Annotated in this window: 82 protein-coding genes and 2 tRNA genes (1 of these 84 only partly in view); 81 read left to right on the forward strand and 3 right to left on the reverse strand. The window is 44.3% G+C overall.

Going from position 1 to position 53,826, the window contains the following annotated elements; translation table 11 throughout:
• The first annotated feature begins 301 nt into the window (after positions 1–301).
• The 32 genes from H8B09_RS25560 (at position 302) to H8B09_RS25710 (ending at position 18,533) form a co-directional block, all read left to right on the forward strand.
• Positions 302–378: transfer RNA gene (locus H8B09_RS25560), tRNA-Asp, on the forward strand.
• A gap of 14 nt (positions 379–392) precedes the next feature.
• Positions 393–468, forward strand: a tRNA-Thr gene (locus tag H8B09_RS25565).
• 174 nt (positions 469–642) lie between these two features.
• Positions 643–1,338, forward strand: coding sequence for an HAD family hydrolase (locus H8B09_RS25570; protein WP_191206440.1), 696 nt, complete (start codon positions 643–645; stop codon positions 1,336–1,338).
• A gap of 286 nt (positions 1,339–1,624) precedes the next feature.
• Positions 1,625–2,158: an AAA family ATPase gene (locus tag H8B09_RS25575; RefSeq protein WP_191206441.1), complete on the forward strand. Its 534-nt coding sequence runs from the start codon at positions 1,625–1,627 to the stop codon at positions 2,156–2,158.
• A gap of 262 nt (positions 2,159–2,420) precedes the next feature.
• Positions 2,421–2,903: an NUDIX hydrolase gene (locus H8B09_RS25580; RefSeq protein ID WP_224754015.1), complete on the forward strand. Its 483-nt coding sequence runs from the start codon at positions 2,421–2,423 to the stop codon at positions 2,901–2,903.
• A gap of 81 nt (positions 2,904–2,984) precedes the next feature.
• Positions 2,985–3,422: a GNAT family N-acetyltransferase gene (locus H8B09_RS25585; RefSeq protein WP_191206443.1), complete on the forward strand. Its 438-nt coding sequence runs from the start codon at positions 2,985–2,987 to the stop codon at positions 3,420–3,422.
• Positions 3,423–3,451: 29 nt separating this feature from the next.
• Positions 3,452–4,012: a ribonuclease FAU-1 family protein gene (locus H8B09_RS25590; protein ID WP_191206444.1), complete on the forward strand. Its 561-nt coding sequence runs from the start codon at positions 3,452–3,454 to the stop codon at positions 4,010–4,012.
• A 57-nt stretch (positions 4,013–4,069) separates the two neighbouring features.
• The gene (locus H8B09_RS25595; protein WP_191206445.1) at positions 4,070–4,501 is read left to right on the forward strand and encodes a GNAT family N-acetyltransferase; all 432 of its coding nucleotides are present in this window, start codon (positions 4,070–4,072) and stop codon (positions 4,499–4,501) included.
• A gap of 20 nt (positions 4,502–4,521) precedes the next feature.
• Positions 4,522–5,283, forward strand: a complete 762-nt coding sequence (locus tag H8B09_RS25600) for a Nif3-like dinuclear metal center hexameric protein (RefSeq protein WP_191206446.1) — start codon at positions 4,522–4,524, stop codon at positions 5,281–5,283.
• A 12-nt stretch (positions 5,284–5,295) separates the two neighbouring features.
• Positions 5,296–5,949 carry a hypothetical protein gene (locus tag H8B09_RS25605; RefSeq protein ID WP_191206447.1) on the forward strand — a complete coding sequence of 218 codons (654 nt, stop codon included), beginning with the start codon at positions 5,296–5,298 and terminating at the stop codon, positions 5,947–5,949.
• Between the two features lie 115 nt (positions 5,950–6,064).
• Positions 6,065–6,523 (forward strand): signal peptidase II, encoded by a 459-nt coding sequence (gene lspA, locus H8B09_RS25610; protein WP_191206448.1) that lies wholly within the window; start codon positions 6,065–6,067, stop codon positions 6,521–6,523.
• 168 nt (positions 6,524–6,691) lie between these two features.
• The gene (locus H8B09_RS25615; protein ID WP_318152783.1) at positions 6,692–7,459 is read left to right on the forward strand and encodes a DUF4184 family protein; all 768 of its coding nucleotides are present in this window, start codon (positions 6,692–6,694) and stop codon (positions 7,457–7,459) included.
• 32 nt (positions 7,460–7,491) lie between these two features.
• On the forward strand, positions 7,492–8,157 hold the full coding sequence (gene rpiA / locus H8B09_RS25620; RefSeq protein ID WP_191206450.1) for a ribose-5-phosphate isomerase RpiA: 666 nt from the start codon (positions 7,492–7,494) through the stop codon (positions 8,155–8,157).
• 46 nt (positions 8,158–8,203) lie between these two features.
• A complete protein-coding gene (locus H8B09_RS25625) occupies positions 8,204–8,659 on the forward strand; it encodes a macro domain-containing protein (protein ID WP_191206451.1) in 456 nt (151 codons plus the stop codon).
• A gap of 184 nt (positions 8,660–8,843) precedes the next feature.
• A complete protein-coding gene (locus tag H8B09_RS25630) occupies positions 8,844–9,233 on the forward strand; it encodes a hypothetical protein (RefSeq protein WP_224754016.1) in 390 nt (129 codons plus the stop codon).
• A gap of 45 nt (positions 9,234–9,278) precedes the next feature.
• Positions 9,279–9,746, forward strand: a complete 468-nt coding sequence (locus H8B09_RS25635; protein WP_191206452.1) for a DMP19 family protein — start codon at positions 9,279–9,281, stop codon at positions 9,744–9,746.
• Positions 9,747–9,760: 14 nt separating this feature from the next.
• Positions 9,761–10,492, forward strand: coding sequence for a metallophosphoesterase family protein (locus tag H8B09_RS25640; protein WP_191206453.1), 732 nt, complete (start codon positions 9,761–9,763; stop codon positions 10,490–10,492).
• A 55-nt stretch (positions 10,493–10,547) separates the two neighbouring features.
• Positions 10,548–10,877, forward strand: coding sequence for a DUF3024 domain-containing protein (locus H8B09_RS25645; protein WP_191206454.1), 330 nt, complete (start codon positions 10,548–10,550; stop codon positions 10,875–10,877).
• Between the two features lie 27 nt (positions 10,878–10,904).
• Positions 10,905–11,360 carry a GNAT family N-acetyltransferase gene (locus tag H8B09_RS25650; RefSeq protein WP_191206455.1) on the forward strand — a complete coding sequence of 152 codons (456 nt, stop codon included), beginning with the start codon at positions 10,905–10,907 and terminating at the stop codon, positions 11,358–11,360.
• Between the two features lie 35 nt (positions 11,361–11,395).
• Positions 11,396–11,812 carry an HD domain-containing protein gene (locus H8B09_RS25655; RefSeq protein WP_191206456.1) on the forward strand — a complete coding sequence of 139 codons (417 nt, stop codon included), beginning with the start codon at positions 11,396–11,398 and terminating at the stop codon, positions 11,810–11,812.
• 151 nt (positions 11,813–11,963) lie between these two features.
• Positions 11,964–12,470 (forward strand): GNAT family N-acetyltransferase, encoded by a 507-nt coding sequence (locus tag H8B09_RS25660; RefSeq protein WP_191206457.1) that lies wholly within the window; start codon positions 11,964–11,966, stop codon positions 12,468–12,470.
• Between the two features lie 102 nt (positions 12,471–12,572).
• Positions 12,573–13,241: an HAD family hydrolase gene (locus H8B09_RS25665; RefSeq protein ID WP_191206458.1), complete on the forward strand. Its 669-nt coding sequence runs from the start codon at positions 12,573–12,575 to the stop codon at positions 13,239–13,241.
• 17 nt (positions 13,242–13,258) lie between these two features.
• A complete protein-coding gene (locus tag H8B09_RS25670) occupies positions 13,259–13,879 on the forward strand; it encodes a GNAT family N-acetyltransferase (RefSeq protein WP_191206459.1) in 621 nt (206 codons plus the stop codon).
• Between the two features lie 16 nt (positions 13,880–13,895).
• Positions 13,896–14,468: a DinB family protein gene (locus tag H8B09_RS25675; protein WP_191206460.1), complete on the forward strand. Its 573-nt coding sequence runs from the start codon at positions 13,896–13,898 to the stop codon at positions 14,466–14,468.
• A 72-nt stretch (positions 14,469–14,540) separates the two neighbouring features.
• Positions 14,541–15,065, forward strand: a complete 525-nt coding sequence (locus H8B09_RS25680) for a GNAT family N-acetyltransferase (RefSeq protein ID WP_191206461.1) — start codon at positions 14,541–14,543, stop codon at positions 15,063–15,065.
• A gap of 52 nt (positions 15,066–15,117) precedes the next feature.
• Positions 15,118–15,681: a GNAT family N-acetyltransferase gene (locus tag H8B09_RS25685; protein ID WP_191206462.1), complete on the forward strand. Its 564-nt coding sequence runs from the start codon at positions 15,118–15,120 to the stop codon at positions 15,679–15,681.
• An 18-nt stretch (positions 15,682–15,699) separates the two neighbouring features.
• Complete coding sequence (locus H8B09_RS25690) at positions 15,700–16,155, forward strand: aminoacyl-tRNA deacylase (RefSeq protein ID WP_191206463.1); 456 nt, start codon at positions 15,700–15,702, stop codon at positions 16,153–16,155.
• Between the two features lie 31 nt (positions 16,156–16,186).
• Positions 16,187–16,546 carry a hypothetical protein gene (locus H8B09_RS30770; protein WP_224754017.1) on the forward strand — a complete coding sequence of 120 codons (360 nt, stop codon included), beginning with the start codon at positions 16,187–16,189 and terminating at the stop codon, positions 16,544–16,546.
• A gap of 5 nt (positions 16,547–16,551) precedes the next feature.
• Positions 16,552–16,848 carry a hypothetical protein gene (locus tag H8B09_RS30775; RefSeq protein WP_224754018.1) on the forward strand — a complete coding sequence of 99 codons (297 nt, stop codon included), beginning with the start codon at positions 16,552–16,554 and terminating at the stop codon, positions 16,846–16,848.
• The gene (locus tag H8B09_RS25700) at positions 16,845–17,393 is read left to right on the forward strand and encodes a GNAT family N-acetyltransferase (RefSeq protein WP_191206464.1); all 549 of its coding nucleotides are present in this window, start codon (positions 16,845–16,847) and stop codon (positions 17,391–17,393) included. Before H8B09_RS30775 ends, H8B09_RS25700 begins: the two co-directional genes overlap by 4 nt.
• Before the next feature lie 33 nt (positions 17,394–17,426).
• On the forward strand, positions 17,427–18,017 hold the full coding sequence (locus H8B09_RS25705; protein ID WP_224754019.1) for a hypothetical protein: 591 nt from the start codon (positions 17,427–17,429) through the stop codon (positions 18,015–18,017).
• Between the two features lie 30 nt (positions 18,018–18,047).
• Complete coding sequence (locus tag H8B09_RS25710) at positions 18,048–18,533, forward strand: GyrI-like domain-containing protein (protein ID WP_191206466.1); 486 nt, start codon at positions 18,048–18,050, stop codon at positions 18,531–18,533.
• 47 nt (positions 18,534–18,580) lie between these two features.
• Here the strand turns inward: H8B09_RS25710 and H8B09_RS25715 are convergent, their stop codons facing one another.
• Positions 18,581–19,060 carry a GNAT family N-acetyltransferase gene (locus H8B09_RS25715; RefSeq protein WP_318152768.1) on the reverse strand — a complete coding sequence of 160 codons (480 nt, stop codon included), beginning with the start codon at positions 19,058–19,060 and terminating at the stop codon, positions 18,581–18,583.
• Between the two features lie 170 nt (positions 19,061–19,230).
• Between H8B09_RS25715 and H8B09_RS25720 the strand changes: the two genes are divergently transcribed.
• The 37 genes from H8B09_RS25720 (at position 19,231) to sigK (ending at position 39,868) form a co-directional block, all read left to right on the forward strand.
• The gene (locus H8B09_RS25720; protein WP_224754021.1) at positions 19,231–19,998 is read left to right on the forward strand and encodes a GNAT family N-acetyltransferase; all 768 of its coding nucleotides are present in this window, start codon (positions 19,231–19,233) and stop codon (positions 19,996–19,998) included.
• Between the two features lie 35 nt (positions 19,999–20,033).
• On the forward strand, positions 20,034–20,492 hold the full coding sequence (locus tag H8B09_RS25725) for a hypothetical protein (RefSeq protein ID WP_191206468.1): 459 nt from the start codon (positions 20,034–20,036) through the stop codon (positions 20,490–20,492).
• A gap of 12 nt (positions 20,493–20,504) precedes the next feature.
• A complete protein-coding gene (locus tag H8B09_RS25730) occupies positions 20,505–20,927 on the forward strand; it encodes a GNAT family N-acetyltransferase (protein WP_191206469.1) in 423 nt (140 codons plus the stop codon).
• A gap of 24 nt (positions 20,928–20,951) precedes the next feature.
• Positions 20,952–21,428, forward strand: coding sequence for a GNAT family N-acetyltransferase (locus H8B09_RS25735; protein ID WP_191206470.1), 477 nt, complete (start codon positions 20,952–20,954; stop codon positions 21,426–21,428).
• A 266-nt stretch (positions 21,429–21,694) separates the two neighbouring features.
• The gene (locus H8B09_RS31335; RefSeq protein ID WP_397376098.1) at positions 21,695–21,991 is read left to right on the forward strand and encodes a nucleoside/nucleotide kinase family protein; all 297 of its coding nucleotides are present in this window, start codon (positions 21,695–21,697) and stop codon (positions 21,989–21,991) included.
• Between the two features lie 341 nt (positions 21,992–22,332).
• Positions 22,333–22,818, forward strand: coding sequence for a DinB family protein (locus H8B09_RS25745; protein WP_191206471.1), 486 nt, complete (start codon positions 22,333–22,335; stop codon positions 22,816–22,818).
• Positions 22,819–22,850: 32 nt separating this feature from the next.
• Positions 22,851–23,387 (forward strand): NUDIX hydrolase, encoded by a 537-nt coding sequence (locus H8B09_RS25750; RefSeq protein WP_191206472.1) that lies wholly within the window; start codon positions 22,851–22,853, stop codon positions 23,385–23,387.
• 5 nt (positions 23,388–23,392) lie between these two features.
• Positions 23,393–23,767, forward strand: a complete 375-nt coding sequence (locus H8B09_RS25755; protein ID WP_224754022.1) for a hypothetical protein — start codon at positions 23,393–23,395, stop codon at positions 23,765–23,767.
• A gap of 182 nt (positions 23,768–23,949) precedes the next feature.
• The gene (locus tag H8B09_RS25760; RefSeq protein WP_191206474.1) at positions 23,950–24,534 is read left to right on the forward strand and encodes a DJ-1/PfpI family protein; all 585 of its coding nucleotides are present in this window, start codon (positions 23,950–23,952) and stop codon (positions 24,532–24,534) included.
• A gap of 93 nt (positions 24,535–24,627) precedes the next feature.
• Complete coding sequence (locus H8B09_RS25765) at positions 24,628–24,921, forward strand: hypothetical protein (protein WP_191206475.1); 294 nt, start codon at positions 24,628–24,630, stop codon at positions 24,919–24,921.
• Between the two features lie 69 nt (positions 24,922–24,990).
• Positions 24,991–25,803 (forward strand): aminoglycoside adenylyltransferase domain-containing protein, encoded by an 813-nt coding sequence (locus tag H8B09_RS25770; protein ID WP_191206476.1) that lies wholly within the window; start codon positions 24,991–24,993, stop codon positions 25,801–25,803.
• Between the two features lie 36 nt (positions 25,804–25,839).
• Positions 25,840–26,400, forward strand: coding sequence for a DEAD/DEAH box helicase family protein (locus H8B09_RS25775; RefSeq protein WP_191206477.1), 561 nt, complete (start codon positions 25,840–25,842; stop codon positions 26,398–26,400).
• The gene (locus H8B09_RS25780) at positions 26,397–26,813 is read left to right on the forward strand and encodes a GNAT family N-acetyltransferase (protein ID WP_318152769.1); all 417 of its coding nucleotides are present in this window, start codon (positions 26,397–26,399) and stop codon (positions 26,811–26,813) included. Before H8B09_RS25775 ends, H8B09_RS25780 begins: the two co-directional genes overlap by 4 nt.
• 57 nt (positions 26,814–26,870) lie before the next feature.
• Positions 26,871–27,203: a hypothetical protein gene (locus tag H8B09_RS25785; protein ID WP_191206479.1), complete on the forward strand. Its 333-nt coding sequence runs from the start codon at positions 26,871–26,873 to the stop codon at positions 27,201–27,203.
• Positions 27,204–27,243: 40 nt separating this feature from the next.
• The gene (locus H8B09_RS25790; protein ID WP_191206480.1) at positions 27,244–27,795 is read left to right on the forward strand and encodes a YfiT family bacillithiol transferase; all 552 of its coding nucleotides are present in this window, start codon (positions 27,244–27,246) and stop codon (positions 27,793–27,795) included.
• Between the two features lie 40 nt (positions 27,796–27,835).
• Positions 27,836–28,438, forward strand: a complete 603-nt coding sequence (purN, locus tag H8B09_RS25795; protein WP_191206481.1) for a phosphoribosylglycinamide formyltransferase — start codon at positions 27,836–27,838, stop codon at positions 28,436–28,438.
• 31 nt (positions 28,439–28,469) lie between these two features.
• Entirely contained in the window at positions 28,470–29,132 is a 663-nt protein-coding gene (locus H8B09_RS25800; RefSeq protein WP_191206482.1) for a hypothetical protein, read from the forward strand.
• 19 nt (positions 29,133–29,151) lie between these two features.
• Positions 29,152–29,580, forward strand: coding sequence for a hypothetical protein (locus H8B09_RS25805; protein WP_191206483.1), 429 nt, complete (start codon positions 29,152–29,154; stop codon positions 29,578–29,580).
• 50 nt (positions 29,581–29,630) lie between these two features.
• Positions 29,631–30,023: an HIT family protein gene (locus tag H8B09_RS25810; protein ID WP_191206484.1), complete on the forward strand. Its 393-nt coding sequence runs from the start codon at positions 29,631–29,633 to the stop codon at positions 30,021–30,023.
• Positions 30,020–30,280 carry a hypothetical protein gene (locus H8B09_RS25815; RefSeq protein ID WP_191206485.1) on the forward strand — a complete coding sequence of 87 codons (261 nt, stop codon included), beginning with the start codon at positions 30,020–30,022 and terminating at the stop codon, positions 30,278–30,280. The genes H8B09_RS25810 and H8B09_RS25815 overlap by 4 nt, the downstream gene beginning before the upstream one ends.
• Before the next feature lie 23 nt (positions 30,281–30,303).
• A complete protein-coding gene (locus H8B09_RS25820; protein ID WP_191206486.1) occupies positions 30,304–31,014 on the forward strand; it encodes a class I SAM-dependent methyltransferase in 711 nt (236 codons plus the stop codon).
• 105 nt (positions 31,015–31,119) lie between these two features.
• On the forward strand, positions 31,120–31,659 hold the full coding sequence (locus H8B09_RS25825) for an NUDIX hydrolase (protein ID WP_191206487.1): 540 nt from the start codon (positions 31,120–31,122) through the stop codon (positions 31,657–31,659).
• 24 nt (positions 31,660–31,683) lie between these two features.
• Entirely contained in the window at positions 31,684–31,878 is a 195-nt protein-coding gene (locus H8B09_RS25830) for a DUF4177 domain-containing protein (protein ID WP_191206488.1), read from the forward strand.
• Between the two features lie 24 nt (positions 31,879–31,902).
• Positions 31,903–32,682 carry a DUF4269 domain-containing protein gene (locus H8B09_RS25835; protein WP_191206489.1) on the forward strand — a complete coding sequence of 260 codons (780 nt, stop codon included), beginning with the start codon at positions 31,903–31,905 and terminating at the stop codon, positions 32,680–32,682.
• A gap of 26 nt (positions 32,683–32,708) precedes the next feature.
• Positions 32,709–33,077 carry an avidin-fold protein gene (locus tag H8B09_RS25840; RefSeq protein WP_224754023.1) on the forward strand — a complete coding sequence of 123 codons (369 nt, stop codon included), beginning with the start codon at positions 32,709–32,711 and terminating at the stop codon, positions 33,075–33,077.
• A 21-nt stretch (positions 33,078–33,098) separates the two neighbouring features.
• Positions 33,099–33,620, forward strand: coding sequence for an NUDIX domain-containing protein (locus H8B09_RS25845; protein ID WP_191206490.1), 522 nt, complete (start codon positions 33,099–33,101; stop codon positions 33,618–33,620).
• Positions 33,617–34,135, forward strand: a complete 519-nt coding sequence (locus H8B09_RS25850) for a hypothetical protein (RefSeq protein ID WP_191206491.1) — start codon at positions 33,617–33,619, stop codon at positions 34,133–34,135. Before H8B09_RS25845 ends, H8B09_RS25850 begins: the two co-directional genes overlap by 4 nt.
• Before the next feature lie 15 nt (positions 34,136–34,150).
• Entirely contained in the window at positions 34,151–34,591 is a 441-nt protein-coding gene (locus tag H8B09_RS25855) for a GNAT family N-acetyltransferase (protein ID WP_224754024.1), read from the forward strand.
• A gap of 6 nt (positions 34,592–34,597) precedes the next feature.
• Entirely contained in the window at positions 34,598–34,966 is a 369-nt protein-coding gene (locus H8B09_RS25860; protein WP_191206492.1) for a glyoxalase superfamily protein, read from the forward strand.
• A 6-nt stretch (positions 34,967–34,972) separates the two neighbouring features.
• Positions 34,973–35,515 (forward strand): GNAT family N-acetyltransferase, encoded by a 543-nt coding sequence (locus tag H8B09_RS25865; protein ID WP_191206493.1) that lies wholly within the window; start codon positions 34,973–34,975, stop codon positions 35,513–35,515.
• A gap of 49 nt (positions 35,516–35,564) precedes the next feature.
• Entirely contained in the window at positions 35,565–35,759 is a 195-nt protein-coding gene (locus tag H8B09_RS25870) for a hypothetical protein (RefSeq protein ID WP_224754025.1), read from the forward strand.
• A gap of 14 nt (positions 35,760–35,773) precedes the next feature.
• Positions 35,774–36,292, forward strand: a complete 519-nt coding sequence (locus H8B09_RS25875) for a GNAT family N-acetyltransferase (RefSeq protein ID WP_191206495.1) — start codon at positions 35,774–35,776, stop codon at positions 36,290–36,292.
• Between the two features lie 75 nt (positions 36,293–36,367).
• Positions 36,368–36,841, forward strand: a complete 474-nt coding sequence (locus H8B09_RS25880) for a DUF1572 family protein (protein WP_191206496.1) — start codon at positions 36,368–36,370, stop codon at positions 36,839–36,841.
• Positions 36,842–37,078: 237 nt separating this feature from the next.
• Positions 37,079–37,267, forward strand: coding sequence for a PLD nuclease N-terminal domain-containing protein (locus H8B09_RS25885; RefSeq protein ID WP_191206497.1), 189 nt, complete (start codon positions 37,079–37,081; stop codon positions 37,265–37,267).
• 36 nt (positions 37,268–37,303) lie between these two features.
• Positions 37,304–38,221, forward strand: coding sequence for an ABC transporter ATP-binding protein (locus H8B09_RS25890; protein ID WP_191206498.1), 918 nt, complete (start codon positions 37,304–37,306; stop codon positions 38,219–38,221).
• Positions 38,218–38,991 (forward strand): ABC transporter permease, encoded by a 774-nt coding sequence (locus tag H8B09_RS25895; RefSeq protein WP_191206499.1) that lies wholly within the window; start codon positions 38,218–38,220, stop codon positions 38,989–38,991. The genes H8B09_RS25890 and H8B09_RS25895 overlap by 4 nt, the downstream gene beginning before the upstream one ends.
• A gap of 178 nt (positions 38,992–39,169) precedes the next feature.
• Positions 39,170–39,868, forward strand: a complete 699-nt coding sequence (gene sigK / locus H8B09_RS25900; RefSeq protein ID WP_191206655.1) for an RNA polymerase sporulation sigma factor SigK — start codon at positions 39,170–39,172, stop codon at positions 39,866–39,868.
• Positions 39,869–40,118: 250 nt separating this feature from the next.
• On the opposite strand, the gene H8B09_RS25905 is transcribed toward sigK, so the two are convergent.
• A complete protein-coding gene (locus H8B09_RS25905) occupies positions 40,119–41,156 on the reverse strand; it encodes an MBL fold metallo-hydrolase (RefSeq protein ID WP_191206500.1) in 1,038 nt (345 codons plus the stop codon).
• A gap of 125 nt (positions 41,157–41,281) precedes the next feature.
• Positions 41,282–41,917: a response regulator transcription factor gene (locus H8B09_RS25910; RefSeq protein ID WP_191206501.1), complete on the reverse strand. Its 636-nt coding sequence runs from the start codon at positions 41,915–41,917 to the stop codon at positions 41,282–41,284.
• 576 nt (positions 41,918–42,493) lie between these two features.
• Between H8B09_RS25910 and fabD the strand changes: the two genes are divergently transcribed.
• The 12 genes from fabD to H8B09_RS25970 all read left to right on the forward strand — a co-directional run.
• Positions 42,494–43,456 carry an ACP S-malonyltransferase gene (gene fabD / locus H8B09_RS25915; RefSeq protein WP_318152773.1) on the forward strand — a complete coding sequence of 321 codons (963 nt, stop codon included), beginning with the start codon at positions 42,494–42,496 and terminating at the stop codon, positions 43,454–43,456.
• A 1-nt stretch (position 43,457) separates the two neighbouring features.
• The gene (locus tag H8B09_RS25920) at positions 43,458–44,228 is read left to right on the forward strand and encodes an SDR family NAD(P)-dependent oxidoreductase (RefSeq protein WP_191206503.1); all 771 of its coding nucleotides are present in this window, start codon (positions 43,458–43,460) and stop codon (positions 44,226–44,228) included.
• Positions 44,229–44,258: 30 nt separating this feature from the next.
• A complete protein-coding gene (locus H8B09_RS25925; protein ID WP_191206504.1) occupies positions 44,259–44,660 on the forward strand; it encodes an acyl carrier protein in 402 nt (133 codons plus the stop codon).
• Positions 44,661–44,670: 10 nt separating this feature from the next.
• Positions 44,671–45,051 carry a holo-ACP synthase gene (acpS, locus tag H8B09_RS25930; protein WP_191206505.1) on the forward strand — a complete coding sequence of 127 codons (381 nt, stop codon included), beginning with the start codon at positions 44,671–44,673 and terminating at the stop codon, positions 45,049–45,051.
• Positions 45,052–45,056: 5 nt separating this feature from the next.
• Positions 45,057–45,503 carry a 3-hydroxyacyl-ACP dehydratase FabZ family protein gene (locus H8B09_RS25935; protein WP_224754026.1) on the forward strand — a complete coding sequence of 149 codons (447 nt, stop codon included), beginning with the start codon at positions 45,057–45,059 and terminating at the stop codon, positions 45,501–45,503.
• Entirely contained in the window at positions 45,504–46,619 is a 1,116-nt protein-coding gene (locus tag H8B09_RS25940; RefSeq protein ID WP_191206507.1) for a beta-ketoacyl-[acyl-carrier-protein] synthase family protein, read from the forward strand. It begins immediately after the preceding gene.
• 6 nt (positions 46,620–46,625) lie between these two features.
• On the forward strand, positions 46,626–47,084 hold the full coding sequence (locus H8B09_RS25945) for an ApeI family dehydratase (RefSeq protein ID WP_191206508.1): 459 nt from the start codon (positions 46,626–46,628) through the stop codon (positions 47,082–47,084).
• Positions 47,081–48,349: a beta-ketoacyl-[acyl-carrier-protein] synthase family protein gene (locus tag H8B09_RS25950; protein ID WP_191206509.1), complete on the forward strand. Its 1,269-nt coding sequence runs from the start codon at positions 47,081–47,083 to the stop codon at positions 48,347–48,349. The genes H8B09_RS25945 and H8B09_RS25950 overlap by 4 nt, the downstream gene beginning before the upstream one ends.
• 17 nt (positions 48,350–48,366) lie before the next feature.
• The gene (locus tag H8B09_RS25955; protein ID WP_191206510.1) at positions 48,367–50,808 is read left to right on the forward strand and encodes a beta-ketoacyl-[acyl-carrier-protein] synthase family protein; all 2,442 of its coding nucleotides are present in this window, start codon (positions 48,367–48,369) and stop codon (positions 50,806–50,808) included.
• Positions 50,809–50,823: 15 nt separating this feature from the next.
• The gene (locus H8B09_RS25960) at positions 50,824–52,329 is read left to right on the forward strand and encodes a phytoene desaturase family protein (protein ID WP_191206511.1); all 1,506 of its coding nucleotides are present in this window, start codon (positions 50,824–50,826) and stop codon (positions 52,327–52,329) included.
• A gap of 23 nt (positions 52,330–52,352) precedes the next feature.
• Positions 52,353–53,057 (forward strand): hypothetical protein, encoded by a 705-nt coding sequence (locus H8B09_RS25965; RefSeq protein WP_191206512.1) that lies wholly within the window; start codon positions 52,353–52,355, stop codon positions 53,055–53,057.
• 93 nt (positions 53,058–53,150) lie between these two features.
• Positions 53,151–53,826 carry the 5' portion of an HAD family hydrolase gene (locus tag H8B09_RS25970; RefSeq protein ID WP_191206513.1) on the forward strand. It continues 14 nt past the right edge of the window, so the window shows 676 of its 690 coding nt (coding positions 1–676); its start codon is at positions 53,151–53,153; its stop codon lies beyond the right edge, outside the window.

Raw genomic sequence — 53,826 nt, forward strand, 5'->3', positions numbered from 1 at the left:
TGCAGCTGACGAGTACTAATCGATCGAGGGCTTATCCTAAGCGTTTTGGCGAATGCCAAAATCGCAACTTCGAAAGCAATACCTAAGCTAAAGTTTCAACATTCGCATCCAGTTTTGAAGGTGCAACCTTCAAATTAGACCAAGAAAGAGACCAATCAGCACCGAGAAGGTTGAATTGGATCGAAGAAGGAGCAACGGAGTGTAGGCAAACCCTACATGAGTAGCGGACTTCGAGAGCCGGTTCAAGATTCGATGTCGAGTAAGCCTCTTGAAATCCTTCGTGATCATTGGTCGATACTGCGGAGCCGTGGTGTAGAGGCCTAACATGCCTGCCTGTCACGCAGGAGACCGCGGGTTCGAATCCCGTCGGCTCCGCCATTTTAATTAAATACGCCGGTGTAGCTCAGTTGGTAGAGCAACTGACTTGTAATCAGTAGGTCGTGGGTTCGACTCCTATCGCCGGCACCATTTTTCAAACGAACATCCCGTTCTGAGACATAATGTCTTTGATTGGGATTTTTTTTGTTTTCTAATCGGAATAGTAGTCGAACAATTGTTCTTCATCTTAATGGAATATGATGGTAAACTATATTAGGAATCGAACTAAGCAGCTTGGATGAGGAGCTGAAGCCGATCAATAGGATGTACAAAGCGATTATATTCGATCTGGACAATACACTCTTGAATTACTCAATGTGTGAATGGCATGCAATGAGAACAGCAGTTCAAGCACATCATTTGTTCCAGAATGATGATATTAGGTGGAACGAGTTTTGGGAGGCCTATTGCAATAGCAACGCGGTGCATTGGATGAATTTTGTGAGAAATGCCGGTATCCATCATAGTATTGAAGAAGTTCTAATTCGTTCCTTCCAGGACTCCTTAGCTGAGTATCAAGGACCTAATTTAGAGCAGTTAGCTCAGACCTATTGGGATCAATTTTGTCATTCATGTATTATGGAGGATGGAGCTCAATCTATCATTCAATATACAAGTAAGCATTACAAATTAGGTATTATCTCAAATGGTATAGGTGTCGCTCAGAGAAAAAGATTGGCTGCAGGAAACATCCTACATCAATTTGATTCAATCGTTGTATCGGATGAGATAGGGATCCGAAAGCCTAAGAAAGAAATCTTCGATCTTGCGTTGAATGAACTCCATTTATCAAGTGATGAAGTGCTATATGTGGGTGATTCGCTATCGGATGACTACAATGGTGCTAGAAACGCTAGGATCGATTTCTGCTACTATAATCGCAAGGGTCAAGCTATACCGAATGAAATTGCTCCTAGGTATGTCATAAACGAATTAAGGGATCTTATGCGAGTTACTTAGGATAAGATAATCGTTAATATGAATATGTAGACGAAGAGATTCAGTCATAACGATCTTACCTTATATTCGACATGTGAGCCTTGTCCGATGTGCAGTTGTACGATTCTGATGTCTTTTTACCTGACCAAGAGCTGGAGACGAGACAAAGAGAGCTAATGGCAAAGTTTTATACGAGTCGAGGGTATTTGGAGACTGATTGGCATTTGGAGAAGAGTGAATTTGTAAACAAATAAGCTAGCTTACTTGGTTAAGATAATAAGATTAGATGGAAGAGAGAACGATCATTATGAAAAATACTGTATATATTATTTCTGGACCTGCTGGCGTAGGCAAGTCTACGACATCACAAACTCTTGTACAGGAATTTGAGAAGAGTGCTTACATCTCCGGAGACGATATTAGCCACATCCCTGTCAAAGGCAGAGGATTACCGTGGCTCGATCAGGAGTCATTAGATCTGATTTGGAACAATATTTTGAGTCTGACGAGTAATCTGTTGGATTACGGTTTCGATGTAGTGATCGATTATGTAACATTTCCCTCGGAAGCAGCATGGTTAGCTGAGAAGCTAAAGCACAGAGATATCAAGGTTGTATATGTGGTACTGCTGGTGGATGATGAAACGATAGTTCAGCGGGATCGTCTAAGACCAGAGGAACATCAAATGGGAGAACGCAGCCTGATCCTACTACACGAGTTTGAAAGGGACGGCAGCTTAAGTGATCTTAACAAGCTATACACTCATCATTACAGCGTCGATCAACTGCCGGAGATTATTAAGGAGATTATACATAACGAGAAGTATCTTGTACGGCTGTAATGGAAGTTGTAGAGTAGGTGTACTTTCTTCCCAACATGAACTTATGTATAATAATGGAATAGAATTCAGACATCACACGACTCACGCAGGATAGCAGCTATCTTTGCCGAGTCGTTTTTTTATATTTTGTAAGGATTGAGATATCGTCTATGAAGTGATTAAGTTCAATTGACCTTATTTAGCCATTTTATCAAGATAGACATATAAGCAGGTTTGATTACCCGCCAAGGAGACGAATTACATTCGAATGAGGAATACATCGTTGAGCCAGTGGTTTGAACTTGATGAAGTTGATCACGAGCATATGAAATTCGCAGTTATTATCGCTACATTTCATGACCAGTACATTATCATTCATAACAAGAAGCGTGGTGGGTGGGAGATACCTGGGGGCAGCAGAGAACCAGGTGAATCCATCGTTCAGACAGCATCTCGAGAACTATACGAAGAAACAGGTGCTGTGAGATTCGACTTAATGCCATTCGGAATCTATGAGATGAATGGAAGCTATGGAATGGTGTTCTATGCGAAAGTAGAGGAGTTAAGCGCCTTGCCAGCCTTTGAAATCGAAGCAATAAGGTTTGAAGATGTGCTGCCTGAGGGGATGAACTTCGACGAGATGTTTTATATTTTCAATGATAAATGGATGGAACGGAAATACAAGATGCATACGTTATACAGCATTAATAATAGGAACATAGAAGAGACGAATCAGGGGTTGGTAATAGGTGAATCTCGAAACTAAATCATGCAACGTTATCGCAATCGGCGGTTCAGCTTCCGAGGCAGGGAAAAGCACTTTGACAAACATCAGGAGCGGAGGTGAATGGAATTGATCGTTAGGCGTGCGGAAGCCTCAGATTATATGACTCTCTCGAGGCTTTCTGAATCATGGGAATCAGAGAACATTACTTATGGTCTGAAAGCTAACGCTATTGAGGATTTAGAATCAGCCGAAATATGGGTAGCAGATGAAGAGGGTCTAATTGCAGGCTATCTGCTTGGCGAGGTTAGAAACAATAAGGGTCTAGCAGTTTTCGAGGAGACGGATGAGGCTTATTTTGAAATTGAAGAGATTTACGTTCATCCTGCTCATAGAAGCAAAGGTTATGGCAGTGCCCTGATTCAGCATGTAACGGAACTGATGAATCAGCGGGGCATTACCCGAATGACAGTAAGCACTGCAAATAAGAACTGGCAGAAAGTCATGGCGTTCTATCAGAAGCACGGGTTCAACAGTTGGACGATGACTTTGTACAAGTAAGTCAGTCACCACAGGAGGCTCACATAATTATGCAATTCAAACAGAAACAAGCGGATCGCCCCGACTGGAGAAGAATTGCAGCTAAGCGGTATGTTCAAACGCATAGAAGAACGGAATCATTCCAAGGCTACGTTACTTATTTGCTGTTGGACAAGGTTGTCGAGCCGTTAGTCGTGAACTATGGAGCAGACGATATTTGTATCGCCGATGATGGTTTCGTCTGGATCATGTTAATCCCTGAGCATCAGAACTATTGTGTAACCGTTATGGTCAATGCAGGTGATGCGGTCGTTCAGTGGTACTTCGATATCATCCATTCAACAGCTCTGTCACCAGACGGCATTCCTCTAATCAATGATCTGTACCTGGATTATATTCATCTGCCCGACGGTACTACGATTGTGAAAGACATGAAGGAGCTAGCGAAGGCGCTGCAGGACGGAATAATAACGGAAGACCTGCATGACCTTGCATTGCGGGAGGGAAATAAGCTTCTTGAGGAGATCAACAGCGGAAGTCATTATTTGATTCATCATACCGAGATGTATCTCGATGGCTTGCAGGAGATAAGGAATGGAGATTTGGTTTGAAAAAATGATATCAAATTAGTAACGATTGTGCGCTCAGAGCGAGTGAAGGGGTGCAAGGTGTCGATTACATTTGAATTCCTGCAGGAGAGGCATTTGCCGCAGATTAGGGAATGGCATCGGGATCCTGAAACTTTTAAGAGGCTAACCATTCCGCCAGTGGAAGATTGGTTTAAGTTCGTTAGCAGTCGATTAGATTATTTCGTATTGGCAGCCAGTGAGAATGATGAACTCATCGGTGAGGTTATGGTTGAACTAATTGAATATAAGCGGGCATCAATTGCCTTCGTTGTTAGTCCCACACATAGGTGCAAGGGATATGGGAAGCGAATGCTTGCATCGATAATCACTCATGCCATCCTGACTGAAATCAATGAAATCGAAGCTTGGGTCGATGAGGATCATATTGGAAGTATCAAATGTCTGGAAGCTGCAGGGTTTACAATAGATGAAACAGAAGATCAGTTGGTTCGTTATTTATATAAGAGGTAATGAAGGGGGAAGGTTGCCGTATGAACATTCAACAATTCAAGACCCGTATTGAAGAGTTGTTCGGCCAGCTGCTCGTCGATTTTCACGAAAATGAAGAGTATGGTTACAATAATGTCTCATCCACCGAATATCGGACGATTGGATATGCAACCAACCTTACGCCCGAGATCATATTGCAGGCAGCGGAACAGAAGGTCGACTTGATTGTAACCCATCATGATGCGTGGGATTTTGTGTATGGTATGAAAGAAAGATGTAACGCGCTGCTGGAAGAGCACCATATGACTCACTTCTTCATTCACTTGCCGCTGGACTATGCGGAGTTCGGGACTTGTAATTCTCTGCTTCAGTTATTAGGTGCAAATATTGTTCAACAATCGCAGCACATCAATGGAGACAGCAGTATTGGAATTGGAGAGCTTAAGCATCCAGTCACATTAGAGGAATTGGCAGCAACGATGAGCGGTGTATTAGAAGAGAAGGTTTTTGTAGGGCGGAATAGCGACAAGGTCATACGCAGGATTGGGATGGTAACCGGAGCGGGTAATAGTACGAATCAGCTGAAGGAAGCGATGGAGTACAATTGCGACGTGTATATCACAGGTGAGAAAACGTTGTACACCGTGCAATATGCGAAGTTCATTCATATGAATCTTATCGTAGGCAGCCATACATTCACCGAGATATTCGGAGTAAGGTCACTGGTCTTTAAGATTCAAGAGCAATTTCCGGATCTTGAGATCGTACAATTAAATGAAGAGCATAACGAGGTTATGACATAGCCTGGACACAAGATGGGAGTGATTATAATCAAGAAAGGTTATTATTTCATCATCGTCATCGCTGCAGCAATGCTGCTTATATCGCAAACGCATGTGAAGGAATCTTTTGGCGATCAGATATTCGAAGCAATAGGCATTTCACCTTGGACGAAGAGCAATCAGAATGGATTGCATTTACCAGTTATACTTGGAATATTCCTCATGATCATAGGAGTAGCTGGATCACAAAGAACCCTGCGGAATCGTCATCCCAAAATATCTAGAATGATACTTATTGGTTGCATTGCATTCTTCTTTATATTCCCTTTCATGACGCAAGGCGTGATGTTTGCAGCGAAATATAACGCAGCTGACGCTGCTTCAGTCCAAGTGACCAATGCTAAATGTGATTTCGCATCGAATGAGAATAAGGTCACTGCAGATTGCTCATTCAAGATTTTCAATTATGGTAAAGCGGAGGAAGTCGTAATCCATCCTGTGCTTCCAACGAATTGGCATCGCAACGTCGATATCGATTTTGGCGCTATTACAGTGACGCTCGACCGGCATAGTAAACAGAATATGACAGTACGGTTCAATGGCACTCAGAATAATGGGAGCGGATTTACAGGCTGGGGTCAAGATATTGGTATGAAAGTAATCTCAACGAATAGGGCTAAACAGTAGACGTTGTTATCGATAGTCATCACAAGACTACAAGTCTTCGTCATGGAAGTGGTACAATTAATAAAGAGCAATATGGCGAAGTAATAGAAAGAGTCCGCAAGGGAGAGGTGAGCATATGTTTTATACTCTTCTATTACTCGTTGTCCTTCTTGATCAGGCTGCTAAGCTGTGGGTCCGCTATCATATGGAGCTGGGCCAATCGATCGAGATGTGGGATGGGTTTCAATTAACGTTCTTCGAAAACTCAGGTGCAATGGCGAGCAGTTTTGAGGGGTATGGGACGTACTTTGTCATCCCGGCTGTCGGAATCGCGATATGGGCGATCTATCTTTATCATAAGGGCATGCTCAATAGTTTGGTGCTGCGTTGCGGAGCGGGGATATTCGTTGGCGGTGCAATTGGGAATGCGATCGACCGTATACTGCGTGGCAAAGTGACGGATTTCCTCGATTTCGGGAGGGGGATATCCAATCTGGCTGACCATGCGATCACTCTAGGCATGCTGCTTATCCTTATTCATGGATTCATCATCAGCCCGATGAGGAAAAGAAAATCAAAGCGTATAACAGTTTGATAAAGAGCCGCATAGATGTCCCATGATGGTGGTCTACGTGGGTGATCTGCAGTTCTTCATATCAACCTGTGAAGATGGTACAATTAGGGAAGTGAATTCTGCCGAGTGTTAGCCGCACTCGGTTTCTTTGTAAATATATGACCAGGAATCGGCAGACCTGAAGGAGGGATCGGTACGCCATTCACATTTGCACATCCTTTGTACGCCATACCGTTGACACTTGTGAAGCCTCGTTATTGGAGTATATCCGGTTTGATTCTGGGCAGTATGTCTCCTGATTTTGAGTATTTCCTAGCGCTTGAGCCGCGGCAGACGATCGGACATACCTTCAAAGGTCTCCTCGTTGAGGCGATTCCATTAAGCATCATTATATTAGTGCTCGTTCATCTATGTATCCAATCATTTGCCGCTCATTTACCATCGATTGCTCAACTGGATTGGAGAGCTTACAAGCGAATAAAATTAATGGATCTGCGGAGCTATAGGAGCTGGATCATATTTCTGCTCTCCGTTGTTGTCGGATTCTACAGCCACCTATTCGTTGACGCATTTACACACGAGAGCGGGTATTTCGTCCAGCGGCATCAGACCCTTCAGAACGAATACGGTGTTGCTATTCCTTTGTACCAATTACTGCAGTACCTTTTCTCTTTGTTTGGCATGATGGTGGAGTTCGTTCTACTTATGTGGATGCTGTTCAAGACACCGATTTCAACTGGAGTCGTGAATGTGAAGCGGACTTCTTGGTTCGCCAAAATAAAGTATTGGTCCATTGTGCTCATCGTTGCGGTCGGTATAGTAGCTGCCAAACTAGCAATGACAACAAGTACGAATACACTGGGTATTCTTGTTGTCGCACCAATCTCAGGCGTGTTGGCAGGCATCATAGTAGCGAGCCTGTTTGGCCGAGGAGAAATGAGGATTCAGAGAAAATAATTAAATGACAGATAACAGAGGGGTCTAATCCAATGAATGCTAAGAAAGCAGCAGCAGATAAAGCAGTGGAATTGATTCAGAGCGGAATGACAATTGGACTAGGCACAGGATCTACAGCCTATTGGGCGATACATAGAATTGCAGAGCGGATGAATGAAGAGGGACTTCGGATTGAAGCGGTGTCCAGTTCGAAGCAATCAGAAGAGTTGGCTAACCAACTGGGCATTCCGATTATTCCGTTCTCGGAAGTGAAGTCGATCGATATTACGATTGATGGTGCAGATGAAGTTGATCGGGATACGAATCTGATCAAGGGCGGCGGGGGCGCACTACTGCGAGAGAAGATTATTGCATCGAACAGCAACCGGTTCGTCGTCATTGTGGACGAATCCAAGATGGTGCCAACGTTAGGCAAGTTTCCGCTGCCAATCGAGATTGTCCCGTTCGCCACAGAACTAACCATTAGACGGCTGGAGCAGCTGGGCTGCAGGCCTGTGATTCGTATGGCGGATCAAGCGACATTCATTACGGACAATGGCAATTGGATTATTGACTGCCACTTTGATGAAATATCGAATCCCGGCGAACTAGGTGAACGGATTAAGACGATACCTGGTGTTGTCGAGCATGGGTTATTCGTTCGGATGGCGAACACGGTTGTGGTCGGACATGCCGATGGTACGACGACGGTCCAATAAGAGTATTGATTTGCGAGAGCATCTCGTTCGGAGAGGAGTGTTATCTATGGCAGTTATCGTAATTGACGGCGATTTGTTGCATGCATCGGAGGATATCATCGGACACCAGGTAAACTGTCAAGGTGTGATGGGGTCCGGAGTGGCCAGGGCATTGCGGGATCGATATGGGAACCTTTATCCCTCGTATAAACAATTTTGCAATCAATATGATTCACATCAGCTGCTTGGACAATGCCAGCTTGTTCGAACCGGCTCGAAATTTACGGCAAATCTATTCGGACAATTGAATTTCGGTAGGCAGAATGTTCTCTATACGAACTACGAGGCATTGAAACAAAGTCTCACTACATTGAAAGAAGAAGCCAAGAGGGATGGCTATTCGATTGCACTTCCCTATAACATTGGCTGCGGGTTAGCGAACGGGGATTGGAACGTTGTCGAGTCGATGCTGCAGGAAGTATTCGAGGATTATGAAGTTACGCTTTATCGACTTGGGTCATGATCTAGCTGTTCCAATTTCGATGCAAAGGACCATTCCTATGACCCTCAATCTATATCATTACTTTGATAGAGATATTGGGCCGTTCCGAAACTTATCCAAACTTACGAGAGTGGAATCGGAGGTCGTGTCCAATCAAATCCGACTTGAAGGAAATACTTTTGCCAGTCGCCGATCGGAAGATTACATGAGCATCAGGCGAGAGCTAGAGTCGGCTGCACGCAACCAGTTTATCGCAAAGGGTGGGAATCCACAGAATCCTTTCCCCCATTACATGACGCTCGGGGCCTGTGATTGGTTAAAATCATGGTATGCGAGTCCAGACGTACTGGAGATTCCTTGGGATCATTTTGCTGAGGAATCCGTTAGTTTTACATACGGAGATCTATTTCCTACCATGCGTTATCGAGATGACAAGCCTTATCGGCAGCAGGTATATACGAAGTCGGAAATTGTTGAGCTTATTGAGAAGTACGGCTTTCCGCAGGATTGGAACCGGGACGGAGACAAGGGGCCAGAACGATACATTGAAGCGCAGATTTGGGATGAGGAAGTTATTGGACGTTACTTGTTATAGCTTTGTGCGAATGGAGATAGGATTTATTTGATAGGAGCGGTACTGTTGGATAATTACATCATTCAGATGCTAGATGAGTATAAAGATAATGAACATGGTTTTATTATAGAACTCTCGCAAGTCCTTTTTGACAAAACTAATTACGGGGAACACCTTGATAGATTGGATGAGATTGAATTAACCTTCTATCTGATTAACGAGCTTGAGATGGAAGTGAATAACGGGGGACTAGATCAATATTTCTTTAATTCAAGCGGGAAGAATGCCAAGAAAGCGATCGCAGCCTTGCATAAGATTGAGGCGACCTTTACGGCGAACTTAGTTCAGGAAGCACAGAAATGTTATGATGGTGGATGGAAGGGACCCTTACTTCGGTTCTTTCATTTGTATAATGAAGATAAACAGTTGGCGGAAATGGATAAGTTCGATAAGGTTTTTTACGAATATAGGGAATCGATCTCAGAACTATTAATTAATTACATAAGAAAGAACTTGAAAGAGGTTGTTTGTTAGTAGGAGGTAATGGGATGGATCGTATTGCAGTTATTTCGGATATACATGGGAATTTGCCAGCTCTGGAAGCTGTGTTGGAGGATATTAATTCGCGTCATGTTGCGAAGATATATTGTCTGGGCGATCTGATTGGGAAAGGACCAAGTTCAGATCTCGCCGTAGATGTTGTTCAGCGGACATGCGATAAAGTGATTAAGGGTAACTGGGATGATTTTGTATCCAAAACAAGCGAGTTCGAGGCTGTGCATTGGCATCAAGCAAAGCTGGGACCGGAGAGAATGACGTATTTGAGCCAATTGCCGTTCGGCATTGAATGGTATATGAGCGGGCGACTTATCCGATTATTTCACGCTTCGCCTCGCAGCGAATATGAGCGGATTCAACCGTGGGACTCAGAGGAGCGGCGGCTGTCTCTATTTGAAAGCTCCGAGCATTTTGAGCAGGCAGGGTTATCAGACGTGGCTGGGTATGGGGATGTGCATAATGCTTATGTGCAAAATATCGCTGGTCGAACATTGTTCAACACCGGGAGCGTAGGCAACCCGTTGGAGATTCCCCAAGCTTCATACGCCATCCTTGAAGGCTGCTTAGACAGCAAGGAGCTTGCATCATTCAGCATTCAGTTGGTGAGAGTTCCTTACGATATTGAACTTGCGATCCAACAAGCAGTGGATGATGGTATGCCTGATCTTGAGGCGTATGTACGTGAATTGCGAACGGGGCAGTATCGAGGGAAAAAAGGCTAGTCGTGGTTAGAGATACGGAATATTTTCAACTTACATAAGGTAGAGGTGCTTCGAGATGGATGATTTCACTAAGAAACGTATTGAGAAAATTATGAATGTATATATTGAACAGAAGGTTCCGAAACACATACGAAATCAAATTAGACTCAATTATAAAATTAGAGGCAATAACGTAACGTTAAATGAAGAACGACCTGCTTTCAAGAGCACGGAGTGGGTGGAGTTGCCCGTTGCCCAGTTCCGACTGGAGCAGAATCAATGGAAAGTGTACTGGAGAGATAGCAAGAACAAATGGCATTTTGTCGAGGACATCGCTCCACATGAGAACTTTGAAACACAGCTAATGATTGTGGAAGAAGATAGTAGAGGAGTATTCTGGAACTAACTGTTAATTGAAAGGAACCGGAACTAAATGGACATTCGCATTACAAGAGTGATGCCAGACCAGATCCCAATGGATCTGATGCTGTTAGCGGACCCTTCCCAGGCCCTGATCGAAGAGTACATTCGTCGAGGCTTGTGTTACTTGGCGTATGCACAAGATCAGATTGTTGGCGAGTTTGTACTGCTGCCGACTCATCCGCAAACGATTGAGATTGTGAATGTTGCAGTGGATGAGGGATCTCAGGGAAGAGGGATTGGCCAAGCCCTTGTACGCAAGGCGATCCAAGAAGCAAAGGAATTAGGTTATCGAACAATCGAGATTGGGACAGGCAATTCGAGTTTCCATCAGTTAAAACTGTACCAGCGATGCGGATTCAGAATTGTTGGTGTCGATTTAGATTTTTTCACTCGCAACTATGAGGAAGAGATCTATGAAGATGGTATCCAATGCCAAGACATGATACGGCTTAGAATGGAATTGTAACCGATAAAGTGATATTGGAACTTGGGGGGGACGAATTGAATATCGAGTTGGCGATTGCTATTGCACTTGAAGCACATAGAGGTCAAGTGGACAAAGGGGGTTCTCCCTATATACTGCATCCCTTGGCGGTAATGAATCGGGTTGAGACGTTGGATGAGAAAATTGTTGCTGTTCTTCATGATGTCGTAGAGGATTCATCAATTACACTTGAGCAGTTGAAAGGGCATGGGTTCTCTGATGAGATCATAGATGCGATCCGCAGGTTGACCAAATCCGCAGAGGATAGTTACGAGGCTTTCATCGAGAAGACGATGGATAATCAGATCGCTCGGAATGTCAAAATAGCAGACATAAAAGAAAATATGAATATATCTCGAATTAAGAACCCAACAGAGCATGACTACAACCGTTTAGTGAAGTACAAGAAAGCGCTCGAAAGACTTGAAGAATAGTGCTTTATTATATCGACATAATAAAACATAAGTAGTATGAGCGCATAGACCTTTCGCAAGAAAGGTCTTTTTGTTGTACTTCTCAGAATGATATTCATTATGTATAATGGCAAAATATAGAAGGCTAGAAAAACTAAAGCAGGTGATGGGCATGGACCAGCTCGATAAGTCGTTAAAGATCAGACATGCAACTCATGATGAAGCTCCCATTGTACTGGAGCTGTGGCAAATGTCTGCCAGATGGTTAAATGCGAAAGGGATTTACCAGTGGAGACCGGAATATTTTCGACTTGAGCAGGTAGTTGAGTTTATGGACAATGGATCGGACGTTTATGTAGCGGAGCATGAGGGAACTATTGTCGGCACCTATGTGTTGACCTGGTCGGATCCTATGATCTGGCGCGAATTGGATCATAACGATGCAGGATACATTCATCGATTTGCTGTGAACAGAGATTACAAGGGCCTTGGAATGGGAACGTTGCTCATTCATTCCGCGATCGAGGAGATCAGACGGCGCGGCAAGAAGGTTGTAAGACTGGATTGTATGGCTGAAAATCCGAGACTGAATCAGTATTATCGGGAGTTCGGATTTGGATTCGTGCGCAGATTAGAATTCGATAACTGGGCCGCGAATTTGTATGAGATCGTGCTGTAGAGCCGAATCCATAATGGACAACCACGGTGATGCTTGGAAGATGAGTTAATGAAGCTGATCGGGAGAAAGAATCGGAAAGAATAGAGATAGAAAGAGGCCAATATGAGAATACAAGCGGTGTTCTTTGATTTATTCGAAACGCTGATCACTGAATTTATGGACGGCAGCCGAATTTCTAAACGCCAGTATGATTATATGCAGTTGCTAGGCCTATCCGCTGAAACATTTAAGCATGAGTGGCGCAATCATCAGGATGCTCGGATGAGAGGAGAGCATGCTACTTTCAACGATGTGATCCGCGCTATATTAGCATCGCACAGCTTACCAGTGAACGAAGCTAATATCGAGTTTCTCTATCAAGAGAGATTGAAGGAGAAGCATATCCCTTTCAGGCAGATTCATGCGGAAGTATTGGAGCTCCTCCAATACTTGAAGCAGAACCAGATCAAGGTCGGCCTCATCAGTAATTGTACGGAAGAAGAAGTGAGGGGCTGGCAGGATTGTGCCCTTAGCGAGTATTTCGATGATGCTGTTTTCTCCTATCAGACTGGAAAGTGTAAGCCGGATAAGGAGATCTATACGCTGGCTTGTGAACGATTGCAGGTTCTGCCAGAAGCGAGTGTCTTCGTTGGAGATGGCGGATCGAATGAGCTATCTGGCGCAGCGGATGCAGGACTTAACGTCTTTCATGCTGTATGGTTCCAATCATGGACCAAGAGTGACTTCAAGCAACTTAGACGCCCGAGCGAGCTAATCGCTGCATTTCAATAGGAAGGGACGACAGGGTCATGTATGCTTTTGACAAGCTGGAAGGGAAGAGAATTGTACTGCTCCCTTTACGAATAGAGCATCTGAACCCGTTGTTTGAAGCAGCAATTGATCCTCAAATATGGGAGCTGTATCCGACCTCTATCCGCTCAATCGAGGACATGCAGACTTTTATCCTTAAAGCTATTGAGGGGCGTCAACGCGGGGACCAGTTTCCTTATGCCGTATTCGATAAACAACTGGACAAGTTCGTTGGGTCGACGCGGTTTCTGCGAATTTCGGAGGAGAACAACAATCTGAATATCGGTTCGACGTGGTATTCACCCGAGGTCTGGCGCACGAGAGTCAATACGGAAGCGAAGTATCTGATGGTGGAGCATGCTTTCGAATCGGTTCATGTAAGTCGGGTGGAGCTGATTACGACACCTGAGAACTTTCGTTCGCAGCGAGCGATCGAAAGGTTGGGAGCCGTACGAGAAGGGATTTTTCGCAAAAAGTATAACAATCGGGATTACATCATCTACAGTATTATTGATTCGGATTGGCCGGATGTGAAGCATCGGCTGGAACGTTACTTAGAAGACGAAAGCAGTTCAATGAATGGACTGATAAGCGAACGGGAAATTACACATACAGACTAGTAAGGCGGGATAAACAATGACGGTTCAACAAACGATCCAGTATATCGATCAGGAGCTGTCGGATACACTCCAGCAGTATCAAGAATGGTATGAATTACACCCGGACATACTCGGTTTCAAGCCATCTGAGGGCTGGAGCATTGCGCAAATCTTGGAGCATGTGACGCTGACTAATTATTACTTGCTTATACTGATCCGGAAGGGTCGTAGGAGAGCGATGGAGCTTGCAAGCAAGGTTGATATGGTACAAAAGCTTGAGGGTTACGTAAACAATCTCGGCGCACTCGATCGTATTGCGCAAGATAAGTCATTGAAGTGGATTCGGCCCGAACATATGGAACCGACAGGTGACAAGTCGTTAGCAGAGGTACAATCACTGATGGCCGAGCAGATAAACGAGTGTAGACAGATCCTTGCTGAAATCCCGAATGGTGAGGGGATATTGGCGGAGACAACGATGACTGTGGCAGACCTCGGCAAAATTGATGTCTATCAATATATCTATTTCTTATGTCAGCATGCCAGAAGGCATATTTCACAGATGGAGCGGGTGAGAGAAGAGTACTTGGAAAAAGAAGGGACGAGGTAAATTCACGTTAACGGGAATGTCTCTTGATCAAGGAGAAACAACCGTCAGTCGAAAATTATTAGAGGTGATGAAATGACTGTAGTCCTCATTCGAACAGAAAATGAACGCGATTATGATCAAGTCTACAAAGTAAATTACGCAGCATTCGGAAATCGCGAGGATGAAGCGAAGCTAGTTGAACGCATTCGAGCTACGCCTTATTTTGTACCACAGTTATCGCTAGTTGCAGAATTGGATGGTGAGATCGTAGGTCATCTACTGCTCAGCAGAGCTGAAATAGTTAATGGCACAGAGTGCCACGAGGTCATCGTCCTTGCTCCAATTGCGGTGAAGCCAGCGCATCAGAAGCATGGGATTGGCAGGCAATTGATCCAAGAAGGGCTGGAGCGTTGCCGACAGCTTGGTTATTACGTTGTTCTGTTAATTGGTCATCCGAGTTATTATCCTAAGTTTGGGTTCAAGCCTGCTCGACCATTAGGTCTGGAATTAAAGCAATTCGAAGTGCCAGACGATGTATTCATGGTGTGCGAGCTGAAGGACAATGAGCTGCTGCATATACAAGGCGAATTGATATACCCGGTTGCATTCTTCGGTTAAAGCAACCGAATTCGAAATCAAACTCGCAGTCAGTTAGGGAGGATCAACCATCATGTTCAACTACCGAATCGACGATTCACTAATTCTTACGTTATTGGAAACGAGAGATGCAGAAGCTTTATACGCATTGATTGATCGGAATCGTAACTATATTGGTCAGTGGTTGAAATTCCCGAGTATGACGTTATCTGTTGATGACTCGAAAGCATTCATCGAGCGGACACGCCTACGTTATGCCAAGGATGACGGTTACTGGATCGGTATTTGGGAAGGTGGAGAACTCGTAGGTTCTATCGGCTACTTGTATATCGACCAGGATAATCGGAAGACCGAGATTGGGTATTGGCTAGGGCAGGAGTATGAGGGCAGAGGCATCATCACGCGTGCTATTCAAGTGCTGATTCAATACGCTTTCTCTCGCCTGAATATGAATAAAATCGAAATCGGAGCAGCATCGACCAATACGAGGAGCCGTGCGATCCCCGAACGATTAGGTTTCCAGTGCGAAGGAGAAATAAGAGATTACGAGTTTATGAATGGCCAATATCTTAATCGTGTTATCTATGGACTGTTGGCAAGTGAGTGGGACTCGCGATCAGGTGGTACAAGAGATTAAGTGGAAGAAGGTGTGGAGATGGATGAATTACTAGCCAAGCTCAATCAGTATGATGTTGTTTATGAAATTATCGAACATACGAAACAGATCCATTCCGCTCAGGAAGGGGCCGAGTATTTTGGCATCGACATCGGTCAGACCGCTCCGACACTTATTATGAAGACAGACAAAGGTTATTACGCGGTCATTATTTGTGGCGATTATGGGCGAGTGGATCTGGAGGCGATGAAAGCCTTGTTGAATGTCGAACAGCTCAGACTTGCGAAGCCGAATGAGGTAGAGCAGGTCACGGGGAGTAAAATAGGCAGCGTAGCACTGATTAATAGCGGCCTTCCTACTATTATCGATAAGCAGTTATTTCGTTACGATTACGTTTATGGCGGGACAGGGGTTCCACAGACGACGTTGAAGCTGCCGCCTGATGCAATAGTCCAATTGAATGAAATCGTGGGTTATCTTAGAGCGGATTCTTAATGCCGTGGAATGAGTAGAGGAGGAAGTGCATTTGCCTTGGCAGATGGTGCATTTTGCAATAACAGATCAAATCCATAATGGATCACCTTCACCGGAGTTGTTTATTGGCAGCATCTCTCCCGATGCAATCCATGCGAGAGGCAGCATTTCACGAGAAGAGAAAGGCCTTACACATCTCGTGTATAAGGGTATTATGCCGACGAAGGAAATGATTTGGGACAAGCACGACTCCTACGTTTCGATGAAAACGACGAAGGAGTGGCGCAATTTTGTCTTAGGGTATTTCTCGCATATCTACACCGACCTCAGATGGACAGAAACACTGTATACCGATTTTGAACAGGCGTATTCTGGCGATCCGAATGCAATGCGGCCTATAACACAGAAGTAAGCCAGGTGGAATTTGATCTGATAAAATCGACGGATCGTTTGGACGAATGGATCAAGCTGCTTCAGGGGGCGGAAGGTTATTCGATCGCCCCATTCGTAACCGACCGGGAAGTACGCAAGTATCGGGATGAGAAGATAGCTTGGTTGTTGGAAGCGGGTAATGAACCGCGGATAACGCCGATTTATTTTACATTGGAGCGAGTATTGCAGTTCATTGATCAGACAGCGATGGAAATTCGAGAGCTGTTAAGAGAAAGATTACCCCATGCTGACGAGTTCATGTCGAGGAGAGAAAATAGTTGAAAGCATTTCCCCAGTTCGAAACGAAAAGATTGGTGCTCCGACAGCTGAATCTTGATGATGCTGCGGATGTATTTGACTATTTTGCCAGAGATGAAGTGACGCAATTCTATGATCTGGCAACGTTCACGGAGCAAAGGCAAGCAGAAGAACTGATACAGCAGTGGAATAATCGGTACATGCGGTCGGAAGGGATCCGATGGGGCATTACACTTCGGGGCGAGGATCGGGTTATAGGAACATGCGGCTTCCATAGCTGGTCCCAGGAACATAATAAAATAGAAGTGGGATACGAGTTGACCCCAGAATATTGGCAGCAAGGAATCATGTCAGAAGCGCTCAAGGCGGTTATTGCATATGGCTTCGAGCATATGAAGTTGAATCGGATTGAGGCGCACATTGATCCGGATAATATTAGTTCAAGGAAGCTGTTGCAGAAGGTCGGATTAACAGAGGAAGGCACCTTGCGGGACTATTATTTTGAGAAAAACCAGTACGTAGATGCCGTTGTATTCTCTATTTTGCGTAGAGAGTACATCCCAGAGTAGGGGGCAATTATCATAGGAACGAAATTCGGTAATATGCATGTCATGGCAGATAACCTCGATGTCGTCATTGAGGCATTAACAAGCATGACGGAGGAAAGGGAGCAGCCCGTTATCCCTTCAGGTAAGTTTGGTGGATATGAGGCACTGCTGGCAGAGGCATATCGCGGAAGGAATGTCTTCTACCTCGGTCAATTGCAGCCGGGCTTAGTAAGCGTTCTGAATGATCATTTCGACTGGGGCGAAGTTGAAGCGGTTGGAGAAGTGTTATCCAGCTATATTCAAGCTCCTATTATGACGATTTCATACTTTGATGACGGTGTGTTCACCATGACAATATACTCCAAAGGTGAGGAAGTAACCAGTCAAATATGGTGTACAGACGGAGCAAGATATGATTATGAACTAGAGGACAAGCATGCGGACATTAGCGTGCTTACGGAGTACTTGGGCCACCAGCACTTCGACCGGTTGAATGCTATTATTGCAATGACCGATTGCGAGGAGGCTGTAGAATCGCTGCAGGAGCTCCTTCAGATACCGTTGTGGATCAAGTCGGACTGGTTCGACGATATTCAAGATCCAGAATTAAAAGGCAAATATACGAAGTATGATTTGAATCGTTGATGATCTTATCATGAGGCGGAGGCGGTTGTTGTGGAAAGCAAAATTGTTCATAGAGATGGACTGCTATTGGCAGGACTGGCGGCTAACGTGACATTGGGGGATGTAGAGGCAGGGACGGCCATTCGGCTCGGCGAGCAATTTCTTGCAAGACGGTCCGAAATCAATAATGTAATCAATTCGAGAGAACATTTCGGCCTGTCTACCGACCCGGACAATTACAATCCCGAGACGGATAAGTTCGAATTCTTCATCGGGGTAGAGGTATCGTCAATCGATAACTTGCCGGACGGCATGGTTTATCGCGAGGTGCCTAAGAACGATTATGTCGTGTTCACATTCGAGGGTCCTGCTGACAACGCAGGCCGGGTTCATCACTACCTGTATTCCACTTGGCTGAACAACAACGACTACCAACTGGCAGCCCCACTTAATATCGAGGTTTATGACGAACGGTTCAAAGGACCCGCAGCAGCAGAATCAGTAACGGATATTTATTTTCCGATATGCAAAAAATAGCCAAAATACCACCTTGATTGCAAGTGATCTGAGGTGGTATTTCATTGTTATTTGAAAATCGAAGATTTTATCGTATGGTGCTCATAAATCTTGGTAGGTCTCCCCCATACGAATCGATCAATCCCAATCTCCCTGAATCCGAACTTCTCATATAGATGAATATGGTCTGTAGTCAGATAAACCTTATCAAAGCCCAAGTTCCCCGCTGTTATTCTTCCATGCAGCAGCAGTTGCTCAATTAACCGTTCACCTCTTCTATTCTCATCAATGAACACACACGAGATCCAAGGTGACAAGTCGGTTCGTTCAATGAGCTCCTTCTCGAGCAGTTGATAGAATCCGATAATTTGTTCGTTATCCATGATGTAATAGCACTGCGGTAAAGCATTCTCTGTAGCGAAGCATTGATCGATTGTATCACTAAATACATTGCTGACCGGAGGCCAATGGTTTGCTACATAAGACTTTAGTTGTTGGGTGTTCATGGGATTATCTCGGATCGAATGAATAGTTAATGGCTGAATCATGGAATACCTCGCTTGTTAAAAGATAGTTAGCACGATATTTTCCAGTATACATTAAATAGTCCAGCCTCTGGCGCTTAATTGTCTTGCAAGAAAATAGTGCCAATCCATTGGAGATGGGATACAATACCAATAAGTGTAAGGTACGTCATAGCGTATAGGGAGATTACTAGATGAAAGAGATCATATTCGTCATAAGTGTTCTCAGTATTACGATGGGAAGTTTAATTGGCTACGACGAAGGAAGTATACTCACTATCACGATTAGCATTGTTGGAGGCTTCATCCTGATGGCACTAGCCTTCATTATCGGGCGGTTGGAAGATTTAAAGCCCATAGCTGCTACGGCTCACACACTTGTTGATTCCGCTGAAACAGTGGAGGTAGATCAGGCGCCTGAGAAATTGGAATCGAATGGTGCAAACTATGCCGTCGAGGTTGTTCAGGCGGCAGAAGATCAGAAGTCGATTCTGCGACAACTGATCGAACTCTATGAATATGACTTTAGTGAGTTTAATGATGCGGATGTTAATGCGTCCGGTTATTATGGGTACACGTACTTGGATCACTATTGGACGGAAGAGAAGAGACGTGCTTATTTGGTCAAAGTGGATGCTCAGTACGCAGGTTTCGTCTTAGTGAATGATTATACGCATAACATGGTTGATGAGGATGCGAGGTCAATCGCTGAGTTCTTCATCATGCGCAAATATAGACGTCGTGGAATCGGAAAGCTGGTAGCGTCGAAAGTGTTTGATACCTTCAAGGGGACCTGGGTCGTTCTGCAGCATGGCAATAATGCGGTATCGCATCATTTCTGGACACATACGATCAATGAATATACAGGTGGCAGCTACAACGAACACGATGTGACGACAGAGCATTGGAAGGGTACCGGAATTGTGTTTCGCAGTGGGGCGTCGGAGAGCGCAGCAGAATGAGTTGATCTGAGTAATGTGCCGAAAGGATCAATGACATGAGAGATAAAATTTTATTCATCATGACCCATATCATCGGTTCAGCTATCTATAAGATAGGAAGAGCGGGAGACATGGTGTGGCTTTCCATTGGGGAGCCATCAACGACCAAAGGTCTTCGTGGCAGAAGAACAGTCTATCCGTATGCAATCCATCTGCATTGTCCGTGGGTGTTTACCTATGAGGGCAGTGTATGGATGGAGGATGATGACTTATCCGATATTAATGGGCAATCACGATTTGATTATTTGATAGAGGGGATTCCGCTGCCTCTGCGTATTGTTGCTGTAGATGCAGATGAGCGCGGAGGATTCTACCTGAGGTTTAATGGAAACTGGATGTTAAGAGCATACATACCGCAAGAGAAGTCTGAAGCAGAGCTATGGAGATTTATCGAGTTTATGGGCAGCGAAGAAGAAAGTAAGCATTTCGTAATCTCCGGTTCTAGCATGGATTAGAGGAGTGCTTGCATGACAATCGAACTGAGAGCAGCGACGTTGGAAGACCAGCATGAACTATTCGAGTTAGCGTCTCAATTAGCAACAAGCTACGCGGTGAACCGTGAACCTTTTGCGATAGCCTATCGATCACTTGTTGTTGATCCGAATGTTGATCTGATCGTTGCAGTGAGTAAAACCAAGATTATAGGCTATGTATTGGCCTTTCATCACCTAACCTTCTATGCCAATGGGATGGTCAGTTGGGTGGAAGAGATCTTCGTACAAGAGGCGTATCGGCGGCAAAATATAGGCAACCAGCTCATGCAGGAGGCCGAAGCAAGAGCGCAAAAGCGCGGATCTAAGCTTGTTGCATTGGCTACTCGCAGGGCAGGGCATTTCTATCAGGCGATTGGATACGAGGAATCCGCGACGTATTATAAGAAGCTATTGTAAGCTCATCTATAAGGAAGGGAAGAGGTGACCAACATCGAGTTTCGCAAAATTACATGGGATAACTTCATCCAATGCATTGAGCTTCAAGTAACCGACGAGCAGAGGCAATTTATCTCATCGAATCAGCATGCTCTCGCCGAAGCCTATGTCGCGCAAGACGAGGGCCAGGTCATTATAGCATTCGCGATTTACAAGGAAGAGACGCTCGTTGGGTTTATTTCGATGTATTACGATGACGGGTCCGGCAATTTCGAGTACAGCTCCTACGGGATTTTCAAAATGATGATCGATAAGCGTTACCAGGGATTGGGCTATGGTCGAGAAGCAGTCGCGAAAGCCATCGAATACTTCCGAACTTTCCCGCGCGGAGCTGCCAAAGTGGCTGAGTTAACCTACAAACCCGATAACATTGCTGCCAAGCGAATCTATGATTCTCTAGGTTTTGTTCAAACGGGCAAAATGTTGGAATGTGGTGAAGTTCATGCGGAGCTTGTATTGTAGAGGAGATGGTTTCCATTAACAAACGTAAGTCTACGATTATTGCGATTGCTGCCGTCGCGGGCGGCGGGAAAACAACAGTTACTTCACGTCTCAGTCAGAGACTGGTGCAGGCTCAAGCCCTATATTTTGACGAGTATGAACTTGAAGCGCCAGATGACATCATTGATTGAGTAGAACGTGGAGCCGTTAGTAATGAGTGGAATATAGATCCGATTGTAGCTGACATTGGGAAGCTGTCGGAATCCAGTGAAGTAGAGTACATTCTGATGGACTATCCGTTTGCAAGGTCACATGATCATTGGAAAGCGATTGATCTTACGATCTTTATCGATACGCCTCTGGATGTAGCCATGGCACGACGAATATTGAGGGATTTCGAGAACACGGATACAGAAGAAATAAAGAATGATATGCGGGTTTATCTGCAACGAGGCAGATCGGGTTACGAAAGCATGCTGCGCACGATTAAACCGATATCAGATGTTGTGATTGACGGAACCTTGCCAGTGGATGAGATTGTACAGTTGATTGAGAACAGGATTGCAGATTTATTCAATCATTAATGAAAGCGTTATCTGAAATCGCACTATTCAAATCGGTGTCAGTGAGTTTAAGCGCGGCCAATAAACACTCATCTTGCAAGGAGGAATTCAATTTGCACTTTGTATTATCCACGGCAATTATTCAGGTATTTAGTATCGGTGTTCTGGCGTTAGTAGGTTATTTCATTTATAAACTTGGGAAGCCCCGCAAGAAGAAGATCTCTTAATGTACGCTGACATTTATCCGATTGGATTCAACAGCTCGATGCAGATTGGGAGAATGGAGTTCCAATCTAGGTCGCTGAACATCGCAGCGGAAAGGGATGGCTGTCGAAACGATGATAAAGTAAGGGAGCCCGTAAATGAAAAGTTTGCTACTATACAATTGGGAAGTGCGAGACGACTATATCCGATCGTTTGAAGAGCTTTCGATTGAAGAACTTGTGAAGGATCGGCATGCTGGACAAGGCTCGATACTAAAAACACTTGTTCATATCATTGATGTAGAGTACAGCTGGATATGCGCCATAATGGGCAAGCCGGAGATTCTGTTTGACGTGGCTGATTACGGAGATCTACCGTCCATCGCTTCATTATCCAATCGGCTGAGGGCCGAGATTCGCGAAGACTTAAACATTTTGAATCTGAGCAGCCTTGAGCAAGAATCTATAATACCTCCCTGGATGACACAACCTTTAAGCAAGGCAGAGATATTGATGCATTTGATCATCCACGAAATTCATCACGTCGGGCAGCTCTCCTTATGGGCAAGGGAGCTTGGCATCACGCCTCCCAACTCTAATTTCATCGGCAGAGATTTCATCAATAAAACTCGAATGACGCAATAAATATTCTAAGCATAGTTGAAAGGCGGAACCTTATGACAACGATCGAAGAGAATTTCTATCCAGTGCTTGCTAGTCCCATTCAATGGGGGCCGGTTACCGCAAGGTTTGAGCTAGGCAACGATGTGAATGAAGATTTAGTGAGTAATGTAAGCATCGTCCCGTGCGTTGGGGATAAGTATGTTATTTTTGAAATTGAAAATGGTGGCTGGGAGTTGCCCGGCGGTACGTTGGAGCGAGGAGAGCATTACCTTGACGGACTGCGCCGAGAGATGATGGAGGAGCTTGGTGCGGAACTCGTCTCGTTCCAGCGCTTTGGCTGCTTCAATTGCACATCGAGCGCTGCCGAGCCATACAGACCTTATATCCCGCATCCTCGCTTTGTAAGGTTAGTTGGATATGGTGAAGTGAAGCTTGTCGGGAAACCTCTGAATCCGGAAGATGGTGAACAGGTCATTGCGGTAGAAGTGGTTGACATTCAGGAGGCCATTGCACGTCTCGAGAGTTGTCAGCGATATGATATCGCTCAATTATATAGGCTTGCGCATAATATCCGAATGAGTGAAGGGTGAGGTGCATGTGGGGATGGGATTTCCTACGCCAACAGAAGAATCAGGAAGGGGAGAAGTTACGGGAGCCGATATCCATCATTATGAATGACGGGAATGCAGGTCGCTTCGATTTATTATGGGATACATTCCGAGCGAATTTAGATTCGCTGCATCTGTACAAAGTAGAGATGGAGTGGGTCAAAAGCTATACGGGTGAACGATTGGACGCATTATCGCACTATTTTGACAAGCTTTCGCGTCGCGAACGGTATGAATTGCGGTTCTATACGGAATACGCAGATTTATTACTTAGTCTTCGTAAAAAGCTTGACACGAAGGGCGATGACGGAATCATGCAGTACATGTATTTCTACAGCGAGTTATTGTTGGGTTCCAGATAATCATATTTCGAGAAACGATACATCTAGTTAAAGATTCGATTAAATCGTGACGAACAGCAGGTGGAATGTCTTTACAAAATTGCTGTTTGCTGATTATTATTAATAAAACCATAAACATCAAGTTGTGGCTTGATGTTTATTTTTCATTCAACGGAACGGATTTAGAGATGGGGGGACTGTCGATGAAGATTGCATTTGTGCTCTTTGATGGCTTGACGTTTCTCGACTTCATTGGATTCTACGACGTCGTTTATCGGTTCAATATGTTCGAAGAGACGAAGGGTACCACATGGGATATATGTGGTCTGACCGAGGAGATCAAGGATGAGCTTGGCTTGACGATTAAAGTGAGCACAATCAAGCCTGACCTATCCCAATATGACCTTGTATTCGTCCCAGGTGGCATGGGAACGAGAGCGCTTCGGTATAATGAAGAGTTCATTACTTGGCTGAAGCAGGCAGCGAACGTACAGTATCTCGTCTCCGTATGTACCGGATCACTGCTGTTTGGTGCGGCAGGATTTCTAGAGGGCCGGAAAGCAACGACGCACCCTTATGCATACGAGCTGCTCGAACCGTACTGCGAAGAGGTGATTCGAGCACGCATTGTCAAGGATGGCAACCTCATTACAGCTGGCGGTGTATCGACTTCGATCGATCTAGCAATCTATCTTGCAGAGATGTTCATTCATAAAGACGCCGCGTCAGCCATCAAGAAGCAAATCGACTATCCCTATGAAGCTCAGGGAATTGTTGAAGTGAATTGAACATGAAAGTCTGCAATTGACGTTGCAGACTTTTTTGTTCCATTCGGCCGATTGTCTTCTGCAATATAGTGGTAAGAGAGGAATAAAGGCGTCATGATGGATATTGTTGAACGAGCACGGAAAATGCATCTTATAGCCCATCAGATATTGCGGGAATTGAGGCTTCTCGAGCAGTGGAGGGAAATTGGTGAACCGATACTCGTAGGTGCAACCGCCTATGAATTGATGATGAATCCCGATATTGATGTGGAAATCTATTGTGATGCTCCGGTTGCAGCCGCTGGGTTCCAAGTACTAGCGCAATGCGTCAAGCACCCGAATGTGATAGCCCCCAAATATGTTGATCTTCTCGATACAGAAGATCAGATTCTTGAGTTGGCAAGCTAGGCACGGACAAGTGGCCTTTCGAGATGGAAGCCGAAGGCTCGCAGATGAATCACTAATGAGGTGTGAAGAATGTCTGACGGTCTGCCGCGCCCGGTGCACGAGGTGCTTAGGTTTTACCTGGAACGGATGAATGAACAGCAGAACGGATTGCTCCAAGGTTTCTATCTGTATGGCTCTATCGCGCTTGGCGACTATTATGCGCATTGCAGTGATATCGATTTTGTTGCGATCACTGAGAAGCGATTAAACGACAGTCAATATGCGATCGTTATCAGCGTGCATAAGGAAGTTGAGAAGAGATTCCCGAAGTCTCGAATGGGAGGAATCTATATTTCATGGGATGATCTGGGCAAGCTGCACACTGACATTGAACCGTTCCCTTATTATTCCGACGGCAGAATGAAACAGGCAGGATATTTTGAACTCAATCTGGTCACATGGTATGAACTAAAGCATCACGGGATACGACTGATCGGGCCCGCAGTTGAGGAGTTAGGTCTAACAATCGATAGCAAACTATTCATTCAGAACATGCACATCAACTTGAATACGTACTGGATGAGATGGATTCATAGAGCAACAAGCAAGCGTCACCCCTCCTCATTGCTCGTCTGGTTGTTAGGCTCCCGTATGGAGTGGGGTGTCCTTGGCATAACCCGATTATGGTATACATTCCGAGAACATCGAGTCACGAGCAAAGTCGGGGCAGGTGAATATGCGTTGAAACGAGTCCCCGAGCGATGGCATCTCATTCTTCAGGAAGCGATTCGAATTAGACAAGGTGGCGGAGTCTCCCATTATCGATCGAGGAAACGACGTAAGGCGGATGCGATTGCCTATATGCAATATATGATGCAGGAATGCAATGCGATGTTTAGTTGATAGTATTGGTGTGTGCAGATAGGAGGGGATAGTCGGATGAAGCTGTTGATATTATTCGGACCGCAGGCTGTTGGCAAAATGACGGTTGGGCAGGAGCTGGAACGAATAACGCCGCTCAAGCTGTTCCATAATCATATGACGATTGAACTTGTATCGCCTTTCTTCAGCTATAGTACGCCTGCTGGCAAGCGGCTGGTTCGTCAATTCCGACAGATGATCTTCGAAGAGGTTGCTCAGAGCGGTTTGCCCGGCATCATCTTCACATTCGTCTGGGCTCTTGACCTTGAAGCGGATTGGGCATATATCGGTGAGATCCGTCAATTATTCGAGTCGCGTGGCGCAGAGACGGTCCTCGTCGAGTTGGAGGCGGATGTAGAGGAGCGGCTGGTTCGCAATACTAGCCCACATCGACTGGCACATAAACCGACTAAGCGCGATATTGCGTTCTCGGAAAGCGATCTCCTTAATACGATGGATAAGTACCGATTGAACTCGATTGAGGGAGAGTTCGAGGGCGAGAACTATATGCGAATAAACAATACGAATCTCTCGCCAGAGCAGGTTGCGTTGATGATTAAGGAGCGATTTCAGCTGTGATTTCGTTAACTAGCTATGCTGATACCGAAGTGGTAAAGAGGCTGTTAGCGCAATGTATGTGGCCAGACGATGATAGGATTGCTAGGGAGCTGCTCATGTACCAGACGGAGCCAACTAGAATCCTCATGGGCGAGGAGAAGACAGGCGAGTTAGTTGGCCTGATTGGTGTAGAACGAACGGGCGGAGCATCTGGCATATTGAAGCATATCGCTGTAACGCCCTTGTACCAGAGAAGAAATCTCGCAAGAAGTATGATTGAGAAGATCATGCTAGAGACCGGATTGTCAGAGCTACAGGCTGAGACAGATAAGGATGCTGTTGGTTTCTATAAGCGAATTGGCTGCCGAATCGAAAGCCTGGGGGAGAAGTATCCTGAAGTGGAACGTTTTCGGTGTATTTTGAAAAGAGAGTAATGACGTTGGTCGTAAGGACGCTATTATACGTATATGTGAGCTTAGGGGGGATCGGGCGTGCCTTTTTTTGAACGGACCAATCGTATGTATAAAGCGTTTTTTGCATTAAGCAGCTTGTTTCTGTTAATGACGATTTTTGCTTTCACCTTAAGTCATTTTCAGGACATTGCTCGTTATGGCATTCTAGATCATTTCATGAGTGCGATGTGGACGGTCATATTCTTCGTTCTTACAATCTTCTTCCTCGTACTTGGTGTTGTACTGAAGAAAATCGCGCAGGATGCAGAGGACGATCTGTCGTCACTTACTCGACAAGTCAGGGAGCTGCGTGAGGCGTTAGAGGGGCAGAAGTCGGCGTCGCGTATGAACATGTATGTTGATAATCACTAGCCACTTGATCAACAGCTGATAATGAAAGGGAGGGGCCATCATGTCAGAAGATCTGCTGCGTTATCCGATTGGTAAGTTTGAACCTAACCTATCTCCTACATGGCATAATCGGCATCAGCTTGTTCAGCAAATTGCCAGCATTGGCACAGAGCTAAGGGAGCTCGTTCAGGATCTAACCCTAGAACAATTGAAAGTACCCTATCGCCAAGAAGGCTGGTGTATTCAGCAGATTATCCACCATATGGCAGACAATGATACGAATGCTTGTCTCCGGTTGAAGCGGGCGCTAACGGAAGACCAACCGGTTGCTTCATCCTATCGAGAAGACCGGTTTGCAGAGTTGAGTGACTATATCGATGCACCGGTTGAATGGTCTATCACTTTATTGGAAGCGCTGCATAAGAAGATCATAATTGTGCTGAACAGCCTGAGCGAGGAGCAATATCGCCGAACTTTGCAGACGGGACCGCTTGGCATCATCACGATTGACACAGCCGTTGAGCGTCTTGTATGGCACAATCAACATCATATGGCGCAAATCAAGTCGCTCATCGAACGAAGTTGTTGGCGCACTAAGGAGCAGCATATCTAATCTTTCCACGGTTTACATCAATCGAAAGGAGAATCGATCTATGAACCAACTGAAGCTCGGCTTCATGTCATCGCATGGAGGATCGAATATGCAGGCCATCCTCGATGCGGCAGCGGACGGACGTTTGAACGCTCTGCCAGCGGTGCTAATCTCGAATAACTCCGGCTCCACTGCAATGGAGCGGGCACATCAATTCGGGATGCCTGCCTACCATTATTCTTCGGTTACACATCCAGATCCTGAGGAACTTGATCGGCAAATCTTGCTGACATTGAAGAAACATGAAATTGACTATTTGCTGCTGGTCGGTTACATGAAGAGACTGGGATCGGCTACGCTGGATGCCTATGCCGGCCGCATTATCAATATTCACCCCTCTTTGTTGCCTAAGTATGGTGGTCACGGTATGTATGGTCGCTTCGTGCATGAAGCTGTTCTGCGCAATGGCGAACGTGAGACGGGAGTTACGGTTCATCTAGTTGATGGAGAATATGATACCGGCGCGATCATTAGCCAGTGTAGGGTTAAAGTAGAGGACAACGATACGGTCGAGAGTTTGAGTGCTCGTGTGCTGGAGCGTGAACATGCGTTTCTAGTCGAGACGCTTATACGAATCGCGAATCAGGAGATTGCCGTCGGCTGAAACCAGGTCGTTCAGCTATGATCTGAGGTGAATGATGGACAACAGGAACTGCGCTTACCATGAGAATCGTGGGTCGGTGAAGGAATGTGGGGCATGCGGGAAGCCCTTGTGCGAGGACTGCATTCATGCTGATTATGCCGCATACTGCTGGAGTTGCGGGTATGAGCATGAGCAGAAGATGGTTGAGGAAGAGAAAAACTTCGTAATCCCAGCATTTCTAGAGCATAAAGTCGTGTATTATGTGCTGCATAAAGCACTCGCCGCTGCTGGCGCCGCCGTCCTCTGTGCACTAGCGTGTTCTCTTCTTCTAAGTATGCTGGCGGGCCCAGGTGCGTTTGTTTACGGGTTTTATATTGCATTCGGAACGCTTCTCGTTACGCCTACTTACGGCGTTGCATGCTCACTTGTCATCGATCTTGCAGCGATCTATATTAGCTTCGCGCGGAATAAATGGGTTCAAGGCATATTGTACTTGGCAGGCGGGTTGCTGTTTCCGATTCTAACCGAAGGTCAGAGCACGGAGGGAATACTCTTCCTTGTAAGTGGAGTAACAGCGTTAATCTACTTCGGACTGCAAACTGCTAGCCTGGATAAAAGAATCGTGATTATCGTCGGCATGTTGTCATTGTTGCTGCTTTTGCCGATAGTGTGCACACACCTCGACTTTTACACTGATTTTCATCTCCATTTCTGATCGATAAGCGAGGGATCGAATGAACCGAAAGAAGCGGAGGATTCGCATCTTATTAGCTGGAGTTGCTGTGCTGCTAGTTCTCTATATCGCGATCGATATATGGATGGTATCAAGTGTGAAACGAACGATTCGTACCCTCTATCTGCATCCTGAGCAGGATCAGATGATGATCGAGGATAGCCGTGTAACTGAAGCTGCTTTACATACATTTGTCCGGCGAGAAGCCTATCCTTTAAGCAAGGCTGAAGATACCGCTGACTTTCACCTGAGTGTAGGCGGAGGTCTTCATTATTTGATTCGTGGTACAGTATGGGTGAACTATACATTCAAAGGTATAGATCCGAATACTGGACAATCGAGTTACGGCTCGTCTAATGTGCCTATTCGAGTCCAGGTAAAGCTGGATCATTGGCACTGGACCATAATTGACAAACATGAAGAGGCATAAAGGTTGAACCGCACGTGCGGGATACACTAAAGATAAGGGAGAGGTCATTCATGTGTTGTGAATATTGTTATATTAAGCTGGAGCACGAGCACATTATGATGGACAATGAAACTTGCATGTATTTGCAGATGAAGAAGCCCGATATCGAAGGCTCAGGCATTATTATTCCGAAACAGCATCGTGAAACGGTGTTCGATCTTACCGATGAAGAATGGCTGGACACGTTGGCCTTGCTGCAAGAGGTGAAGATTATGCTGGACGCCGAATATCAGCCTGATGGCTACAACGTCGGTTGGAACAGCGGCAGTGTTGGAGGGCAACATGTTTTCCATGCGCATCTTCACGTTATTCCAAGGTTTGCAGATGAACCGTACGCAGGGAAAGGGATACGCCATTGGTTGAAAAGCAAGGAGAATCAGCGGCCCGTAACGCGTCAGGGATGAGCAGACTGAGCAGACGTCTAATTGTAACGGGCATGCTGCTGTGCTTATTGGTACCAGCTGCTGTATTCTTCATCATGATGATTTGGCTGGGAGAAGGTGCGCCCGATGATTTTCAGTATCATGACAATTATTTCGTCGTTGTACATTGGGATTGGGTCACTTATTGGAAGATCACTTTGGGGCTGCTTGTTCTGTATGCATCAGTAGTTGCAATTGGCAGAATGTTGATTGCAGCTATTCGGAATCGCCGTCTCTAACAACAAAATCAGGAGAACCGCATATGAACCGCATAGAGCTTATTCGTCAGGAAGAGAAACGGTATCACGATGATTGCTATGAGCGTTACAGTTTATTCGAACCGGGCTCATGGCTGCATAAGCCTGTGAAGACGGTGCTGGAGCAGTTGGAGCATTTTACGGATTATGCATATCTGAATGTGTTAGACTTAGGATCCGGTATTGGCCGTAATAGTATTCCGCTAGCCCAATCGCTGCGAGGCAGATCAGGTCGTGTCGTTTGCGTTGACCTGCTTCAGTCTGCGATCGACAAGCTGCAAGAATACAGCAGGCAGTATGAAGTGCAGTCATTGATTGATTCCAGGCTGTCGGACATCGAGCATTTTGTCATTAAACCAGATATGTATGACTTCATCGTTGCAGTGTCCACGCTTGAGCATCTCCGTTCTGAACAGGTTTTGGGAAGTAAGATTCAAGAGATGGTGACAGGGACGAAGTCATCCGGTGTGAACTGCATCATTATCGGCTCCAACATCCGAGAGGTTACGGTAGAGACGAATGTTGAGTTGGATCCGATGTTCGAGATCAATCTACCAACGGATCGCATGCTGCAGCTGCTGGACACGCAGTATGCAGGCTGGGATATACAGAAGCGATTAGTTAACCCTTTGACGTATGAGATCAACAGAGATGGAGCCGATGTCCGATTGACGACCGAATGCATTACTTATGTGGCGAAGAAGCCTGCGAATTAATAGTCAAGGAGAATCATAGAAGAACATGTTAAGGAGCGATTGATAGATTGCTGACAATCATGTTTCTACTGATTCTCCTTTTACCAACAAGGAGAATCTACAGCTATGTTCAAGTACACCATCCTTTTCATAAGACAAGGAAGTAAGATTCTGCTGCTTAATCGCGAGAAAGCGAGCTGGATGGGCGCGTGGAACGGTGTAGGAGGCCATATCGAGCCCGGTGAAACACCAAGGGAAAGCGTTCTGCGAGAAGCAGGAGAGGAAACAGGAATTATTCTTGAGTCGGTTCAATTCAAAGGCATCGTCACTTGGGCGGTTGATGGGACGATAACGGGCGGCATGTATGCTTATGTCGCAGAGCTGCCTGAAGAATACACATATGAGACGCCGATCAAGACGGACGAAGGTATTTTGGATTGGAAAGAGCTGCAGTGGATTCTTCATCCGAAGAATGTAGGCCTTGCCGCAAACATTCAGGGAAGCATAGAGTCAATGCTGTTCGATCCAGCTTGTTACGAGTATCGCTGCTACTACTCAGAAGGTAAGCTGCTTAAGCAGCAATTCTTCCCGCTCGACGAGCTGTCCGAATATGAAGATGCCAATGAGATAGTGGAACGAATGACTGCCAAAGCTGCTTTGAGTTAAGGTATAGATGAGGAGGAAATCGGAATGGAACAGTGGGAATATAAGACGCTGAAATTTAGGATCGGTGGGTTCCTTGGCGGAAAGCTTGATTCAGATGAATTCGAATCGGAGCTTAACGTCTATGGCAGCGATGGCTGGGAACTTGTCTCGTGCTTCGATACGAGCATGGGACAAGGGACGTCTCGTGATGTCATAGCCGTGTTAAAGAGAAGGAAGTAGCTTCATATTAGGAGGCAGTCAGCGATGGAGTTACTCATAGCATTATTCTTGTGGGCTCTTGGGTTGTTTATTTTCTTCTTCATCTTGTACTATGTTGTGAAAGGCGCGATTAACAACTCTCGTGTTGCGAGCAACTTAGATGAAATGAATAGACTACTGAAAATTATCGCTCAGGATAAGATGCAGAACCTGCCTCTGCGAGCGAGAGATCAGGAGGAAGAATGGGAAGAAGTCGTTAAGTGGATGAATACGGACTATCTTAAGGTAGGCAGCATAGAACAAGACGATGTCTACCATCTTCTTACCAACCACAGGGTGCTCTATATCCTTCAAGATTATAATCCCATTCTAGTCGGCACAGTGCCGATTGCTATTCATGTTCCTTCAAGCGATCTGGACATTATCTGCTCCGTTCAGAACTTCAGCGAATTCGAACGGCTGCTGCAGAAACGATTCCAGCAATACAGTGGATTTAAGATGACTAGAAGCGTAGTAGATGGAATGGGACGGGTGAAAGCGAACTTCACGATTAACGAGTGGCCGATTGAGATCTTTGGCCAAAATAAACCGACGTTCGAACAAAACGGCTTCGTCCATATGGTCGTTGAGGATCGGTTGCTTAAGCTGTTCGGCGAGCCGCTTCGACAAGCGGTCATTGCTCGTAAGCTGGAAGGGATGAAGACTGAACCGGCTTTCGCTGACATTTTACAGCTTGAAGGTGACCCCTATACAGCCATGCTAGAGCTGTCGGAGTGGACGGATGAGAAGCTTTCGGCAGTTTTTGCAGATCAATTAAAGCTTTAACCAATAGGAGGCCTAGGAGGATAAAAGTGGAACAATCGAATCAGGCCCCAAAGTTAAACATCAACTATCACGGAAGACGGTTTCGGACGGTCAGCAACACCAACAATGGTGAGGTGAACGAAGAGACGGTCTTCTTGTATTTTCAGAAGGAAGATAGGGTATGGGCGGAGTACGAAGGCGGCGGCATCGTCAAAGGACACTTGATTGCCATTGTTAATCAGGCGGGTGAACTGGATATGAGGTATCACCACTTGAATGAACAAGGTGAACGGATGACAGGGATATGCAAGTCGACGCCCGAGTGGATGGATAACGGAAAGCTCAGACTGCATGAGCAATGGGAATGGACTTGTAAGGATCGTTCCAGTGGGAGATCGATTATTGAAGAATTGTAAGAGCTGAGGAGTAGTTGCGTAGTGGCTAGACATAGTGTGAGGGCGCTTATCATTCATGACGGCAGCATGCTGTTCATTAAGGAGGAACGCTCGGAGATTGGAACCTATTATGCACTGCCAGGCGGCGCGCAGGAAGCTGACGAAACGCTGGAGGAAGCTCTTCGCCGAGAGTGCAGAGAAGAGCTTGGACTAGAGATAGCAGCAGGCCAGCTCGTATGTGTAAGGGAATACATATCGCGTAACCATGAATATTCCTTCATCATGAAGGAAGTGCATGCAATCGATTACATGTTCGAATGCTCAGTAGTGCATGATCTAGATCATAGTGAGCAGGAAGCATCGCATGCCGATGTCGGGCAGATAGGGGTGGAGTGGCTGCCTGTGGAGCAGATTAGTCAATCGTTACAGCAGCAGGTTGGCGGCTTAATCAGGTTGCCGGTTGCCGCATATCGGTTCCCGCTTACAACGGAGCAATTTCTTTACGAATATCTGGTCGCGCAGCATCCTGTAGAGCCTTATAAATCGGAGGTGTTCGGACGTTGAACAGCATTCGAGTTAGAATAACGGTCTTCGTTGCGGCCTCCTTGTTTATTGCGGCTCTATATTGGGGCATCTCTTCCGTTCATTATCAGGAGACCTATAAGCATCTGAACCGAAATCTGAATGCAGCAGGGATACAGATCTATCAACCGGAGGATGAAGTTGTTGCTTTATTAGGTGATGGCGAGTACATGCCAGGCATGGGGGGACATGGACGGGATTATAAGGAACATGGCATTCGTGTCAACATTCCGGATGATCCGAGCAGCTCGATGTACAACCGAGTGAGTGATGTCGAATGTTACGGTACGGACTGCTCCGTCTATGGGATTAAGAACGGTGACGAGATAGCGGATGCGGTTGCTGTATTATTAGATCAGAAATATACAAAGTTAGTGGATCATCAAGGATACACCTATGAGAATGGCGAATATTTCATTATATTGCATGGTGATCAGAAGGTGGACTCAATTATCGTAAGGTTCCAAGACCCAGCTCTGATGGACCGCAATTATTAAAGAGGGGGAGTTCCATTGGCACTCATTCGAACCTATGAGGCAGCCGATCTAGCAGCCGTTGCGGAATTGATGGAAGATCTAGGCTACCCGACTAAGATAAGCGAAATGCAGCGTCGGATGGATGTGATCGCATCTAACCCTTTCTGTCATACGTTCGTTGCAGAGGTGGATGGACAAGTAGTTGGCATGGCCGGCATTCGGGTTTCGACTAACTACGAGATCGATGATGTCGTAACTTACATATCAGCGTTTGTAGTGAAGAAGGAGATGCAAGGTCAGGGCATTGGCAAGCAGCTCATCCGATATATAGAGGACTGGTCGATCCGTAACGGATCGGATATCTTGTACCTCACGAGCGGGATGAAGGAAGAGCGGAAGATTGCACATGAATTTTATAAGCGGCTGGGTTTCGAGATTACGGGTTATCGGTTCGTGAAGAGGACAAATGGAGGCTGATGATCGATGCAGTTAAACAAGATTGTACCGATTCTTCGCATGCTGGATGAGAATAAGGCGAGGGAATTTTACATTGAGTTTCTCGGGTTCCAGGTGGACTGGGAGCACCGATTTGAGTCGGATTTTCCACTATATATGCAGATTTCGAGAGGGAACATCGTCCTTCACATAAGTGAGCATTATGGAGATTGTCTTCCGGGTGCAGCCATTCGTATTGAAGTGGAAGGTATCGAGAAGCTGCACAAGGAGATTTCGGACAAAAAATATAAGTACGCGCGTCCAGGTCTAGAGAGCATGCCGTGGGGCAGTCGTGAGATTAGCATTACGGACCCATTCGGTAACCGAATTATTTTCTATGAACCAATGACGGAGTGATCTCACATGTATCTGTTTCAGCAAGATCAGTTGAAGGTAAGAAGGCTGGAGCTTGAAGATGCGCATCTGCTTGAGCGATGGCTGTCTGATACCGTGGTGCTGGAGTTTTATGAAGGGCGTGATCGGCCACATGATCGAGCGCTTGTCATGGAGCATTACTATAGTGGCGAGGATGACGAGGAAGTTCGCTGCATCGTTGAGTTTGAAGGTGAAGCGATTGGTTACATCCAGTTTTATCCACTCGATGAAGAGGGTATAGAAGAGTATAGCTGCCAAGATGTCGAGGGCGATATTTATGGCATGGATCAATTCATTGGTGAACCGAGGTTCTGGAATCGTGGAGTAGGTACGCAGCTTATTCAATCAACGGTACAGTATTTGTTTACGGAGAAAGACGCTGTGAAGGTAGTGATGGATCCGCAGACATGGAATACAAGAGCCTTGCGCGTCTACGAGAAATGCGGCTTTGAGCGCATCAAGCTGCTGGAGCGTCATGAGTGGCATGAAGGTGAAATGAGAGACTGCTGGCTTATCGAGCGAAATCGTTGAGTAGTACAGTGATTTTTATATTATGAGTGAGGGAAGAGGTGCAGCCGCGATGCTTAATCGGTTGAAGCGTTGGTCATTCATCGTGAATTTGGTCATTGCAATAATTTGCTTCGTGATTGTTCCGAACTATGTGTTTCATTCGCATCATTTTCTAACGTATGTGGCTATGTTCATCGTAGCGGTTATCATCTCTGACCTCATCTTGAATAAAGGCAAGCTGTGGCGGCCGACCCGGCGCAAATAGGAGTTGCTGCGTAAATGCTGGAAGTAACCATAATTCCGTACAATGATAAAAATATTTTGTCTCAGCTCATTCAACTGTACCGTTATGATTCCAGTGAGTTCGATGGGCATGCACTGAATGAGCACGGGCTGTATATGTACAAGTATTTGGATCACCAGTGGACAGACGAATATCGTCGTCCTTGCTTGTTCCGTGTGAATGGCGAGATCGCTGGTTTCGCTCTCGTCATGTTGGAAGTACCTCGTGATCGTGTGAAGCTGAGTGAGGCGGAACACACCAATATCATCGGGGATTTCTTCATTATGCGAAAGTTTAGAAGACAGGGTTATGGCAAGCAGGCCGCTATCAAGTTGTTCGACATGTTCCCTGGGGCATGGGAAATAAGACAAACAGGAAGCAACTTGCCAGCGAACCGATTCTGGAATCAAGTATTGGACGTTTATACGGGTGGCTCGTACGAGCAGCAGGTACTAGAGGATGAACGGTGGCATGGTCCGGTGCAGGTCATGGGACCTCGTGAGGTGAAGAGTTGATGGATCTGGTCATTCGTAAGGCTCCGAAGTTCGTTCAGATGTGAGTGTGATATCTATCATTGGAGGAGATGCGGCATGGATTTATCCTTTAATCGGACATGGTTGACTAAGAAGTTCGAGGAAATTCGCCGACGCTTAACGAAAGCGATCGAACAGTTAGATGACGAGCAGCTGAATTGGCGTCCGAATGATGCGAGTCACAGTATCGCGACGTTGATTCGTCACATGGATGGCAATATGAAGGAGCGGGTGGAGAAAGGAATTCTGCTGCGCGATGTCGTACGCGACCGCGCGTTAGATTTTGCACCAAATCCGCTTACAAAGGAAGAACTGCTCCGTATCGTCGATCAACGGTTTGGTTTCCTTATCACAACGATCCAAGAGTTAACGGAGGCGGATCTGTTAAGAACCCAGAATGTTCGCGGGAAAGAACGGAACAATCTGGATATGCTGCATCAATGTGCCGCTCACTATTCGGAGCATATGGGCCAAGTGTTCTACATCGCGAAGATGATTCTGAATGATACGTACACATCGACTTCGATATAAATGTACAAGATTACTTCATAGCCAGAGCGAATAGATGTCGGATGACATCTATTTACTTTTTGCTTTTTGACTGTTATAGTAGAAATATAACACATACATTAAATCGTACAGTATGTTTGTGGCTGGTCTCCTTTAGCTTCAACTTCGTTTAAATGAAAACAGCAGCTATAACATGAATAGTTGGTTGCGTTTGTTATACAATACGGTTTAATTAACACCTATTAGGAGGTAGTTTCAATGGATTGGAAACTTCTATTGCCGATTATTGTTCTTCAATTTTTATTGCTCATCATTGTGTTAGTAGACATCATACGCCGGGACAGCAGCCGCATTCGCGGGCCGAAAGTTGTATGGGTGCTGATTAGCTTGTTCCTTTCGATGTTTGGGCCGCTGGCCTATTTGATTTTTGGTCGTAAAAAATATTAGGTTGCATGTCAACTATTAGCGATAGGGAGCGATGAAGTGTCTATTCTCGTATGCGATAAACTCGCAAAGACGTTCGGTGATGTGCAGTCGTTGAAGGACGTCTCCTTCTCGATCGAAGGCAAAGGCTGTGTCGGCTTTCTTGGTGCTAACGGCGCAGGAAAAACAACGACGATTCGGATCATTACCGGGCTTGCCAAGCCAACTGCAGGATCTGTTCGTGTAGTTGGCTATGATGTGATGAAGGATGCTATACATATTAGGAAAGAAATTGGTTACTGTCCGCAGGCGCCAGCCTTCTACAATGATATGACGGCCGAGCAGTGGATGCATTGGGTGGGGCGCATCTTTAAGCTCGGCAAGCAAGAAATTGCGGCTCGTACGGAAGAACTGCTGAAGCTGTGCGGCATATGGGATGCTAGGCATCGTGCAATCGGAGGCTTCAGCGGCGGGATGAAGCAGCGTCTCGGAATTGCTCAGGCGCTTATTAACCGCCCCAAGCTGCTCGTACTCGATGAACCCGTATCAGCGCTTGATCCTATGGGGCGATACGATGTGCTTATGCTAATTGAGAAGCTGAAGGCAGATATGACGATCTTCATGTCCACGCACATTCTGGATGATGTGGAGCGGGTAGCCGATCACATTGTCATAATCGATAAGGGAACGGTTCTGCTCTCACAACCGATGGAGGAGCTAAAGCGCGGGTACAAGGAATCCATGATCCATTTGACGATTGAGCCAACGACAGGGGATCTAGCAGCTATTTTGCACAAGGAGCCTGTGTTCACGAAGGTACATCAAGAGGGGAATAGCTTCACGATCGAGTGTGATGATATCGGGGCCGCGAATGCGAAGTTGCCTCAGCTGCTCGTTAGTCACGGCATCCGGTTTACGAATTATCGCGTGGCCGAGGCGACTCTGGAGCAAATATTCATGAAGGTGGTTCAGTCATGATCGGATTTATGCCAATGTTGACGAAGGAGCTTCGCGAGCTGGTTAGCAGTCTCAAGATTCTCTACATCCCCATCGTATTTACTCTGCTGGTGATCACGCAGCCGGTTACGATGAAGATGCTGCCTACGTTATTGAAGGATGCGTCGGGCCTTCCTGAGGGCGCAATTATTCAAATTCCGGAGCCAACGGTCCTTGAAGTCATGGGATCGCTGCTGCCGAAGTTTGGATCGCTTGGGTGTATCATTATTATCTTGATTATCATGGGCGAGATAGCGGGTGAACGGGCTTCGGGAGTTATGGCGATGGTGTTCGCGAAGCCGATCAGCTATGCGGGGTACTTCACAGCGAAGCTGCTGGCAGGGTCACTGCTAGTCGTTGCAAGTTTATTCGCAGGCATGATCATCTCGACGTATTATACCGAGATTATGTTCGATAAGGTCGATTGGTTGGATGCAATGCTCGGTACGCTGCTGTATGTGCCTTATGTACTGCTTGCTGTAGCGATTGCGCTGAGCTGCTCCGCTTTTATGAAGAGCCAGGTCGGTGCGGGCGGTGTTGCTTTCGTTATATTCCTTGTACTTACGACGGTTCCGCAGTATCTCGGCAGCTTTCTTCGGAAGGTGTCGCCAAGCCGTCTAGCGGATGAGGCGAGTAAAGTCGTGATGGGCAGCGCAGATGCGCATATCGTGGCGCCGCTTGTCGGCACATTGGTGCTGTGTGCGGTGTTTATTGGAGCGGGACTCCTAATGTTAAGACGGCAAGAGGTGTAGAAAGTGTAAAAGTCAGCGGCTTCTGATGAAGCGGCAGCAACGAATTCCCTATGTACATGCACGTCTGGGCGTGCGCCTACATACAATGAAGAACCGACTTCAAAGCGCGCGGGGAGAGGCGAGTCATTTCGACACGGATCGCTTCACGCCGGCCTACCAACATGGGGGTGCACGGTTCATGGGATTGTTCGCTGCTGTTGCCTTGTTCATTAAGCAGCTGTCGCTGCTCGTCTCTTATGTCAAAAATAACGCGTTTCCGCAGCCGCTTCATGAGGAAGATGAGTTAAAACATCTTCAGCTGATGGCCGAAGGGAACCAGCATTCGCGCAATTTGCTGATCGAACACAACCTTCGGCTGGTTGCGCATATCGTCAAGAAATTCGATAACACCGGGGAAGACCTGGAGGATCTGATCTCGATCGGCACGATCGGCCTCATCAAAGCAATCGAGAGCTTCCAGCAGGGCAAAGGCACGAAGCTGGCAACGTTCGCAGCGCGGTGTATCGAGAACGAAATACTTATGCACTTGCGGTCATTGAAGAAGACCAAGAAAGACGTTTCCTTGCATGACCCGATTGGAACGGACAAAGAGGGCAACGAAATTACGTTGATCGATATCCTCGGATCGGAAGCTGACGACGTGGTCGAGAAGGTGCAGCTGAAGATCGAGAAAAGCAAGATTTATCGGAACCTCGACATATTGGATGATCGTGAGAAGGAGGTTGTTGTAGGTCGTTTTGGGCTCGAGCATGGTGGCGAGGAACGCACTCAACGTGAGATTGCCAAGGAACTAGGTATCTCCAGAAGCTATGTTTCAAGGATAGAGAAGCGGGCGCTTATGAAGCTGTATCATGAGTTTTATAAAGCGAAGAAATAAAGTGAGGCTGCTCCGGAGAGGAGCGGCCTTTCTTATATTTATGACAGATTGTCAAGCTAGGTGCGATAGTTCTCCCATGAATGATTCTCCAGTCGGTTTCCAACAAGGCATTAGCATCGTTAGGTGATATTGCGAATAGAACGGCGATTTGGAAAAATCGAATAGGTCGACGGAATGGAAATGAAAATGGGTCTGACCACCGTGATAATGGCACAAGCGAGCAATTTCATATGAAATGCTATTGGACGCCTTAGTCTGTTCCACTTCCCGGATCCCTCCACCAATAATCATGCTGTGAGGATAGCGGAATCTGATCCAGATAAACCGCTTCGCCGATTCTAGGTATATGGTAGGGCATGCACTGCTCTTCGGCGGCGGCCGATAACCTTCTTGGAGGTTCGTTCCAATCATGCAGCGCCAAAGTGAAGCCCCCCCAGTGCACGGGCAGCAGAACTCCTCCCTGGACGTCACGATGCGCTTGTACCGTCTCCTCCGGAAGCATATGCACGCCGCTCCACCGCTTGTAATATTGCCCGCATTCTATATATTGCCCGCATTCCATCAAGGCCAGTTCGAACGGTCCGTGCTGACGACCTATTCGCTTAAAGTGTGGACCGTACCCCCCGTCACCGCTATAGAAGAGACTTCTCTTCTCTGTCTTGATAACCCACGAGCACCATAGGGTGGAATTCTGATCGAACAGCCCTCTTCCCGAGAAATGTCTCGCCGGCGTGCAAGTGAAGCGAATGCCCTGAACGATTCGTTCTTCTCCCCAGTCCAGCTCGATGACGGTATCGGGCGACGCTCCTCTTTTCTGGATTCGCTTGCCTACTCCGAGCGGAACGAGGAAAGTGCCAGCTTTCGGAATAAGCTTGCGGATAGAGGAAGAATCCAGATGATCGAAGTGATCGTGAGACAGAACAACGATATCGATCGGAGGAAGTTCCTCAATTGTAATTGGCAGCTTGACGCTGAATCTGCGATTGCGGGAGAAAGGAAACGGAGATGGGTTCTTGCCAAGCATCGGATCAAGCAGAATCGTTTTGCCTCCAATCTGCAGCAAGGCCGCCGAATGTCCGAACCAAAAGATCTTGTCTTTTCTGTCGCTTAGCGTGCCACGCTGAATGGGGACGATAGGAAGCGGCTGCTTCGGCCTTCTCTGAGTCTTAGCGGATAGGAATTCACGAAGCATGGATACAGTGACTCCTACACTATATTTCACGAACACCGGGATTTCGTTCTGGAATTTGCCGTTATTGCCTCGCCTCGATCGATTCCAATTGTCCATCCTTTACTCTCCTCATATTTCATTTTGCGCGACTTTGAGAAGCCAATATGATTGCTTGCGAATCCCCGTTCGGGAATACGCACCAGAGTATATTATTTATTCCCCCAATATTATATAGAAATCTGTTACTTTTGGGACACGAGTCCGTTTTGTATCGCAAAATTTATTACTTTTAGCCGTTCATTTAATCCGATTTTTGAATATAAATTTGAAATATGATTTTGAACAGTGTATACACTGTTATTCAAAATTTTTGCAATTTCAGTGTTGTTTAATCCCTGAACCATTAATGTTAAAACCTCAAGCTCTCTTTGAGTCAAATGAATAGATGAATTGTTAATATTTTTTTTAGAGATAATATCCAAAATATTTGCTGAAAGCTCTGGTGAAAGCCATTTTTTATTACAGCTTACTTCAGAAATAGCATCTAATAATTGTTCTTCAGTACAAAAAGGCGTTATAAAACCATTTACTTCGTTGAGATATAACCTATCTTTCTCTTCAAAAAAATTTGAACATTTAAATACAAGAACGGGCAAATTGGTCTTTTTTAATATATTCAGTACATTTAAACCAAAATTATCGAAAATAAATTCGTCTATGATGATGAGATTTGCATCTTCTTCATCAACAGAACTAACCATATCTTTAAAATCAACTTCTGATACAATCTGATAATTGCTTTGTTTTTCCAAAAAAAGTTTAAGGCATGATTTCCAAAAATATTTTTTGTAAACAACTAAGATTATTTTTTTTACCATACGTACTTATACTCCTCGTTACTCAACTTTAAGTTCAACTTGATACTTATTACATGATGTAGTAATGATTCTAGGTTTTAGTCTGAAGATGATTGGTCATTTCGAGGCCTTTCGAAGCGCTTCTATCGGGTACAAATGTCGAATGGAATTGCTTGGGTGAAACCACCAGATGATGTTTTCTCTTTGATGGTAGTAACGATATCAAATATATCAATATATGTAAAGACGTGAATATGTAAAGACATGATTGAGGTTGAAGCATCTTGCACTCCCGTGTCTCAGCCTGTGGGAACATTATAGAGCAGGTACAAGCACGGGTGAAATACAGTACGTTTCATCGGCCGCCTACGTAAAGCAGCTTGTTAGACGGAAGACCGAGAGTGAAAGTGTATTGGTCAATCGAAGATAATTAATTATATTAATGATTCTACTAGTAGATCTTAATTATGAATTAGATTGATCTTTGTCATTGTGTAAGGGTTCTAATATTGGATACATTATCAATAGAATAACAAGCTGATTTTAAAGGAAATTGGTAGTTTTAATAGATTATGTTTATAAGCGCAGGTGAAAAAAGTGAGAAAAAAAATAGCTTTATTGTTTCCAGGTCAAGGTTCTCAAAGAGTTGGAATGGGATTAGATTTGTTCGATCAAGATGTCATAATCAGAAAAAATTATTTTGAAAAAGCGAATGATATTTTGGGATATTCTTTGACAAATCTATGTTTTTCCGGATTAGAATCTGACCTCCGCCGCACAGATATAGCCCAACCTGCTATTTATACGGTTTCGCTTGCCATTCAATCACTCTTAATTCGCGAAGGTTTAGAAGTCAGTGTTGCAGCCGGTCATAGTCTCGGGGAGTTTACAGCAGTTACTGCTGCCAAAGGACTTAAGTTTGAAGAGGGGTTGCAAGTGGTAGCGGAAAGGGGAAGGCTTATGCATGAAGTGCAAAGTCGACGCCCCGGTGCGATGGCTGCTATTGTGGGACTTAATCAAGAGCAAATCGAAGAAGTCTGCAATGAATCTCAAAATTATGGTGTGATAGTTCCGGCTAATTATAACAGTCAAAATCAAATGGTAATCTCCGGAGACCAGCATGCAGTGGAATACGCTATGGTGCTAGCGCAAAAAATGAATGCTGAAAAGGTGGTTCGTTTGCAAGTAGGAGCTGCATTTCATAGTCCGTTGATGGAAGGGGTTGTAGAACCATTAAAAATTAAATTATCTGGTTTCAAGGTTAATGATTTAGAAATCCCTTTAATTAACAATGTCAATGCTGAGAAAGTATATCGAGCTTCCGAAGTGGTTGATGGGTTAATAAAGCAAACGGTTTCCACTGTGAAATGGGTTCAAATCATTCAAACTCTAGCCAAAGAGAATGTATATTTTGTTGAAGTCGGCCCAGGTAGAGTTTTAAAGGGACTGGTAAGGCAGATTTGCCCTAATGCAGAAGTAGATCATATTGATTCACTAAAAACCGCGAACAAATTTATAGAGAAATATATGTTAGATACTCTCTTGAAGGGGGGTGTTTAAGTTGGGGTTAAGATTACAGAATAAAGTGATGTTGGTAACTGGCGGATCCCGTGGGATTGGAAGAGCGGTTGCGCTAAAAGCAGCCGATGAAGGTTCAAAAGTAGTTGTAAACTATCGAAGCGGTGTCGAGCAAGCAAATGAAGTAGTGTCCTTAATAAGGAAAAATGGCGGAGAAGCAGTTGCGATTCGAGCAGATATAAGCGATAAAGAACAAACAAGTCATATGGTATCTGAAATTATAGATCAATATGGAAGTATTCATGTATTAGTCAATAATGCAGGCATATCAAAAAATAAGTTGGTTTTTGATATGGATTATGAAGATATGATGGATGTCTTTCATATAAACTTTGGTGGAGTATTTCATTGTACAAAAGCAGTGCTAGAAACCATGATGTCTCAAAGACAAGGTTCAATCGTTAACATTTCTTCGATTATGAGTACAGGCGGGTATATAGGCCAGTCTAACTATGCTGTATCTAAAGCTGCTATGAATGCTTTTACTCGTACAGCGGCCTTAGAATTAGCTCGGTTTAATATTAGAATAAATTCGCTTCTTCCAGGATTTTGTTCTACCGATATGGTAGAGCAACAACTGAAGGAAGGTAGACGAATTACGAATCAGATCGCCCAGAAGAGGGCTGCAGATCCTACAGAAATCGCTAATGCAGCTATTTTCCTTGCTTCAGACGAAGCTTCATATATTACAGGTGCTGATCTTGTCATTGATGGCGGATTAATGAACTTAGTTGGAATTGGTAAACCACTATAAAAACAAATTATTAATTAGGAGGAAACAAAAATGGAAAAAGAACAAGTTTATGAAATCGTAAAAGAAGCATTGGTAGAGGCAATTGGTCTGGATGAAGATGAAATTTCACCTGACAGCACGATTTTGGGAGATCTTGGAGCAGAATCTTTAGATCTTTTAGATGTACTATTCAGGATTAGTCGTCAAATTTCGGTTAAGGTAACTATGGATGATATTACGCAAATGATCCAAGGCGATATTCCGGATGAACAATTTGCTACGGCAGATGGACTTCTTTCCGGAATAGGCATAGAGCAGTTGAAGAAAAGCTTACCGCAAATAGATGTTGAAAAATTGCGTGAAGGTTTTGAGGCAGAGCGAGTGCTTTCACTATTCACAGTAGACAACTTAACATCATTAATTGAGAAACAGCTTTCAGTTTTAACAGTGTAACATTGCTAAGATGCAAATTAAAACAGGAATTGATATGGTTTCCGTGTCAAAGATAAAGAAAGTTATAGTGGAAAATCCTGATTTTATCGACGAAATATTTACCCCTTTAGAACAATCCTATTCTTTAAATAAAAAGAGGTGCTATGAGCATTTTGCTGCTCGATTTGCAGCGAAAGAAGCTTTTGTTAAGGCAATCGGAACAGGGATAGGAAAAGGAATTCATTTAAAAAGCATTGAGGTTAGTAATGACTTTATTACTGGAAAACCGCATGTATCCATTTACGGACAAACCAAAGAATTCACCAAAAGTTTAGGGGTATTTTCCATGGACATTTCTTTATCTCACACGGACGATCTTGCAATTGCACAAGTTGTATTACTGTTGGAGTGAATAATATGCGCTTTTATATGGTAGATCAGATTACATATATTGAGTCTGGAAAAGAAATTCATGCAACTAAATTGGTTACAAGAGACGATCCTTTTTGTCTGGATCCGGTCAATGTTGAATCTTATCTCATTGAGGGAATAGTAGTAGAGGCATTGTGTCAAGCTGGGGCATGGTTAATTATGCATACAACTGAGTTTAAACAAAGAGCTGTCTTGCTAAGCGCCGAAGAGATACTTCTACATGAAAGAGCATGCCCAGGCGATGTACTAAACCTTCATGGATTTATAGATTCCTTGGATAAGGATTCAGCTGTTTTCTCTGGAAAAGTATATGTCGATGAACGGTGTATTGCCGAGATACGTTATATGATGTGTTCTCTTATATCAGTCGATGAATTAGAGAAAACCGAGGATGTCAGAAGGACCTATCGTCTCCTAAGGCGGGAGATATAAATGAAGACACGAGTTGTTGTGACCGGGGTAGGAGCTGTAACGCCAGTTGGCAATAATATGAAAGCGACATGGGCAAACCTCCTTGAAGGAAAGTCTAGCATTAATAAAATTGATTTATTTGATACCAGTCATTATGACACCAAAATCGCAGCGCAAGTAAAAAATTTTCGTTTGGATGAAGAGATAGAGAAAAAAGTGAAAAAGTATACTCATCGTTCATCAAGATTTGGTATACAGGCTTTTTGTGAAGCTGTACAGGATGCCGCCTTATCAGACAGTGACCACCATTCTGAGGAAATAGGGTTAGCAATGGGGTGTGGTGTGGTCTATCCCAATCTTGATCAGTTTCATGAGTTATTTCAAAATTTTCTATCCGTACAAGTTAAAGAAAACATCTATATAAGCCCTAATGAAGTTATGAAGAGAAATCTAACGACTGGTATCTCATTAATGGCGGAATTAATAAATGCCAAAGGGCCTATGATCTCGTTAACAACGGCCTGTGCATCTAGCGCACAGGCTATTGGAGAGGCATTTCGACGAATTCAATGTAACGAAGCCTCTGTGATGATTACTGGCGGCTACGATTCCATGATTAACTATATCGATCTAATTGGATTTGATCAAGATGGATTTGTGATTGGAGAAGGAGCTGCGGTTGTTGTATTAGAGAACTTAGAATCTGCTATTAAACGTCGTGCAAGGATATATGGAGAGATAGTGGGTTATTCCTCCACAATAAACGCTTATTGGTTGACAGATGCACCTTCAGACGGTGAAGCCTGTATTACTGCAATGAAAAATGCTATGAACGATGGGGGATTAACACCAGAACGAATAGATTACATTGCAGTACATGGAGCAGATGCTTCATACAATGATTTTAGTGAAACGAATGCAATCAAAGCAGTCTTAGGTGAATATTCGCATCATGTATCGATAGGTTCTACTAAATCCATGATAGGCAACTTAACAAGCGCGGCAGGTGCAATTAATTTCATTACAACACTGTTAGCAATGGAAGACAATAAGTCGATTCGAGCAGCGCTAAGCAATGCTTTTGCTTTTGGAGGAATCCATACTTGTATAGCTGTTAAAGAATTTTTCAACAGGTGATTATATATGAATCTAGGACTAATCGATAAAGTAGTAAGTTGGACGAATGGGGTAGAAGGAATAGCCGTACATAATATTAGCATGACCAATTCTTTCTTAGATACGCACTTTCCACTGAAACCGATCTGGCCGGGCGTTCTAACAATGACAGCTGTGAGTCGATTAGCGGAAGGGGTAATAAGGGCAACGTACGATTTTGAAAAACGCGTTAAATTAACAAGAGTTTCCAATATAAAGTGGCGTAAATATATAGCTCCTGGTGATCAGCTGTATATTGAAGTAAAAGTTTTGTCTATGAGTGAAAAGGAAGTACTCGTGAGAGGGAAAGTAAAGGTGAATGATAAGATTGCAGCTGCTTTCGGAGAGATGCAATTTTCTTTTGACGACGCATTAAGTAACTCTGATGCAGATGCGAAGGCATTTTGGGAAGAGCGTGGTCTAAAGCAGGGGGAATCTATTGAATGAGACGAGTGGTTGTAACAGGAATAGGAACCGTCTCATCTTTAGGTGATAATTTGCAAAAAGTATGGACTAGAATGTTAGCTGGGGAGAGTGGTATACGTAGAATCTCTTCGATGAATCCAGATAAGTTTATGACTAAGTTTGCAGGTGAAGTAGATAACTTCAGCCCTGATGAATATATAACATCTATTAAAAATAGAGAATTAATGTCACGTGGCGAACAGCTGTGTTTTGCATCGGCTGCGATGGCTTTTAAAGATACTGGTTTAAATTCAAACCAAGTGCTCAAGGAACGCTTTGCTGTGTACATAGGTGGAAACAAGGAAGTTGACACAATCCCCCAAGAGCTTGTTGAGTCTGTTCTGCTCTCCAAAGGCACACTAACAGAGTTTGCAAAAGCGGCTAAGAGTAAATTGTCGCCTTCATTCTCAATTAGAGCTTTGCCTGCTGCCGTTCTGCATTATGTATCCGCTCACTTTGATATTCAAGGTCCTAACGCTTATTTTGTTGGTACATCCAATGCTAGCGCAGCAGCTATCGGAAGCGGCTTTAGATCGATACGGCATGGTGAAGCAGATGCGGCTTTAGTGGGGGGATTTTCTGACTCTATTACATGGTGGAATTATATGAAGTTGGATGCAATGGGTGTTTTACATAGAGGTGAAGCGAACGATTGCCGTAAACTATATGCCCCGTTTGATAAAAAAAGAAATGGAACCCTTATTGCAGAGGGATCGACCATGCTCGTACTAGAGGAATTAGAACAAGCAAAGAAGCGCGGCGCAAACATTTATGCTGAAATAATCGGTTTTGGTAATGGATATGACAGCGGAGCAATAGCTAAACCATCTCCTAATGGTGCGGGCTTACAAGTTGCTATGAGAAAAGCGATGAGAGATGGAAGCGTTGGTTCAGAACATATCGACTATGTTTGTGCACATGGCAGCGGTACGAAATTGGGGGATGAATCTGAAGTAAGAGCAATTGAATCCGTATTTGGAACAGACAGATCAGTAATGGTCAGTTCCGTTAAACCAACTACAGGACATATGGTTTCGAATGCTGGAGCATTTAATGCTTTAGCATCTGTCCTAACACTTAGCGAACAGGTTGTTCCATTTACATTAAACTGTGAAACACTTGAAGACAACTGGTCACTAGATTTCATTAGACATGAACCACGACAAACGAATGTGAATTATGTGATGTCCGTTGCGCGTGGTTTAGAAGGTCAGGATACTGCGTTACTATTCGCGAAATGGAAATAAGAGGTGCTGATTATCGTATGAGAAAACAGAGGAGTCGCAGAGTAGTCGTTACTGGTTTAGGAGCTGTGACAGCTTTAGGGAGTAATGTTGGTGATTTGTGGGAGTCTGTACTAGCTGGAAAGCATGGAATTAAGCCAGTGGATCAACTGGATATGACAGGTTACATGACTCAGATTGCGGGTGAAGTGAAAGAAGATTTAGTGCTTACCCATTCCAAAAAACGTCGTGTATTAGATCGAGCTACTTTATTCGCTCTTAAAGCTTCGGAGGAAGCTTTGGAAGACGCTGCATTAGAGAGAAGTAGGCTTAAAGAACATGCGGGATGCGTGATTGGAACTTGTCTTGGAGGCATGAATAGCGGTGAATTGTGGTATAGAAACCAAGATAGTGGAAATAAAGGAAATCCTCGTTTATTGCAAGAGTGGAGACTTAATAGTATCGCAGAATCTTTAGCTAGCGAGTGGGGGCTTGGGGGACCTGTATTCACTTTTTCTACTGCATGTGCCGCCGGAGGCAATGCCCTTGGGTATGCCGGTGATTTGATTCGTGCAGGCAAAGCGGAAATTATGATCGTAGGTGGTGCTGATGCTCTTGCGCATATGGGAATCGCAGGTTTTCATGCATTGCAATCGCTAGATCATGAGCCATGTCGTCCTTACTCCAAGGATCGTAACGGACTTTCTTTAGGAGAAGGAGCTGGAATCCTGATTCTAGAGAGTGAAGAAAGTGCTGTACAAAGAGGAGCAAAAATATACGCTGAAGTGCTTGGTTTTGGTTTGTCGGCTGATGGTTATCATCCAACCGCACCTAAACCTGATGGAGAAGGCGCAAGTCGTGCCATCTCTAATGCTCTAAATAAAAATAATATTGCCCCTGATCAGGTTAAATATATTAATGGTCACGGTACAGGAACTCCTAAAAATGATAGCGCCGAAACGAATGCCATTAAGCGGGTATTCGGGGAAGCAATTGCGTCTCTTAAAGTTAGCAGTACCAAATCGATGATCGGTCATTTACTAGGTGCAGCTGGGGCTGTAGAAGGAATTGTCACGGTATTGTCGATCCATCATCAGATTATCCCTCCAACAGCGAATTTTACTACGCCAGATTCTGTTTGCGATTTGGATTATACACCTAATCAACCATACTATTCAGAAAATTTAGATTATGCTTTATCAAACAATTTCGCGTTTGGAGGTAATAATTGTTCTGTATTGTTTGGTAACTATCAAGTTACACATCCTGAAGTAGAGGAGTTAAATGAAGAACGTATTGTAATCACTGGAATGAGCCAATTTAGCTCTGTTGGCGGTGATTTAGATCAATTTTGGACTAAATTGCTTCGAGGTGAACCCAATTGGCATGAGATTAGTACAAGCGAAGGCGTTGTTAGAAAAATTGGAAAAGTAAAAGATTTTGATATCCATACTTATATATCGAAACGCGATGCACGTAAGATGGATCGATTCGAGCAGTTAACGGTTGCGGCTGCTAAGCGTGCAATTAATCATGCAAAGGTTGAAATTAATGATGAAAATGCGCATCGAATCGGGATTATCGTCGGAACTGCTAACGGAACAGTCGAAAGTTGTGTCAACTTTTATCAACCTGTCGTTCATGAAGGAGCGGAAGGAGCGAATCCCGTTCACTTTCCTAACACCGTATTCAATCAAGCTAGCGGTTTAGCTGCAATGCAAACCAATGCAATTGGATTGAATACGACTGTCGTAGACGGACATGCCTCTACGGCAGCTGCTCTATGCACAGCCTATGAACATTTAAAAAATGATGATGCAGACATTATTGCAGTCATTGGCACAGATACGATTGTTCCAACGGTGTTGGAAGGTTATGAATGTTTAAATGTGCTGGCTGATCAATCATCTAAAGACCCCCAATCTAATGTGATGACATTGAGCGAAGGCACAGTTGCCTTTGTATTGGAAAAATTATCGAATGCTAAAAATCGAAAAGCACATATCTATGGTGAAATCAAAGGATATGGGAAAACATTTGACGGTAAAAAGTATGCGAGAGTCGATAAAAAAGGACAAGGTCTCAAGCGGGCAATGGAAATGGCTGTTCATAATGCTCAATTACAGTTGAACGACATTCAAGCCATTCTTGCAACGGCAAATGGAATAAATGATATCGACAATATGGAGAAAAAAGCAATTGAATCATGTTATTTAAGTAATGAATATATGCCATATATTGCAACGGCCAAGTATTTAGTAGGTGAATCGCAAGGGGCGGCTGACGGGTTTCAATTCATCACAGCTTTACTCGCGTTGCAACATCAAACATTGCCACCCAAGTTAAACCATTTGGAGCATAACGAGCTGCATCCTTTAGATAAAGCTGAAAAACTGCTTGAAGACTTGAATCATGTATTAATTAATAGTTCCTCATTAACTGGATCAAATGTCTCCGTAGTATTGTCTAAATATTATGAATAGATGGGATGAATATGAATGGAAGGCAAATTAAACGAGACATATGATGCGATCATAATTGGATCCGGTTTAGCTGGACTAACGGCAGCTGCGCTACTAGCTCAAGATGGAGCTAAGGTATTAGTACTTGAACAGCATTATATTGTGGGGGGCTGTGCAAGTACATTTAGAAGAGGTAAGTTTCTCTTTGACGCTGCAGTTCATCTTATAGGCGGTTGTGAACAAGGTGGAGAAATCTATTCCATTTATGAGAAATTGGGCTTGCTGGATCAAATTGGATTTATCGAATCTAAGCCTATGTGTCATATATCGTTAGGACAATCCCAATATGAAATACCTGCGAATTTATATCAATTATCGAGTAATATGGAAAATTGGTTTCCTGAGGACAAACAAGCTATCAGGGAAACAATGGAAGAGATTATACAGTTAGGCGGAGCGATTCTAAGAGGAGATTATGAAGATGATGAGCAAATTACGCAAAGAGTGCTTGAATTAAAAAATGTATCTTTTGCGGAGTATCTAAATAATCGGTTCTCTCACCCTCATGCATCAATGGTACTGGGTTCTTTACATCCTTATATTGGAGTTCCGACCAAACAATTATCGGTTTTATATATGATGAGTACAATGGCGTCTTATCATGGCGGGGCTTATTATACCCGCGGCAGCTCTCAAAAGCTGGCAGATGTTTTAAAAGATTATATCCAATCCCAAAATGGGGTTGTAAGAATTAAACGCAGAGTAGAAAAAATTATTTGCAGCGAGGGTAAAGTGCAAGGAGTAATCGATCATAAGGGGAATCAATACAACTCTTCCATTATTATTTCAAATGCAGACCTAAAAACAACATTGTTTAAGCTTTTAGGTGAGGAATATTTACCGCCATCTTACAACAAACGAATAAATCGGATGGTTCCTTCTTATTCTGCTGTCATCCTTTATGCTGCTATTCAGAATGATGGTGCATTAATCGATTTTCCGCATGAGCAATTCATATTACCAGACAATGAACTTGATAGTGAACAAAAATATTTGTTTGATCCGCTCAATAATGAGACTGATCCTGGTATATCTGTATGTTGTCCATCTACACTCGATTCTGGCTTAGCACCTGAAGGGTATTCCGTGCTTTCATTTATGGCCATGTGCGATGCAGCTGTTGTGGAACGAGTTCGAGAAGAAAAGGGAAAGTCATTTGTACATGAGAAGTTTTTGGATTTATTAGAAAATAAACTGCCTGGCATTAGAAAACGATTAGTTATACAAGAGTTCGCTACTCCAAGAACAATTGAAAGATATACTTCTAATCATAATGGGTCAATTTATGGATGGATGAAGTCGGCTGATCAACGATGGACCTCTGATATAGGACCTAGAACACCTGTACAAGGCTTGTATTTAGCAGGACATTGGACGCGTAATGCACATGGAGTTTACGGCGTAATGAAATCAGGAAAAACGACAGCTAATCATATTATCAAGCAAAACATTAACAATAACCACCAACTACAATTGCAATAATTGCTACAGAAAGGAGGGTGTTTATGCCAGTAGAAGCGGTCAAGGAGGTACGTTACACTCTAACCTTTGATAAATCGAGGAGAAAAGAGGAAAACGTACTAGTCGTACCCGATCAAGAATGCCTGGCAGCATACCGCTATATGTTTGCTAATTGTTTGATAGCTCAAGATTCTATAACGCAAGGCTTTCTAGAAAATAATTTAGAACATTCTCTACAGTCCATAACCACGCCTCCTGATAAAGAGTATATGCTTCATTGTTTTGAGAAAATCAATTTAAGCGGTTTCTCGGGAACAAAAAGGATTGTTGATAAAAAGCTGGTTCATAAAACATCTGAAAAAAACGTGATGATCTCAGAAATTGAGCTGCCGTTAAAAACAAAAATCGGTTTGTTCTCAGGTGATGTTGCAAGCACAACTGAAATAAAGTTAGACCATATCAATCAGGAACACATTGAGGCCATTCTATTGTCTGAATTAAGTAAACAAGCCTCTATGGTGAGTATTTTTAGATTTTTAGGTTTAGACTCCGAGTTTTATGTCATTGAAGAATATAAAAAATATAGACGAATTGTTCAAAGAAGTGACGATATATTTATTCACGCGCTCCCAGTAAAAGAAAACGGAAATCATAAAGGAATGGGATATTGTCTCTTCACTGTGTACCAGAATTCCAAATTATGTTCAAGTGGCTACATTTCAGGTATGTATACTAATAAAGGGATGTGAGAGGAATAAGCAATAAACAAAATGATGAATGATTTATCGAGAAAAGCTAGTCAGAAACGATCTCATACCATTTGAAAATAAAGGAGAATAACAATGAAAAATATAAAACTGATTGCTGTTGATTATGATGGAGTCGTAATAGAGGATATTTTTACTCAAGTTCTTCATATTCAGACGAAGAAATATGGAGCGGAGTATACTCCTGAATTGGAATACAATACGATTTCCCAAAGAAGAGAAGATTCCGCATCTTACGCAATCCGTGTCTTAGGATCTCCTTCCGGATTGTCCATCGAGCAAATTTTGGAAGAGTTCTACAAAGAGAGAGAAAACTTTTTGGTGAATGGCGAGAATCCGCTTAATGCAGGCGTTATTGAGTTTCTGGATACGTTGAAAAGCATGAATGTGAAGATGGTTTGCTATGGTGGATTAGAAGAGAATTTGATTGATTTGGGAGTTAGACCGGTTTTGGAGAAATATTTCGAACGATATATTTGCACCGATGCTTTCCGACCAGGTCTTAAAGAAATCGTGCAAGATATTCATGGCCTCGATTTTTCTGAAGTTTTGTTCATAGATGACGTTAATCGAATGGCTGAGGAAGCAAAAAAGTATAATATTCCGTTTATTGGGGTGCCGGCTCAGCATTCATGGGGTTTCCAAAAGAAAGAGATGGAAAAAACAGGCGTTAAATATATTGTTAGTTCAATTAAAGAAATAACAAAAGATTATTTGGAACAAGTTGATTCGGATCAAGAAATCTGGAAAA

It is taken from the genome of Paenibacillus terricola, assembly GCF_014779765.1.
Lineage (GTDB): Bacteria > Bacillota > Bacilli > Paenibacillales > Paenibacillaceae > Paenibacillus_T > Paenibacillus_T terricola.

Coding starts and splice junctions, on each gene's coding strand:
- H8B09_RS25805 (WP_191206483.1), top strand. CDS start 29,152: ATGAACCGAAAGAAGCGGAGGATTCGCATCTTATTAGCTGGAGTTGCT.
- H8B09_RS25690 (WP_191206463.1), top strand. CDS start 15,700: ATGGATGAATTACTAGCCAAGCTCAATCAGTATGATGTTGTTTATGAA.
- lspA (WP_191206448.1), top strand. CDS start 6,065: ATGTTTTATACTCTTCTATTACTCGTTGTCCTTCTTGATCAGGCTGCT.
- H8B09_RS25680 (WP_191206461.1), top strand. CDS start 14,541: ATGACTGTAGTCCTCATTCGAACAGAAAATGAACGCGATTATGATCAA.
- H8B09_RS25650 (WP_191206455.1), top strand. CDS start 10,905: ATGGACATTCGCATTACAAGAGTGATGCCAGACCAGATCCCAATGGAT.
- H8B09_RS25675 (WP_191206460.1), top strand. CDS start 13,896: ATGACGGTTCAACAAACGATCCAGTATATCGATCAGGAGCTGTCGGAT.
- H8B09_RS25895 (WP_191206499.1), top strand. CDS start 38,218: ATGATCGGATTTATGCCAATGTTGACGAAGGAGCTTCGCGAGCTGGTT.
- H8B09_RS25630 (WP_224754016.1), top strand. CDS start 8,844: ATGAGCATCAGGCGAGAGCTAGAGTCGGCTGCACGCAACCAGTTTATC.
- H8B09_RS25925 (WP_191206504.1), top strand. CDS start 44,259: ATGGAAAAAGAACAAGTTTATGAAATCGTAAAAGAAGCATTGGTAGAG.
- H8B09_RS25685 (WP_191206462.1), top strand. CDS start 15,118: ATGTTCAACTACCGAATCGACGATTCACTAATTCTTACGTTATTGGAA.
- H8B09_RS25730 (WP_191206469.1), top strand. CDS start 20,505: ATGACAATCGAACTGAGAGCAGCGACGTTGGAAGACCAGCATGAACTA.
- H8B09_RS25950 (WP_191206509.1), top strand. CDS start 47,081: ATGAGACGAGTGGTTGTAACAGGAATAGGAACCGTCTCATCTTTAGGT.
- H8B09_RS25625 (WP_191206451.1), top strand. CDS start 8,204: ATGGCAGTTATCGTAATTGACGGCGATTTGTTGCATGCATCGGAGGAT.
- H8B09_RS25665 (WP_191206458.1), top strand. CDS start 12,573: ATGAGAATACAAGCGGTGTTCTTTGATTTATTCGAAACGCTGATCACT.
- H8B09_RS25960 (WP_191206511.1), top strand. CDS start 50,824: ATGGAAGGCAAATTAAACGAGACATATGATGCGATCATAATTGGATCC.
- H8B09_RS25575 (WP_191206441.1), top strand. CDS start 1,625: ATGAAAAATACTGTATATATTATTTCTGGACCTGCTGGCGTAGGCAAG.
- H8B09_RS25820 (WP_191206486.1), top strand. CDS start 30,304: ATGAACCGCATAGAGCTTATTCGTCAGGAAGAGAAACGGTATCACGAT.
- H8B09_RS25945 (WP_191206508.1), top strand. CDS start 46,626: ATGAATCTAGGACTAATCGATAAAGTAGTAAGTTGGACGAATGGGGTA.
- H8B09_RS25670 (WP_191206459.1), top strand. CDS start 13,259: ATGTATGCTTTTGACAAGCTGGAAGGGAAGAGAATTGTACTGCTCCCT.
- H8B09_RS25645 (WP_191206454.1), top strand. CDS start 10,548: ATGGATGATTTCACTAAGAAACGTATTGAGAAAATTATGAATGTATAT.
- acpS (WP_191206505.1), top strand. CDS start 44,671: ATGCAAATTAAAACAGGAATTGATATGGTTTCCGTGTCAAAGATAAAG.
- H8B09_RS25745 (WP_191206471.1), top strand. CDS start 22,333: ATGAAAAGTTTGCTACTATACAATTGGGAAGTGCGAGACGACTATATC.
- H8B09_RS25860 (WP_191206492.1), top strand. CDS start 34,598: ATGCAGTTAAACAAGATTGTACCGATTCTTCGCATGCTGGATGAGAAT.
- H8B09_RS25705 (WP_224754019.1), top strand. CDS start 17,427: ATGCATGTCATGGCAGATAACCTCGATGTCGTCATTGAGGCATTAACA.
- H8B09_RS25790 (WP_191206480.1), top strand. CDS start 27,244: ATGTCAGAAGATCTGCTGCGTTATCCGATTGGTAAGTTTGAACCTAAC.
- H8B09_RS25940 (WP_191206507.1), top strand. CDS start 45,504: ATGAAGACACGAGTTGTTGTGACCGGGGTAGGAGCTGTAACGCCAGTT.
- H8B09_RS25600 (WP_191206446.1), top strand. CDS start 4,522: ATGAACATTCAACAATTCAAGACCCGTATTGAAGAGTTGTTCGGCCAG.
- H8B09_RS25870 (WP_224754025.1), top strand. CDS start 35,565: ATGCTTAATCGGTTGAAGCGTTGGTCATTCATCGTGAATTTGGTCATT.
- H8B09_RS25640 (WP_191206453.1), top strand. CDS start 9,761: ATGGATCGTATTGCAGTTATTTCGGATATACATGGGAATTTGCCAGCT.
- H8B09_RS25905 (WP_191206500.1), bottom strand. CDS start 41,156: ATGGACAATTGGAATCGATCGAGGCGAGGCAATAACGGCAAATTCCAG.
- H8B09_RS25865 (WP_191206493.1), top strand. CDS start 34,973: ATGTATCTGTTTCAGCAAGATCAGTTGAAGGTAAGAAGGCTGGAGCTT.
- H8B09_RS25570 (WP_191206440.1), top strand. CDS start 643: ATGTACAAAGCGATTATATTCGATCTGGACAATACACTCTTGAATTAC.
- H8B09_RS25720 (WP_224754021.1), top strand. CDS start 19,231: ATGAAAGAGATCATATTCGTCATAAGTGTTCTCAGTATTACGATGGGA.
- H8B09_RS25760 (WP_191206474.1), top strand. CDS start 23,950: ATGAAGATTGCATTTGTGCTCTTTGATGGCTTGACGTTTCTCGACTTC.
- H8B09_RS25830 (WP_191206488.1), top strand. CDS start 31,684: ATGGAACAGTGGGAATATAAGACGCTGAAATTTAGGATCGGTGGGTTC.
- rpiA (WP_191206450.1), top strand. CDS start 7,492: ATGAATGCTAAGAAAGCAGCAGCAGATAAAGCAGTGGAATTGATTCAG.
- H8B09_RS25660 (WP_191206457.1), top strand. CDS start 11,964: ATGGACCAGCTCGATAAGTCGTTAAAGATCAGACATGCAACTCATGAT.
- H8B09_RS25605 (WP_191206447.1), top strand. CDS start 5,296: ATGGGAGTGATTATAATCAAGAAAGGTTATTATTTCATCATCGTCATC.
- H8B09_RS25810 (WP_191206484.1), top strand. CDS start 29,631: ATGTGTTGTGAATATTGTTATATTAAGCTGGAGCACGAGCACATTATG.
- purN (WP_191206481.1), top strand. CDS start 27,836: ATGAACCAACTGAAGCTCGGCTTCATGTCATCGCATGGAGGATCGAAT.
- H8B09_RS25715 (WP_318152768.1), bottom strand. CDS start 19,060: ATGATTCAGCCATTAACTATTCATTCGATCCGAGATAATCCCATGAAC.
- H8B09_RS25965 (WP_191206512.1), top strand. CDS start 52,353: ATGCCAGTAGAAGCGGTCAAGGAGGTACGTTACACTCTAACCTTTGAT.
- H8B09_RS25875 (WP_191206495.1), top strand. CDS start 35,774: ATGCTGGAAGTAACCATAATTCCGTACAATGATAAAAATATTTTGTCT.
- H8B09_RS25765 (WP_191206475.1), top strand. CDS start 24,628: ATGATGGATATTGTTGAACGAGCACGGAAAATGCATCTTATAGCCCAT.
- H8B09_RS25585 (WP_191206443.1), top strand. CDS start 2,985: ATGGAATTGATCGTTAGGCGTGCGGAAGCCTCAGATTATATGACTCTC.
- H8B09_RS25815 (WP_191206485.1), top strand. CDS start 30,020: ATGAGCAGACTGAGCAGACGTCTAATTGTAACGGGCATGCTGCTGTGC.
- H8B09_RS25725 (WP_191206468.1), top strand. CDS start 20,034: ATGAGAGATAAAATTTTATTCATCATGACCCATATCATCGGTTCAGCT.
- H8B09_RS25910 (WP_191206501.1), bottom strand. CDS start 41,917: ATGGTAAAAAAAATAATCTTAGTTGTTTACAAAAAATATTTTTGGAAA.
- sigK (WP_191206655.1), top strand. CDS start 39,170: ATGGGATTGTTCGCTGCTGTTGCCTTGTTCATTAAGCAGCTGTCGCTG.
- H8B09_RS25935 (WP_224754026.1), top strand. CDS start 45,057: ATGCGCTTTTATATGGTAGATCAGATTACATATATTGAGTCTGGAAAA.
- H8B09_RS25825 (WP_191206487.1), top strand. CDS start 31,120: ATGTTCAAGTACACCATCCTTTTCATAAGACAAGGAAGTAAGATTCTG.
- H8B09_RS25955 (WP_191206510.1), top strand. CDS start 48,367: ATGAGAAAACAGAGGAGTCGCAGAGTAGTCGTTACTGGTTTAGGAGCT.
- H8B09_RS25775 (WP_191206477.1), top strand. CDS start 25,840: ATGAAGCTGTTGATATTATTCGGACCGCAGGCTGTTGGCAAAATGACG.
- H8B09_RS25770 (WP_191206476.1), top strand. CDS start 24,991: ATGTCTGACGGTCTGCCGCGCCCGGTGCACGAGGTGCTTAGGTTTTAC.
- H8B09_RS25885 (WP_191206497.1), top strand. CDS start 37,079: ATGGATTGGAAACTTCTATTGCCGATTATTGTTCTTCAATTTTTATTG.
- H8B09_RS25750 (WP_191206472.1), top strand. CDS start 22,851: ATGACAACGATCGAAGAGAATTTCTATCCAGTGCTTGCTAGTCCCATT.
- H8B09_RS31335 (WP_397376098.1), top strand. CDS start 21,695: ATGGACTATCCGTTTGCAAGGTCACATGATCATTGGAAAGCGATTGAT.
- H8B09_RS25800 (WP_191206482.1), top strand. CDS start 28,470: ATGATGGACAACAGGAACTGCGCTTACCATGAGAATCGTGGGTCGGTG.
- H8B09_RS25835 (WP_191206489.1), top strand. CDS start 31,903: ATGGAGTTACTCATAGCATTATTCTTGTGGGCTCTTGGGTTGTTTATT.
- H8B09_RS25880 (WP_191206496.1), top strand. CDS start 36,368: ATGGATTTATCCTTTAATCGGACATGGTTGACTAAGAAGTTCGAGGAA.
- H8B09_RS25590 (WP_191206444.1), top strand. CDS start 3,452: ATGCAATTCAAACAGAAACAAGCGGATCGCCCCGACTGGAGAAGAATT.
- H8B09_RS25755 (WP_224754022.1), top strand. CDS start 23,393: ATGTGGGGATGGGATTTCCTACGCCAACAGAAGAATCAGGAAGGGGAG.